This window comes from Streptomyces sp. NPDC050619, assembly GCF_040654815.1.
Lineage (GTDB): Bacteria > Actinomycetota > Actinomycetes > Streptomycetales > Streptomycetaceae > Streptomyces.
Window position 1 is genome coordinate 113277 of record NZ_JBFAIR010000015.1, and the last position, 57671, is coordinate 170947.

The following is a 57671-nucleotide window of genomic DNA, read 5'->3' on the forward strand; positions in this document are numbered from 1 at the left end:
GGTCATCGTGCCCGATCTCATGTGGTGCAGGGCGACGCGGGCCTCGGCCGACAGCAGACGCATCGCGATCTCGTTGCGCCCCATCTCGAGGGAGAAAATGACACTCGGCAGGTTGTTCTTGATCGACGCTGCCCGCGCGAAGTCGAGTGCGAGCGTGGACTTACCCATGGCCGGACGTGCGGCGATGACGATCATCTGGCCCGGGTGCAGTCCGTTGGTGAGCGAATCGAAGTCCGTGAACCCGGTGGGAACGCCGGTCATCTCGCCGCTGCGCGAGCCGATCGCCTCGATCTCGTCGAGGGCGCCCTCCATGATGTCGCCGAGCGGCAGATAGTCCTCGCTGGTGCGCTGCTCGGTGACCGCGTAGATCTCGGCCTGGGCCCGGTTGACGATCTCGTCGACGTCGTCGTCGGCCGCGTAACCCATCTGCGTGATACGGGTGCCGGCCTCGACGAGACGGCGCAGCACCGCGCGCTCGTGGACGATTTCCGCGTAGTACTCGGCGTTCGCCGCCGTCGGCACGGTCTGGACGAGGGTGTGCAGATACGATGCGCCGCCGACCTTGTTGATCTCGCCGCGCTTGGTGAGCTCGGCGGCGATCGTGATGGGGTCGGCCGGCTCGCCCTTGGCATAGACGTCGAGGATCGCCTGGAAGATCGTCTCGTGCGCGGGCTTGTAGAAATCGTGGCCCTTGATGACCTCGACGACGTCGGCGATGGCGTCCTTGGACAGAAGCATGCCGCCGAGGACCGACTGCTCAGCGTCGAGATCCTGCGGCGGCACGCGCTCGAAGGACGAACCCCCGCCGTCCCAGGCGCCGCCCTCCGGGCCGCGGTCATGCTGTTCGTCGCGGCCCCGGGCTCCGTCACCGCGGCGACGGGACGAGGGCAGACGATCACTGGGACCGCTGTCGGCCCACGGATCGTCCAAGGGCTCGGAAATACTCACCGAGCCACCTCCTCCCGTCCGCAGAACGCGGACCTAACCGTGCCTCTCATTTCTACGGCACGGCACTGACAAGTGAGACGCCCAACTCCGGTTCTGGCGCGTCGGTTTTGTGCTGGTTTCCAGGCCGACGAACGGAGTGGGCGCCGCACCACCGTAGGCCTCTCGGCACCGTCAGCCAATCTGGTTATCCACAGGCCATGTGGACGACGGCCCGGATGCTGTGGAGAACCCCGCAAAACCTGTGCACGACCCGGTGGACAGGCCTGTGAACAAGCCTCAACGTCGAGCGCCGCACCTGCCCTGACCTGCCTCTTTCCCGTCCACCGGCTGTGCAGAAGAAAAACTTCCCCAGTCGGATCAAGATCACGTCACACCGTACGGAGCAGCGGGCATCACGAGATCAGCAGTAAGGGGTAATAGGCAATTGCATCTCTTACCTGTGGACGATTAGATTGGTGCTCATGACACAGGCTCCCGCGCCCCCCAGGGCCGCCCGGCGACAGCACGATCGCGAGATCGTCACGCTGGCCGTTCCGGCCTTCGGCGCGCTCGTCGCCGAGCCTCTCTTCGTCATGGCCGACAGCGCGATCGTGGGCCATCTCGGCACGGCGCAACTCGCCGGACTCGGCGTCGCCTCGGCCCTCCTCATGACGGCCGTGAGCGTATTCGTCTTCCTCGCGTACGCCACCACGGCTGCCGTCGCCCGACGCGTCGGAGCAGGCGACCTCCAGGCCGCTATCCGCCAAGGCATGGACGGCATCTGGCTGGCGCTGCTGCTCGGTGCCAGCGTCATCACCGTCGTCCTGCCCATGGCACCGGCCATCGTGGAACTCTTCGGTGCCTCCGACACCGCCGCACCGTATGCGACCACCTATCTGCGGATCTCCGCGCTGGGTATCCCGGCCATGCTCGTCGTCCTCGCCGCGACCGGAATCCTGCGCGGACTACAGGACACGAAGACACCGCTGTACGTCGCCATCGCCGGCTTCGTCGCCAACGCCGCCCTCAACGTAGGCCTCGTCTACGGCGCCGACCTCGGCATCGCGGGCTCCGCCTGGGGCACCGTCATCGCCCAATGCGGCATGGCCGCCGCCTATCTGACCGTGGTCGTCCGAGGTGCTCGTCGGCATGGAGCCTCACTGCGCCCCGACGCCGCCGGGATCAGAGCCTCCGCACAAGCCGGCGTTCCCCTGTTGGTCCGCACGCTCTCGCTACGGGCGATCCTGATGATCGCCACAGCAGTCGCCGCCCGCCTCGGCGACGCCGACATCGCGGCGCACCAGATCATCCTGTCCCTGTGGAGTCTGCTGGCCTTCGCTCTCGACGCCATCGCCATCGCCGGGCAGGCCATCATCGGTCGCTATCTGGGGGCCGGCGACACCCAGGGCGCCCGTCAGGCGTGTCGACGCATGGTGGAGTGGGGCATCGCGGTCGGCGTCGTGCTCGGCGTGCTGGTCGTGATCAGCCGACCGGTGTTCCTGCCATTGTTCACGAGCGACTCCGTGGTCAAGGATGCCGCCCTGCCCGCTCTGGTCATCGTGGCCCTCTGCCAGCCGATCTGCGGCGTCGTCTACGTCCTGGACGGAGTCCTCATGGGCGCCGGCGACGGCCCTTACCTCGCTTGGGCGATGATCCTCACGCTGGCGGTCTTCACCCCGGTCGCACTGCTCGTTCCCACGCTCAGCGGCGGACTGACTGCTCTGTGGGCCACCATGACGCTGATGATGACGGTGCGAATGCTGACCTTGTGGCTGCGTTCCCGCTCCGGCCGCTGGCTGGTGACGGGTGCGACGCGCTGATCGTTTCACGTGAAACCGGCGTTTCACGTGAAACATGGCCCGCCCTCCCCGGCCTCCCGAACGCGGAAGGGGCCGCACCCTACTGGGTGCGGCCCCTTCTCTCAGCAGTCCAAGCCGAGTACGGCGATCAGGCCGCGACAACCTCGATGTTGACCTTGGCGGCAACCTCGGGGTGCAGACGCACGGACGTCTGGTGAGCGCCCAGCGTCTTGATCGGCGCGCCCAGCTCGATGCGGCGCTTGTCGACCTCGGGGCCACCGGAAGCCTTGATCGCGGAAGCGATGTCGGCCGGGGTGACGGAACCGAAGAGACGACCGGCGTCGCCGGAGCGGACGGCCAGACGGACCTTGACGCCCTCGAGCTGGGCCTTCACAGAGTTGGCCTGCTCGATGGTCTGGATCTCGTGGATCTTGCGAGCGCGACGGATCTGCTCGACGTCCTTCTCGCCACCCTTGGTCCAGCGAATCGCGAAGTTCCGCGGGATCAGGTAGTTGCGAGCGTAACCGTCCTTGACGTCGACGACGTCGCCCGCGGCGCCGAGGCCGGAGACCTCGTGGGTGAGGATGATCTTCATGTGTCAGTCACCCTTCCCTTATCGCGCGGTGGAGGTGTAGGGCAGCAGCGCCATCTCACGGCTGTTCTTGACAGCCGTGGCGACGTCACGCTGGTGCTGCGTGCAGTTGCCGGTCACGCGGCGGGCACGGATCTTGCCGCGGTCGGAAATGAACTTCCGCAGCATGTTCGTGTCCTTGTAGTCCACGTACGTGACCTTGTCCTTGCAGAAAGCGCAGACCTTCTTCTTAGGCTTGCGCACAGGCGGCTTCGCCATGGTGTATCTCCTGTGTGATCAAGAAGTGTGGGGTACGGCCCACCCTTGGCCCGAAGGCCTAGAAGGGGGGCTCGTCCGAGTAGCCGCCACCCTGGCCGCCGCCGGAGTTTCCACCCCAGCCGCCGCCACCGCCGCCACCCTGGGTCGGGGCACCACCGGCGGGAGCACCGGTCGCCCACGGGTCGTCGGCGGGAGCACCGCCGCCGCCCTGCTGGCCGCCACCGGGGCTCCCGCCCCAGCCGCCACCCTGGGCGCCGCCACCGCCGCCGCCGCTGTAACCGCCCTGGCCACCGCGGCCGGCGGTCTTGGTGACCTTGGCCGTGGCGCTGCGCAGGCTGGCGCCGACTTCCTCGACGTCCAGCTCGTAGACCGTGCGCTTGACGCCCTCACGGTCCTCGTAGGACCGCTGCTTCAGCCGGCCCTGCACGATGACGCGCATGCCTCGCTGGAGCGACTCGGCGACGTTCTCCGCCGCCTGACGCCAGACCGAGCAGGTCAGGAACAGGCTCTCGCCGTCCTTCCACTCGTTCGTCTGACGGTCGAAGGTGCGGGGGGTGGACGCGACACGGAACTTCGCGACCGCCGCACCGGAGGGGGTGAAGCGCAGCTCGGGGTCGTCGACAAGATTGCCGACGACCGTGATGACGGTCTCGCCTGCCATGGGGAACCTCTCGGCGGGTTTGCTGCTTGGCTGCTTGTGCTGCTACTCGTATCCCGGGATCAGCTGAGCGGGAGAGCTCAGTGCATCTCGGGACGGAGGACCTTGGTCCGGAGGACCGACTCGTTCAGGTTCATCTGGCGGTCGAGCTCCTTGACGACCGCAGGCTCGGCCTGCAGGTCGATGACCGAGTAGATGCCCTCGGGCTTCTTCTTGATCTCGTACGAGAGACGCCGACGGCCCCAGGTGTCGACCTTCTCCACCTTTCCGTTGCCCTCGCGGACGACGGAGAGGAAGTTCTCGATCAGGGGGGCGACAGCGCGCTCCTCCAGATCAGGGTCGAGGATGACCATCACCTCGTAGTGACGCATGTGGAACCCACCTCCTTTGGACTCAACGGCCACGGTCGTTCCGTGGCAGGAGGGTTGTGATGCGTACGCAACGGTATCGGCTGCCACTGACAGACGGGGTCCCGTAGGAGAGTCCCTGCCATGACGTGGACAGACACCAGTGCAGACGGTACAGACTACCCGCACACCTGCTTCCGGTTGAAATCCGGCCGCCGGGACGGCCAATCTGTACACATCGGGTGTGTATGGCGCTACGATGCGCCGCTTTTCGCAGGAGGTGCCCCATGGCACAAGCAATGCGACCCAACACCGTCGGGGGGCTGTTCGCCACGGATGGCAAGCCCCACCCGCTCCAGGACGCCCTGCTCGCGGTGACCCTGGTGCTGGGCATCACGTCTTTCGTCACGGCGATGTTCCACAGCCTGCACCTGCTCAGCTCCTGGACAGGCCTGTTGGGGATCATCGTCGGCGCGTACGGGCAGTGGATCTCGGAGACGACCCGCGAACGCTTCGGGCTGATCCTGGGCCTGGGCGCGGCAGGAGTCGGTTTCCTCCTCGGCATGGCGCACGGCGGTCTCTTCGGCGGGGTCGTCGGCTGACGCCACGGACACCAGCAGCTGAACACCTCACATAGCACCGCGGAACGCCTCGGCGGCCCAACCGGCCGGGGCGAAGGTTCCGTATGCCCAGTCGGGGCGCTCGCAAGGCGCAGTAGGCTTCCGCGAGAGCCGGAGCCCCTGTACCCATGGGGACACACCAGCCCGAGGAGCGCCCCGAATGAGCCTGACCCTGAGGACGATCAGCCGCGAGCAGCATCTGGCGTACATCCAGAGCCTGCCGTCGGCGAGCCACATGCAGGTTCCCGCCTGGGCCGACGTCAAGGCGGAGTGGCGCTCCGAGAGCCTCGGCTGGTTCGACGACCGCACCGGCGAGATGGTCGGTGCGGGCCTCGTCCTCTACCGGCAGCTACCCAAGATCAAGCGTTATCTCGCCTATCTGCCCGAGGGCCCGGTCATCAACTGGTTCGCGCCGAACCTCACCGACTGGCTGGAACCGATGCTCGCGCACCTCAAGCAACAGGGCGCCTTCTCCGTGAAGATGGGCCCGCCGGTGATCATCCGGCGCTGGGAGGCCACCTCCATCAAAGCGGGCATCCAGAACCCGGACGTGAAGCGGCTGCGGGACATCGAGGCCGACTTCATCGAACCGCGTGCCTTCGAGGTCGCCGACAAGCTGCGCCGCATGGGCTGGCAGCAGGGCGAGGACGGGGGCGCCGGCTTCGGGGACGTACAGCCGCGCTACGTCTACCAGGTGCCGCTGGCGAACCGCTCCCTGGAAGAGGTCCACAAGAACTTCAACCAGCTGTGGCGCCGCAACATCAAGAAGGCCGAGAAGGCCGGCGTCGAGGTCGTCCAGGGTGGTTACCACGACCTGGAGGAATGGCAGCGCCTGTACGAGATCACGGCCGTGCGTGACCACTTCCGGCCCCGACCGCTGTCGTACTTCCAGCGGATGTGGACGGCCCTCAACTCCGAGGACCCCAACCGGATGCGGCTGTACTTCGCCCGGCACGAGGGCGTGAACCTGTCGGCGGCGACGATGCTGATCGTCGGCGGGCACGTCTGGTACTCCTACGGCGCCTCCGACAACATCGGCCGTGAGGTCCGGCCCTCGAACGCGATGCAGTGGCGGATGCTGCGCGACGCCTACGCGCTCGGCGCCACCGTCTACGACCTGCGGGGCATCTCGGACTCGCTGGACGAGACCGACCACCTCTTCGGCCTGATCCAGTTCAAGGTGGGCACGGGCGGGCAGGCCGCCGAGTACCTCGGCGAGTGGGACTTCCCGCTGAACAAGCTGCTCCACAAGGCGCTCGACATCTACATGTCGCGCCGCTGACGTCACGTTCTTCGCTTCAATAGCTCCCATACCTCTGATACACCGCAGCCACGAGAAAGGTTCCAGGTCCGGCCATGGCGCTCACCCTCTACGTCGACACCGCGCGCTGGCGGGCGCACCACAAGCACGTGCAGGAGCAGTTCCCGGGACTCGTCCCGGTCTGCAAGGGCAACGGCTACGGCTTCGGACACGAGCGGCTCGCGGAGGAGGCCACTCGGCTGGGCTCGGACGTCCTCGCTGTCGGAACGACGTACGAGGCCGCGCGGATCAAGGACTGGTTCGGCGGTGACCTGCTGGTGCTGACGCCGTACCGGCGCGGCGAGGAGCCTGTCCCGCTGCCCGACCGGGTCGTCCGCTCGGTGTCGTCGATCGACGGTGTCTACGGCCTGGTGGGCGCCCGGGTGGTCATCGAGGTGATGTCCTCGATGAAGCGGCACGGCATCAGCGAGCGGGATCTGCCCCAACTGCACGCGGCCATAGAGAACGTCCGCCTGGAAGGCTTCGCGATCCACCTGCCGCTGGACCGTACCGACGGCTCGGACGCCGTCGAGGAGGTCATCGGCTGGATGGACCGCCTGCGCGCGGCCCGACTGCCGCTGCACACGATGTTCGTCAGCCACCTCAAGGCCGAGGACCTCGCCCGGTTGCAGCAACAGTTCCCGCAGACCCGCTTCCGCGCCCGCATCGGCACACGGCTGTGGCTGGGCGACCACGAGGCCACCGAGTACCGCGGCGCGGTCCTGGACGTCACACGTGTCTCCAAGGGCGACCGCTTCGGCTACCGGCAGCAGAAGGCGGCCTCCGACGGCTTCCTGGTGGTCGTGGCGGGCGGTACGTCGCACGGGGTCGGTCTGGAGGCTCCCAAGGCCCTGCACGGCGTCATGCCACGCGCCAAGGGCGTCGCGCGCGCAGGCCTCGCCACGGTCAACCGGAACCTTTCGCCATTCGTCTGGGGCGGCAAGCAGCGCTGGTTCGCCGAGCCGCCGCACATGCAGGTCTCGATCCTGTTCGTGCCGTCCGACGCCCCGGAGCCGAAGGTCGGCGAGGAACTGGCGGCCCATCTGCGGCACACCACCACGCAGTTCGACCGCATCGTCGACCGCTGAGCAACGCCGAGACAGCCGAAAGGCCGTACACGGAACTCCGTGTACGGCCTTTTGTGTGGGGTCACCCACACCACGTTCGCTCAGAGCGAACGGTCCGCCGAGGACGGCGTTTCCTGGCTGCCCCACTCCACCTGAGGCCCGTCGAAGTGGGCCGCGTGGCGCGGCGGATACGCGGCTGGGCCGAGGACGAAGACGTCCTCCGCGCCGTTGAGCACACCCCCGGAGGGGTCGTCATCTCCGGCTTGGCGCACCACGTCCCGCTCCGGCATGAAGATGTCACGCACGACCACCACACACAGGTACAGCGTGCCCAGCAGATGCAGAGCGATGGCCCAGTGGTAGCCGTCGGTGGGCAGACCCTTGTGAGCGTCTCCGCTGGTCGTGTACGCGAGGTACAGCCAGATCCCCAGGAAGTACGCCACCTCGCACGCCTGCCAGATCAGGAAGTCCCGCCACTTCGGCCGGGCCAGCGCGGCCAGCGGCACCAGCCAGAGGACGTACTGCGGCGAATAGACCTTGTTGGTGAGGATGAACGCCGCGACGATCAGGAAGGCGAGTTGGGCGAAGCGCGGACGGCGCGGTGCGGTCAGCACCATGGCCGCGATGCCCGCGCAGCACAGCAGCATCAGCAGCGTCGCCAGGTTGTTGACGGTGTCGGTGCTGGGCGGGTTGCTCGAGTTCTGGGACCAGATCAGCCAGAAGGAGCCGAAGTCGACGCCCCGCTCCTGGCTGAATGTGTAGAACTTCGACCAGCCGTCGAAGGCGAAGAGCATCACGGGCAGGTTCACCACCAGCCAGGCGACGATCGTGCCTGCCAGGGCCGTGCCGTACTCCCGCCACTTGCCCGCCCGCCAGCACAGCACAAGCAGCGGGCCGAGCAGCAGGACGGGATAGAGCTTGGCGGCCGTGGCGAGCCCCAGCAGGACGCCGAAGGCGAGGGAGCGGCCCCGCGACCACATCAGCATCGCGGCGGCCGTCAGAGCGACCGCCAGCAGGTCCCAGTTGATGGTTGCGGTCAGTGCGAAGGCGGGCGCCAGGGCGACCAGCAGCGCGTCCCAGGGCCGGCGGGCGTGCGTCCGGGCCACGCATACGGCGATGACGGCGGCGCACACCATCAGCATTCCGGCGTTGACCATCCAGTACCACTGCTCCTGGTCCTGGATGCTGCCGCTGCTGGGCGTGAGCCAGCTGGCGGCCTCCATGAACACTCCGGTGAGGACCGGGTATTCGAGGTACTGCATGTCGCCAGGCAGCTTGTCGAAGTACGGCACGAGCCCGTCGGCGAAGCCGCGCCCCTGGTAGAGGTGCGGGATGTCCGAGTAGCACGCATGCGTGTACTGCGAGCTCGCGCCGAAGAACCAGGCGCCGTTGTAGCAGGGCGCCTTCTGGACCAGGCCGAGGGCGAACATACCGATCGCGACAAGCGCGATCACCCGGACGGGAGTCCACCAGGACGTCCCGAACAGGGCGCGCCGCCCGATGGGGCCGCCGATCAGTTCGCTGCCGGCCGCGGCGACCGCGTCGTCCTTCGTCGGCCGCACCGGCTCCGGCTCGTGCACGCTCGCTGGCGTCGATTCTGCGCTGGGCATGTCGCACATCCTGCCGTACGCGCCTGGGAGTACGCCGAGGGCCGCCACACCTGGTGGGTGTGGCGGCCCATGTTTCACGTGAAACACCCTCGACGGGCGATACGGCGACTATCCGGTCGAGCCTCCGAAGAGACCTCCGTTGCCGTTTCCTCTGGTGTTGCCGTTCCCGTCTGTCTCCGTGACCGACGGTGATGGAGATGTACCTCCGTCGGTGCCACCGGTGTCCGTCCCGCCGGTTTGGTCGCCGGTGCACTGCCAGTCGAACTGGCAGGACTCGGTCGGCGTGGGCGACGGAGAGGTCGCTGTCTCGCTCGGCGTCGGGGTGGCCGACGGGGTCTCAGTGATCGTCGGGGTCGGCGTGGGCGTGGGCGTGGGGCTCGGAACGTCATTGACGACCTCGCCGATGGGCTCCGGAGTCGGGAAGGGCTCCGCGGGCTCGCCCTTCAGCGCCTGCTGCATGTAGTCGCGCCAGATCTGGGACGGGAACGACGCGCCGTGGATCTCCTTCTCGCCGCCCGTCCCGTACATCTCCAGGAACTCGCGGTTCTTCCTTGTCTCGTCGTCGTCCATCCGGAACATGCTGATCGACGTGGCCAGCTGCGTGGTGTAGCCGACGAACCAGGCGGACTTGTTGCCGTCGGTGGTACCGGTCTTGCCCGCCACCTCACGGCCGGGCAGCTGGGCGTTCGTACCCGTACCGTCCTCGACCACGGTCTTGAGCACATCCGTGACGTTGTCGGCGACGATCGGCTCGAACGCCGTCTTGGTCGCGACCTTGTGGGTGAAGACCAGGCCGTCCTTGTCCGTGACCTTCTGCACGGAGAACGGCTCACGCTGCTTGCCGCTGGCCGCGAAGGTGGCATACGCGCCCGCCATACGGATCGCGCTGGGGTCGGAGATACCGATGGAGAAGGACGGGAAGCTGGTGCCGGCGAGGCTGCTCTCCTTGAGGCCGGCGTCCATGGCCGACTCCTTCACCTTGTCCAGCCCGACGTCCATGCCGAGCTGTACGTAGGCGGAGTTCACCGACTCCCGCATCGCCTCGCGGAGGTCGATCTGGTAGTTCGGCGGGCTGCCGTACGACTGCTTGCCGTCATTCTCCTGGAGCCACTCCTTGCCCTTCTCGTTCTTCCAGATCGTCCCGTCGTAGTTCTTGATCTTGAGATCGTTCTTGCCGCTGTACAGGCTCTTCGCAGAGACCTTGGTGCGCTCGTCCTGTGCCTGGTTCGGTTCGAGGTCAGGATCGCGCACGCCCCACTTCATCGCCGCCGCGAGCACGAGTGGCTTGAACGTCGAACCGACCTGGGCGCCGGTCGCGTCGGCGTTGTTGGTGAAGTGCTTCGTCGCGTCCTCACCGCCGTAGATGGCCTTGATGGCGCCGGTCGCCGGATCCACGGAAGCACCGCCGAACTGGACATACTTGTCCGTCTTCGGACGCTTCTTGGGATCGATCTTCGCCTTCTGGACCTTCTGGACCGCGGTTTCGAGCTCGTTGACCTTCTTCTTGTCGAAGGTCGTGTAGATCGACAAGCCGCCTTGCTGCACTTTGTCGGCGCTGACGATGTTGTTGTTGATCAGGTACGCCTTGGCGAGGTCGACGAGGTAGCCGACCTGACCGCTCAGCTCGTTGTTCGACCGGGGGTTCTTCCAGTCGGGGAGCGTCTTGTACTTGGCCCGCGTCGTCGGGCTCAGATGGCCGTACTCGACCATCTTGTCGAGGGTGTCCTGCATCTGTACCAGGGCCCGCTTTTGGTTGGCCGCGGGAGTGGCACCGGTCGGGTCGATGGACTCCGATCCCGCCGGGTCGTAGTACGTGGCGCCCTTGAGCGTCGCAGCCAAGAAGGCACACTCGCCCTCATTCAGGTCGACGGCGTCCTTGTTGAAGTACGCGCGCGCGGCCGCCTGGATGCCGTAGGCCCCACGTCCGTAGTACGCGGAGTTCAGGTAGCCCTCCATGATCTTGTCCTTCGACATGGTGGTGCCCACCTTGATCGAGACGAAGATCTCCTTGAACTTCCGCGAGACGGTCTGGGACTGGTCGTCCAGCATCGCGTTCTTGACGTACTGCTGAGTGATGGTGGAGCCACCCTGCGTCTCGCCGCCGCTGGCCATGTTGAACACGGCACGGGCGATGCCCTTCGGGTCGATGCCGTTGTCGGTCTCGAAGGTCTTGTTCTCCTGCGAGATGACGGCGTTCTGCATCGCCTTGGGGATCTGTGCGAGGTTGACCATCTGGCGGTTCGTCTCACCGCCCGTGGCGACCATCTCGCTGCCGTCGGCCCAGTAGAAGACGTTGTTCTGGGCCTCCGCGGTCTCCGCGACGTTCGGGACGCTCACCATGGCGTACCCGATGCCCGCGACGGCCACCAGGCTTCCGACGAAGCCGATGCACAGTCCGGACACGAGCTTCCAGGAGGGCATCCAGCGGCGCCACCCGTACTTGCCCGCCCGCGGATAGTCGATGATCCGGTTCCTGCTGGAGGCAGCCGAGCGCCCGCGCCCGGGACCGTTCGGGCCTCCGGGGCCACGCCGGCCTCCACGGCCGGCGGGTTCGGCCGCTCTGCGTCGGCCGCCGGCGCTTCTCTGTGCTGCCCGGCGGGCCTCCGCACGGCCGCCGTAGGGGCGCTCCTCGCCTCCGGAATCATAGGAACCCGACCCCAGGGAACTCGTCCCCTGGGAGTCGGAAGGAGACTCGGTGGCGCCTCGCGGTGCCGCACGGCGGCCGGAGGACGAGCCGGACTGGCCGCGTCGGGCCGCGGCACGTCCGCCTCCCTGCGGCTGCGGCGGTTTGCGACGGTGCTCGCTCATCGAACGACTACTCCTCGGGCAGGCGCACCTTTGCGCGCCTGGAAACGGCGGCTGGTTTCCGGTCCCCCCGAAGTACGGATGTGGTCGGTCCCGCATTCATCCGTACTGCACCGAGGACGAGGACGTCCCCAGGCGTCACTCGGTTCCCCGTGGTGTGCATGGCGCACAGCCTACGCACCGCCAAAAGCCTCCTGGCCCCGAGGTTCACCCCAAATCAGGCAACTCGCTCCCCACGAATCAGTCATGTGATCCCGTTCACCGCACCCTCTCTTGCCCCAGCCGGAAGCTCGTTCTATCGTCTGGATGTATCGAGTCGATACATCAGCTCGGCATAAAGACCGTCACGGCACCCGTCACGACGGGTCGCGGCAGAGAGGAGGCGACGATGAGCCGGCGTTCCGGGATCCTCGAATTCGCCGTACTCGGCCTGCTCCGCGAATCCCCGATGCACGGTTACGAGCTGCGCAAACGACTCAACACGTCACTCGGTGTGTTCCGTGCGTTCAGCTACGGGACCCTGTATCCCTGCCTCAAGACGCTGGTCGCCAACGGCTGGTTGATCGAAGAGCCGGGGTACACCTCGGAGGACGCCCTCGCCGCACCACTCGCAGGGCGTCGCGCCAAGATCGTCTATCGGTTGACGGCGGAAGGTAAGGAGCACTTCGAGGAGCTGCTCTCCCAGACCGGTCCCGACGCGTACGAGGACGAACACTTCGCCGCTCGTTTCGCCTTCTTCGGGCAGACGTCCCGTGACGTGCGCATGCGCGTACTCGAGGGCCGCCGCAGCCGGCTGGAGGAGCGCCTGGAGAAGATGCGTGCCTCCTTGGCGCGCACCCGGGAACGCCTCGACGACTACACGCTTGAGCTCCAGCGCCACGGAATGGAGTCCGTGGAGCGCGAAGTGCGCTGGCTGAACGAGCTCATTGAAAGCGAGCGGGCCGGTCGAGACCTCAAAGGGTCCGTCACCGGAGAGTCCGCTCAGCAGGACACCACATCTGGAGCGTCGGGCGATCTGCCCCGGCCGGGACACGACTCCCGGCCGGATTCGCCCGACGACACCGCCACGTGAGAGCCCGCTCAGGGCCTCACTCGTACACACAGGGAGCAACCGGAATGGGTTCGGTTCGCGTAGCCATCGTCGGCGTGGGCAACTGCGCCGCCTCGCTGGTCCAAGGCGTCGAGTACTACAAGGACGCCGACCCGGACGCCAAGGTCCCGGGCCTGATGCACGTCCAGTTCGGCGAGTACCACGTCCGTGACGTCGAGTTCGTCGCCGCCTTCGATGTCGACGCCAAGAAGGTCGGCCTCGACCTCGCGGACGCCATCGGCGCCAGCGAGAACAACACCATCAAGATCTGCGACGTGCCGAACTCCGGCGTGACCGTTCAGCGCGGCCACACTCTCGACGGTCTCGGAAAGTACTACCGCGAGACCATCGAGGAGTCCGCCGAGACCCCGGTCGATGTCGTCCAGATCCTCAAGGACAAGCAGGTAGACGTGCTCGTCTGCTACCTGCCGGTGGGTTCCGACGACGCGGCGAAGTTCTACGCCCAGTGCGCCATCGACGCCAAGGTCGCCTTCGTCAACGCGCTGCCGGTCTTCATCGCCGGCACCAAGGAGTGGGCGGACAAGTTCATCGAGGCGGGCGTGCCGATCGTCGGTGACGACATCAAGTCGCAGGTCGGCGCCACCATCACGCACCGCGTCATGGCGAAGCTGTTCGAGGACCGCGGCGTCGTCCTGGACCGCACGATGCAGCTGAACGTCGGCGGCAACATGGACTTCAAGAACATGCTCGAGCGCGACCGCCTGGAGTCCAAGAAGATCTCCAAGACGCAGGCCGTCACCTCCCAGATCCGCGACCGCGACATGGGTGCGGACAACGTCCACATCGGCCCCTCCGACTACGTCGCCTGGCTCGACGACCGCAAGTGGGCGTACGTCCGCTTGGAGGGCCGTGCCTTCGGTGACGTCCCGCTGAACCTGGAGTACAAGCTCGAGGTCTGGGACTCCCCGAACTCCGCGGGTGTCATCATCGACGCCCTGCGCGCGGCGAAGATCGCCAAGGACCGCGGCATCGGAGGCCCGATCCTGTCGGCGTCGTCGTACTTCATGAAGTCCCCGCCGGTCCAGTACTTCGACGACGAGGCCCGCGAGAACGTCGAGAAGTTCATCAAGGGCGAGGTCGAGCGCTAAGCCCCGGTCGTAACTCGCTCGTTGGGGGTCCCCGAGGCATTCCGCCCGGGGGCCCTCCCCGTATGTGAGGCTGTGCCCCATGTCCGTCGTGCGCGATCTGCGCGTCCTGCTCCGCTTCCGGAACTTCCGACGCCTGCTCGCCGTACGTCTGCTCTCCCAGGGCGCCGACGGCGTCTACCAGATCGCGCTCGCCTCCTATGTCGTCTTCTCGCCGGAGAAACAGACCTCGGCCGCCGCGGTCGCCTCCGCGATGGCCGTTCTGCTGCTCCCGTACTCCCTGGTGGGCCCCTTCGCAGGCGTCCTGCTGGACCGCTGGCGCCGCCGTCAGGTCTTCCTGTACGGCAATCTGCTGCGCGCCCTGCTGGCATCCGCCACGGCCGTCCTGATGCTCAGCCACGTCCCCGACTGGCTCTTCTACATCTCCGCCCTGTGCGTCACCGCCGTCAACCGCTTCGTCCTGTCGGGCCTGTCCGCCGCCCTGCCCCGCGTCGTCGACGAGGAGCGCCTGGTGATCGCCAACTCCCTGTCCCCGACCGCCGGAACGCTCGCCGCGACCGCGGGTGGCGGCCTCGCCTTCGCCGTACGCCTGGTGGCCTCGGACTCCGACGCTGCGGTGGTGCTGCTGGGAGCCGCGCTGTACCTGTGCGGAGCGCTCGCGTCGCTGCGCATGGCGCCGGAACTGCTGGGGCCCGACCGTGCGTTGGTACAGCCCCGGCTCACCACGGCTCTCGCCGGCAACGCCCGCGACCTCGTGGCAGGCGTACGCCATCTAGCGGCGCCCTCGCGCCGGGAAGCCGCCTGGGCGCTCGGCGCGATGTCGCTGATGCGGTTCTGCTACGGCGCCCTGCTGGTGATGGTGCTGATGCTCTGCCGGTACGCCCTGACCTCAGACGCCGACGACGGACTCGCCCTGCTGGGCCTGGCGTTGGGCATCTCCGGCGTCGGCTTCTTCGCGGCGGCCGTCCTGACGCCCTGGGCGGCGGGCCGGCTCGGGCCCGGCCGCTGGATCGCCGTGTGCGCCACGGCCGCCGCCGTCCTTGAGCCCGCTCTCGGCCTCCCCTTCGCCACTGCTCCCATGCTGCTCGTGGCGTTCGTCCTGGGACTGACCACCCAGGGAGCGAAGATCGCCACGGACACGATTGTGCAGTCCTCGGTCGACGACGGTTTCCGTGGCCGGATCTTCTCCGTCTACGACGTGCTCTTCAACGTCGCCTTCGTCGGGGCGGCCGCTGTCGCCGCCGTGATGCTGCCGCCGGACGGCCGCTCAGTGCCCCTGGTGGTCACCGTCTCCGTTATCTACGGGGTAGTTGCCGTGACCATGGCGCGCTTCGAACGCCAGCACGCGTCACATCAATAACCCAGACCCACTTCTGACTGTTTCACGTGAAACACCGCCCCGCGGCGCGTCCTGGGGTCATGTTTCACGTGAAACATGACCCCGTTTCACGGCCTCAGCTCTGCTGGGCGGCCCACCATTCCTTGAGCGCTGCCGCCGCCGCGTCGCGCTCCATCGGCCCGTTCTCCAGGCGGAGCTCCAGCATGTGCTTGTAAGCGCGGCCGACGACAGGGCCGGGACCGACGCCGAGGATCTCCATGATCTGGTTTCCGTCGAGGTCCGGGCGGATCGCCTCCAGCTCCTCCTGTTCCTGAAGCTGGGCGATCCGCTCCTCCAAGCCGTCGTACGCCCGAGAGAGCGCGGCCGCCTTGCGCTTGTTCCGCGTCGTGCAGTCCGAGCGGGTCAGCTTGTGGAGGCGGTCGAGCAACGGACCCGCGTCCCGGACATAACGGCGGACGGCGGAGTCCGTCCACTCTCCGGTGCCGTACCCGTGGAAGCGCAGGTGCAGTTCGACCAGTCGAGAGACATCCTTGACCAGCTCGTTGGAGTACTTCAGGGCGGTCATGCGCTTCGTGGTCATCTTCGCCCCGACCACCTCGTGGTGATGGAAGGAGACCCCGCCGTCCTTCTCGAAGCGACGCGTGCGCGGCTTTCCGATGTCGTGCAGCAGTGCGGCCAGGCGGAGCGTCAGGTCGGGGCCGTTCTCCTCCAGCGCGATCGCCTGCTCCAGGACGATCAGCGAGTGCTCGTAGACGTCCTTGTGCCGGTGGTGTTCGTCGCTCTCCAGACGCAGGGCCGGCAGCTCGGGCAGCACATGGTCGGCGAGTCCTGTGTCGACCAACAGCGTCAGGCCCTTGCGCGGGTGCCCGGACAAGGTCAGCTTGTTCAGCTCGTCCCGCACGCGTTCGGCCGAGACGATGTCGATGCGCCCCGCCATCTCCTTCATGGCCGTGACGACCTCGGGGGCCACTTCGAAGTCGAGCTGCGCCGCGAAGCGCGCCGCCCGCATCATCCGCAGCGGATCGTCGGAGAAGGAATCCTCGGGAGTGCCAGGGGTACGGAGCACGCCGGCCGCGAGATCTTCCAGCCCCCCGTGCGGGTCGATGAACTCCTTCTCCGGGAGTGCGACGGCCATAGCGTTCACGGTGAAGTCACGCCGGACGAGGTCCTCCTCGATGGAGTCGCCGTACGACACCTCAGGCTTGCGCGAGGTCCGGTCGTACGCCTCAGACCGGTACGTGGTGACCTCGATCTGAAAACAACGGTCAGCGTCTTCGACGCGGGCGTCCTTCTGAGCTCCCACCGTGCCGAAGGCGATCCCGACCTCCCACACGGCGTCCGCCCACGGCCGCAGGATCCTCAGTACATCCTCGGGGCGGGCGTCGGTCGTGAAGTCCAGATCGTTGCCGAGCCGGCCGAGCAACGCGTCCCGGACCGAGCCGCCGACCAGGGCAAGTGAGAACCCGGCCTCCTGGAAGCGGCGGGCGAGGTCGTCGGCGACAGGAGCGACCCGCAGCAGTTCACTCACCGCGCGACGCTGCACCTGACTCAGGGCACTGGAGTTGTCTTCGTTGGCGTTCGGCACAACAGAAAAGGGTACGTGGCCCGGACGACCGCGGGCGCCTCCATTAAATGCGCACAGACCCTCCACCTAGCCATGCCCACGGCCCACCCCGTGACACAGGGAGGCGATCCACTTCATACGCGCACAATCAGGACAGCCCAGCGTCCTCTCCCGATCTTGTGGAGCAGTCCGCGGCACTTCCCCTCAGCGCGCATCGTTACCATGCGTGGACGCACATTCCGACGACCACTGACGACGACTAGGGACGGGCGAGCGCGTGGCCGAGGCGGCAGACTTCCAGGGGACGAGTGCCTCACCTGCCCGCCGATGGCTGCGGCGCACCGGAGCACTGCTCGCCGGTGCGCCCCTGCTGGCCGGACTGTTCCAGCTGCCCGCCGCCACGTCCGCACACGCCGTAGAACAGACCTCCGCTACGGCCGCCGCCGACTCGGGGTCGGTGTCCGTGGCCCTCGACACGCTCAGCCCCAGTGCCCCCACGGACGGGGACACGCTGACCGTGTCCGGCACGGTGACCAACAACGGCAAGCAGGCCGTCACGGACGCCCACGTGGGGCTGCGGGTGGGGCCCGAGCTCACCACGCGCTCGGCCATCGACAGCGCCGCCGAGAACAGCGGCGACGTCCAGGCAGCCACCGGGTCGGAGCTCGGCGGCAAGTACGTCGAGAAGTTCCCCAAACTGACGCAGGGCGTCTCCGAGCCCTTCTCCATCTCGGTACCGGTGAACGAACTGGACCTCAGCGACAGCGGGGTCTACCCGTTCGCCGTCTCGCTCTCCGGCCAGACGTCCGCACAGCCCTGGGAGCAGGTGCTCGGCATCCGGCAGACGTTCCTGCCGTGGCAGTCCGGCGAGGCCGACACGAAGACGAAGACGACGTATCTGTGGCCACTCGTCTCCACCGTCCACATGACGGCGGAGACGGGCTCGAACGAGCAGCAGACGCCCGTCTTCCTCAATGACGACCTCGCCAAGGACATCTCCCCGGGCGGCCGCCTGGACCAGCTCCTGTCACTGGGCAGGGACCTCGACGTCACCTGGGTGCTCGATCCTGACCTGCTGGCCTCGGTCGACGCGATGACGCGCACGTACCGCGTGAAGTCGGGCGACACCACCAGGGCGGGCACCTATCAGGCGGTCGCCAAGCAGTGGCTCGCCGAGTTGCAGCAGACGGTGACGGACAAGGAGGTCGTCGCCCTGCCCTTCGCCGACCCGGACATCGCCTCCCTCGCCCACAACGGCACGACCGTCACCGGCTCGCTCAGCCACCTGAACGAGGCCACCGACGTTGCCGCCACCACGGTGAAGACCGTGCTCCACGTGACACCGAGCACCGACTTCGCCTGGCCCGTGGACGGCGCCGTAGACCCGTCGATCGTCAAGGTCGCCACCTCCGCCGGCGCCGACAAGGTGATCGCGCGCAGCGACAGCCTTCAGGAGACGGGCGGTCTGCCGTACACGCCCTCCGCGGCCCGTCCTATCGGCGGCGGCACCACGGCCGTCGTCGCGGACGCACGGCTGTCGACGGTGTTCCAGGGCGATATGACGAGGGCCTCCGCCGCCACGCTCGCCGTGCAGGAGTTCCTCGCCCAGAGCCTCGCCCTCAACCTCCAGACGGGCAAGCAGCGCAGCATCGTCGTCGCGCCCCAGCGCATGCCCACCGCGAAGCAGGCCCAGGCGATGGCCGAGGCGATCACGGCCCTGCAGAACGGGAACTGGTCCGAGTCTCAGGACCTCACGGCTGCCGCTTCCGCCAAGCCGGACCCGAGTGCCACCACGAAGGTGCCGCCGACATCGTCGTACCCCTCCTCTCTGCGCAAGCAGGAGCTGCCGCGGTCGGCCTTCCAGCAGAGCGCGAGCACGCAGGACAAGCTCGACAACTTCAAGGTGATCCTCAGCGACCAGTCCCGGGTGGTGACACCCTTCGGCCGGGCCATGAACCGCGAGATGTCCACCTCGTGGCGCGGTCGCGCCACCGAGGCGTCCGGGTTCCGCGGCGACGTCCTGAACTACCTCGACGAGCTGACCAACCAGGTCGTGCTGATCGACAAGTCCGAGACGAAACTCTCCGGACGCAGCGCCACGATCCCGGTGACCGTGCAGAACAACCTGGTACAGGGCGTGAACCACCTGGTGCTGCGGATCACCTCACTGAGCCCCAAGCGGCTTGAGATCGGCGGCGCGTCGTACTCCGAGCAGCGGGTCGAGGTCTCCGGCGGTCACAGCCAGACAGTGAAGTTCACCACCACGGCCAATGCCAACGGCCGGGCGACGGTGGTCGCCCAGCTGTACACGGAGGACGGCCAGGCGTACGGCGAGCCCGTCACCTTCGACGTGAAGGTCACGGAGTTCACCGCCACCGTGATGCTGGTCATCGGCGGCGGTGTCCTGCTGCTCGTGCTCGCGGGATTCCGGATGTACACGCAGCGCAAGCGGGCGGCAGCCCGCGAGGCCGAGGAGGACGGCTCCGACGAGACGGGCGAGGCCCCGGCCGGCCCGGAGAACCCCGGCGGTACTGAGGACCGTCTCAAGGAAGAGTCCGGCTCCCGGGCCGGGGCAGACGCCCGGGAGCAGCCGAGTGACCCGGCACCGGACACCCCAGCGGAAAGCGCCGACCCGTCCGGCACGGGTGAGAGAGTGGACCGTTGAGGTTGTCGTGGCCGGTGGGCCCGGGACGATGAGGTGGGGTAACCATGAACGCGCCGTACGACGGTGACCGCGGCCAGGCCGCGGGCAGCTCGGGCCACCCCGAGGGCCCGCTGCCCGAGGACGGCCAGGCACCGCCGCAGCCCCCCGCCGACATGTATCTCCAGGACGCCTACAACCAGGACCCTTACCGTGGGCAGGACCTCTACGCCCAGGACCCGGTCGCCGAGGCGTACTACGACCGTACCGCGCACCCCCCGCCGCCCCCGGGCACGTACCAGCCGCAGCAGCCGCTGTACGCCCAGCCTCCCCAGTCGCCGTACGCTCCCGACCCGCGGGTGTGGGCACAGACCCCGGCTCCCGAACCGGAGGGTCCGACCCAGTACCTGCCGTACGGCGACGACCCCCGGACCACCCAGTTCGTCGGCGTCGACGATCTCGTGACCCAGGCGGGCGAGCAGCGCCACGAGCCAGACGCCTTCGCACACCTCTTCCGGGACCAGCAGCAGGGCAGCGGACATCCGTCGTACGATCCGCCATCGGTCCCCAACCCGTCTCCGGCACCGCCCGCGGGCCCGTACCCGGTGGCGACGCCGCCTGCCCAGGGCCACTACCCGGCGCCGCCGCATCCTGGTGCTGAGGCGCCCGCGCCGGCGCCCGCTCCCGCCCCAGTCGCGAAGAAGGGCGGGCGGGCCGGGGGTCTGTTGAAGTCGAGCGCCGTGATGGCGGCGGGCACGATGGTCTCCCGCCTCACCGGCTTCATCCGCTCCGCGCTGATCGTCTCGGCGCTGGGCGTCGGCCTCCTCGGCGACACCTTCCAAGTCGCCTACCAGCTGCCGACGATGATCTACATCCTGACCGTCGGCGGCGGCCTCAACTCCGTCTTCGTGCCGCAGCTCGTGCGCTCCATGAAGGAGGACGAGGACGGCGGCGAGGCGTACGCCAACCGGCTGCTGACCCTGGTGATGGTGGCGCTCGGCACGCTGACCGTACTCGCGGTCCTCGGCGCGCCGTTCCTGATCCGCCTGCTCTCCGACCCGGTCGCCAGCGACCCGGCGGCCAACGAGGTCGGCATTACCTTCGTCCGCTACTTCCTGCCCTCGATCTTCTTCATGGGCGTCCACGTGGTGATGGGGCAGATCCTCAACGCACGCGGGAAGTTCGGCGCGATGATGTGGACCCCGGTCCTGAACAACATCGTCATCATCGTGACGCTCGGCATGTTCATGTGGGTCTACGGCACCGCCGCCGACTCCGGTATGAAGGTCACGAACATCCCGCCGGAGGGCCAGCGGCTCCTCGGCATCGGTGTCCTGCTCGGACTCGTGGTGCAGGCCCTGGCGATGATCCCGTACCTGCGCGAGACCGGGTTCCGGCTGCGGCCGCGCTTCGACTGGAAGGGCCACGGCCTCGGCAAGGCCGTGACACTGGCGAAGTGGACCGTCCTGTTCGTCCTCGCCAACCAGGCCGGCGCGATCGTCGTCACCCAGCTGTCCACTGCTGCGGGCAAGAACTCTCCCGTCGACGGCACCGGCTTCGCCGCCTACGCCAACGCCCAGTTGATCTGGGGACTGCCGCAGGCCATCATCACCGTCTCCCTGATGGCCGCCCTGCTGCCGCGCATCTCGCGCTCGGCGGCCGAGGGCGACAGCGGTGCCATTCGCGACGACATCTCCCAGGGCCTGCGCACCACAGCCGTCGCCATCGTGCCGATCGCCTTCGGCTTCGTAGCGCTCGGCATCCCGATGTGCACGTTGATCTTCGGCTCTTCGGGCACCAGCGAGGCCACGAACATGGGGTACATGCTGATGGCCTTCGGCCTCGGCCTGATCCCGTACTCCGTGCAGTACGTCGTCCTGCGCGCCTTCTACGCCTACGAGGACACCCGCACTCCCTTCTACAACACGGTGATCGTGGCAGCGGTCAACGCGAGCGCCTCTGCGCTCTGTTACTTCCTCCTGCCGGCCCGGTGGGCCGTGGTCGGCATGGCCGCCTCATACGGCCTCGCCTACGCGATCGGTGTCGGCGTCGCCTGGAACCGGCTGCGCAAGCGGCTGGGCGGCGATCTGGACGGCAACCGCGTGCTGCGGACGTATGCCAGGCTCTGCATCGCCTCGGTGCCCGCGGCCCTGCTCAGCGGTGCGGCCTGCTACGGCATCGGCCACTCGATCGGCCAGGGCGTCCTCGGTTCGTTCGCCGCGCTGCTGGGCGGCGGGGCCGTACTGCTCGGAATCTTCTACGTCGCCGCACGCCGCATGCGCATCGAGGAGCTGAACTCACTGGTCGGCATGGTGCGTGGGCGCCTGGGACGCTGAGGCGGGGGTAAGCGCACAACCATCGTCCGCCATCGTGTGTCGTGCATAGCGGCGGACTGTGGGCACAATTGGTTTCGGCGTCGTACGGCGCGCAATGGATGGGGAGGCAGGGAACGACGGTGGCGGAACGGAGCACGGCTGCCGTCGACGTGGCAGACAACAGCGGTGACGAGCCGCTGACCGCCAAGGCGGACCAGTCCACGGCCGACGGGGTGGCCAAGAACCGGGAGCGGGACACGGAAGACGTCGAGGCACAGGGGAGTGGCGGGACCGAAGGTCCAGGGAAGGCCTCACCACCGGAGCTGCACAGCGGCCACAAGCTCGCCAGACGCTACCGACTTGAGGAGTGCGTCACCCGTCTGGACGGATTCAGCAGTTGGCGTGCCGTGGACGAGAAACTGCGCCGCGCCGTCGGGGTTCATACCCTGCCTGCGGACCACTCGCGGGCCCGTTCCGTCCTGGCCGCGGCGCGTTCTTCCGCGCTGCTCGGCGACCCCCGGTTCGTCCAAGTCCTCGACGCCGTCGAGGAGAACGACCTCGTCTACGTCGTCCACGAGTGGCTGCCCGATGCCACCGAACTGACCACGCTGCTGGCCTCCGGCCCACTGGAGGTGTACGACGCCTACCAGATGGTCAGTCAGGTCGCCTCCGCCATGGCCGCCGCCCACCGCGAGGGTCTGGCGCACCTGCGCCTGAACCCGAACGCCGTCCTGCGTGCCTCGACCGGCCAGTGGCGCATCCGCGGTCTCGCCGTGAACGCCGCACTGCGCGGCATCAGCTCCGAGACCCCGCAGCGCACGGACACGGAGGCGATCGGCGCCCTGCTGTACGCGGCGCTCACCCAGCGCTGGCCGTACGAGAGCGACGCCTACGGTCTGTCCGGCCTGCCCAAGGACGTCGGTCTCATCGCCCCCGACCAGGTGCGGGCCGGTGTTCACCGCGGCCTGTCCGAGCTCTGCATGCGGGCACTGGCCAACGACGGCGCGACCGCTTCTCGCCACGAAACCCCGTGCACCACGCCCGAGGAACTGGTGAAGGCGATCGCGGAGATGCCCCGCATCCGCCCGCCGGAGCCCGCCTTCACCGCCCCGCCCGACTACCGGCGCACGACGTACCAGCAGGGGTCGTACGGCCGCCAGGCGCCGCGTCCGGGCGCCACCCAGCCGGTACCGTCTCCGCCGTCCCCGCTGCAGAGCCGCACCGGCAGGGCGCTGAAGTGGGCGGTCTCCGCCCTCCTCATCGCCGCCCTGGGTCTCGGCAGCTGGCAGTTGGCCGACGCGCTCATGGAGCAGGGCGGCAAGGCGGAAGACACGAACCAGACGCAGACGACGGACGGAAACGACAAGAACGGCGACAAGGCCAGGCCGGTCAAGACGCTCAAGGTTCAAGGTGCCCAGGAGTTCGTCGCGAAGGGCGATGCCCAGCACCCCGCCGATGTCGCCAAGACGTACGACGGCGACAGCTCCACGTATTGGAAGACCAACACCTTCGAAGAAGGTCCGCCCCTCGCGCCCTACAAGCCCGGGGTAGGCATCGTCTACGACCTCGGCTCGGCGCAGCAGCTCGCCGCGGCGAGCATCGGGCTCCGCTACAGCGGCAATCACACGACGGTCGAGCTGTACGCGGCCGACTCACTCACGCCGTCCTCGCTGGACTCGATGAAGAAGATCGGTGAGGTCACGACGAGTGGGAGCACCGCCACGGTGAAGGTCACCAAGTCGGTGAAGTCGCAGTACGTGCTCGTGTGGCTCACCGCCGTGCCGTACTCGGGGGCGGATCCGAGCGCGTACAGCAACCCCGGCTACAAGCAGGCCATAACCGACCTGAAGTTCACAGGCTGAGCGATTACTGAAGGGGAGGGGGTCCGATGGCAGATGGCACCGCGTACGGCGACACGAGCGATCAGGACCTCCTGGCCCGGCACGTGGAGGGCGACCCCGAGGCCTTCGGTGAGCTCGTGCGCCGTCACCGCGACCGGCTCTGGGCCGTGGCCCTGCGGACACTGGGGGACCGTGAGGAGGCCGCTGACGCCGTCCAGGACGCCCTCGTCTCCGCGTACCGGGCCGCCCACACCTTCCGCGGTCAGTCGGCCGTCACGACGTGGCTGCACCGGATCACGGTGAACGCCTGCCTGGACCGCGCCCGCAAGGTGGCCTCCCGCAAGACGTCCCCGGTCGACGACACCGAGCGTCTGGAGCAGTTGCTGGAGCCGCACGAGTCGGCCTCGGCGCCGGCGGAGCGCAACGATCTCCACCGCCAGCTCCTTGCGGCGCTCGGCACCCTTCCACGCGACCAGCGGGCCGCCCTGGTTCTCGTGGACATGCAGGGTTACCCGGTCGCCGAGGCCGCACGCATGCTCGACGTGCCGACCGGAACGGTGAAGAGCCGTTGCGCCCGTGGCCGCGCCAGACTCCTTCCGCTCGTCACCCATCTCCGGCCGGAAAACGCCGGAGGCGGAAGAGAGACGGACACGGGGCGGAACCGGACGCAGGGGACATCCGTCCCACCCGCAGCGGGACCGCGTCAGTCGGGTCCGCCGGATACCGGGCCAAGCGATTCAGCTGCTGTGAAGGGCGGAGGTGGGCGAGCGTGACATCCACGACAGACACGGCCGGGCACCCGGACGTCGCGGAGATCTCCGACCTCACCGAAGGCCTGCTCCCGCCGTCCCGGAGCACGGACGTACGACAGCACCTGGACGGGTGCGAGCTCTGCGCGGACGTCTACGCCTCGCTGGAGGAGATCCGAGGGCTGCTGGGCACTCTGCCGGGCCCCCCGAGCATGCCCGCCGATGTCGCCGGCAGGATCGACGCCGCTCTGGCCGCAGAGGCCCTGCTGCATGCCACGACTCCTGATGCCGTGGACGCTGCGGCGCCCGTCGACATGTCGTCGACCCGGTCCCGGTCCGACGCGGAGCCCGACGCGGACGACAGCGCGCATGTTTCACGTGAAACAGCGGCAGCCGCAGACCGTCCGGTCCGTCCCACGAGTCACGCCCGCGCCTCGACCACCGGCCCCGGCCGCAAGGAGCGCAAGCGGGGCGGCCGGCGTAGGGTCGCCGTCCTGGGCACCGTATTCACGGTCGCCGCCCTGGGCTTCGGTTCCGTGCTGCTGTCCTCGCTCAACGACGGCAAGCCGTCCGGCCCCGAGGGACACGGACGGCAGTCCGCCTCCGCCGACACCTTCTCCGAGGGCCGGCTGGAGAAGCAGGTCACCGATCTTCTTGCCAAGACCGCGGGAGGCGGGTCTCGTGCTCCGCACACCCTGGGCACGAATTCCATCCCAGGGTCGGAAGCACCCCATCTCTTCAAGCAGCCCACGGTTCCCGAGTGCGTCCAGAAGGGCATCAGCCAAGGCGACGCGGCGCTCGCGACCAAGGCAGGCCGCTACCAAGGGACCAAGGCACTCCTCGTCGTGCTGCCCGACCCTTCTGACGGCACCCGGGTCACGGCCTACGTCATGGACGCGACCTGTATGACCGACCCGTCGTCCGGCACAGCAAAGGTTCTGCTCAAGCAGTCCTACGCCCGCTCCTGAGCGCGCGTACTTCGTCTTCGTCCCTGCGTGGTATCTCCTGCGGTGGCGCATCTCCGTGTGCCCGGACACAGCGGGAATGCGCGCCCCTTAGGATCCGTTGGGTGGGGTGAGAGTTCTGAGAAGGGCTCCCCCGGTCCTACGACGTAGTCCAGAGACGAGGAATCAGGCCGTGAGCGACGTCCGAAACGTGATCATCATCGGCTCCGGGCCCGCCGGCTACACGGCGGCGCTCTACACCGCGCGCGCGGCGCTGAAGCCGCTGGTGTTCGAAGGCGCTGTCACCGCGGGTGGGGCGCTGATGACCACCACCGAGGTGGAGAACTTCCCGGGCTTCCAGGACGGCATCATGGGCCCCGAACTCATGGACAACATGCGCGCCCAGGCCGAGCGTTTCGGCGCCGAGCTCGTACCGGACGACATCGTCAACGTCGACCTGACCGGTGAGATCAAGACGGTCACGGACACCGCGGGCACGGTCCACAGGGCCAAGACCGTCATCGTCGCCACCGGCTCGCAGCACCGCAAGCTCGGCCTGCCGAACGAGGACGCCCTCTCCGGCCGTGGTGTCTCCTGGTGCGCCACCTGTGACGGCTTCTTCTTCAAGGACCAGGACATCGCCGTGATCGGCGGCGGCGACACCGCGATGGAGGAGGCCACCTTCCTCTCGCGCTTCGCCAAGTCCGTGACGATCGTCCACCGCCGTGACACCCTGCGCGCCTCCAAGGCGATGCAGGACCGCGCTTTCGCCGACCCGAAGATCAAGTTCGTGTGGGACAGCGAAGTCGCCGAGGTGCAGGGCGACCAGAAGCTGGCCGCCCTGAAGCTGCGCAACGTCAAGACCGGCGAGCTCTCCGTCCTCCCGGTGACCGGCCTGTTCATCGCGATCGGCCACGACCCGCGCACCGAGCTCTTCAAGGGGCAGCTGGAGCTCGACGAAGAGGGCTACCTGAAGGTGGACGCCCCTTCCACGCGGACGAACCTGACCGGCGTCTTCGGCGCCGGTGACGTGGTCGACCACACCTACCGCCAGGCGATCACCGCGGCCGGCACCGGCTGCTCCGCCGCTCTCGACGCCGAGCGCTTCATCGCCGCCCTCGCGGACGAAGAGAAGGCCGAGCCCGAGAAGACCGCTGTCTGACCCCCATCCGCCCCACGCATCAACCAGTTAAGGAGCCCGCCGTGGCCGGCACCCTGAAGCATGTGACCGACGATTCCTTCGAGCAGGATGTCCTCAAGAGCGACAAGCCCGTCCTGGTGGACTTCTGGGCCGCCTGGTGCGGCCCGTGCCGTCAGATCGCGCCGTCTCTTGAGGCCATCGCCGCCGAGTACGGCGACAAGATCGAGGTCGTCAAGCTGAACATCGATGAGAACCCGGGTACGGCCGCCAAGTACGGCGTCATGTCCATCCCGACCCTGAACGTCTACCAGCATGGCGAGGTCGCCAAGACCATCGTCGGGGCGAAGCCGAAGAACGCGATCGTCCGCGACCTTGAGGACTTCATCGCTGAGTGACGTTTCACGTGAAACACGAATGGGCCGGCCCTGAGGGGTCGGCCCATTCGTTTTAGAGCGGCCGGAGCACCGGCTCCTTCTGTACAGCTCCCAGCAGCCGGTCCAGCGCCATCTCCACGTCCTCCTTCCAGGAGAGCGTGGTGCGCAGCTCCAGCCGCAGTCGCGGGTACGTGGGATGAGGCCGGACCGTCTTGAAGCCCACCGCCAGGAGATGATCGGCGGGCAGAAGGCAGGCGGGTTCTTTCCAGCGCGCGTCCCCGAAGGCCTCGATCGCCCTGAAGCCCCGCCGCAGCAGATCCTTGGCGACCGTCTGGACCATCACACGCCCCAGCCCCTGGCCCTGGTAGCCCGGCATGATGAACGCGGTCATCAGCTGCACGGCGTCGGGCGACACAGGGCTGGTGGGGAACGCCGTAGAGCGGGGGACATAAGCCGGAGGTGCATACAGCACGAAGCCCACCGGCACCTCGTCGACATACACGACCCTGCCGCAGGATCCCCAGTCCAGCAGGACGGCGGAGATCCAGGCTTCCTTCTCCAGCGCGGGCGTGCCCGCCTTTACCGCGGCCTGGCCACTGACGGGGTCCAACTCCCAGAAGACACACGCGCGACAGCGCTGGGGAATGTCCTGAAGGTTGTCCAGCGTGAGCGGTACGAGCCGACGCCCCATGAAGGCTGTTCCTCGCTTCCTTCGTCCGCCGCGTCGCGGGCGGCCGTCAGAGCGCTCCGTTCCCTGAGCAGGCTACCGACGAACCCGCCGATCGCGCCCAGTCCCAGGCCCGCGCTCACGATTCCGGTGCGGCTCACCGTTCGCATGGCCCCTGCCTCTCCCCTCAGAGGTGCTGCCGGTTGGATGCGCCATACCCGAACGCATCGTATCCACGATGCGATTCCACCGATACCGCCTGAAAGCAAAGAGCGGGCCGTGTCCGGTACACACCGGACACGGCCCGCCCCGACGACCTCGGGCGACATCACCCTGACGGCCGGAGGCTCAGTCCTCGGCCTCCTCGGAATCGCCGTCCAGAAGGCCCTTCTGCAAGACCGGTCCCTCGCCAGGCGCGAGGCTGCCGAGGATCCGCTCAAGGTCCTCCATCGAGGCGAACTCGACGGTGATCTTGCCCTTCTTCTGGCCCAGATCGACCTTCACCCGTGTCTCGAAACGGTCCGAGAGACGGCTCGCAAGGTCGGTCAGCGCCGGCGAAACCCGGGTACCGGCCCGCGGTCCCTTGGCGCGCTGAGCCGACTGAGGCCGGGACCCCATCAAGGTCACGATCTCCTCGACGGCCCGCACCGACAGCCCCTCGGCCACGATCCGATGAGCCAGCCGGTCCTGCTCCTCCGAGTCATCGACGGAGAGCAGCGCCCGCGCGTGTCCGGCGGACAGCACACCTGCTGCCACACGACGCTGGACAGCCGGCGAGAGCCTCAGCAGACGCAGGGTGTTGGAGACCTGCGGACGGGAACGCCCGATGCGGTCCGCCAGCTGGTCGTGCGTGCAGTTGAAGTCCTTCAGCAGCTGGTCGTAGGCGGCGGCCTCCTCCAGCGGGTTCAGCTGGGCACGGTGGAGGTTCTCCAGGAGGGCGTCCAGGAGGAGCTTCTCGTCCTCTGTGGCCCGCACGATCGCCGGGATCGCCTCCAGGCCGGCCTCACGGCAGGCCCGCCAGCGCCGCTCACCCATGATGAGCTCATAGTGCACGGGGCCGGTCTGCCGAACGACGACGGGCTGGAGGAGACCGACCTCCTTGATGGAGGTGACGAGTTCCTGGAGCGCGTCCTCGTCGAAGACCTCTCGCGGCTGACGCGGGTTCGGCGTGATGGAGTCGAGGGGGAGCTCCGCGAAGTGGACGCCCATGGGAGGCGCGGGCGTCTCCGCGGCGCCGTTGGTCGACGGCTCCTCGGTTTCATGTGAAACAGGCGGCAGCGTGGCCACCTTCGCCGCGGCCACACCGCGGTCGGTGGTCAGTACCGGAACAGCCGCCGGGGACGTCGAAACAGCACCCCCCATCGCGGCCGGAGTCACCGTCTTCTCTGTCGGGGCAGCAGGGATCAGTGCGCCGAGACCACGGCCCAACCCCCTCCGTCGCTCGCTCACTGGATCCCCTCCACCATGCTCGGGTCGCTCTGTGCGCCGATGTGGGCCTGTGTCGCGTCGTAGGAGACACCGACACCCTTCAGCGCGATTTCTCGTGCCGCCTCAAGATAGGACAAGGCACCGCTCGATCCTGGATCGTAGGTCAGCACCGTCTGTCCATAGCTCGGCGCCTCGGAGATGCGGACCGAGCGAGGAATGCTCGTCCGCAGCACCTCGTCACCGAAGTGGCTGCGCACCTCGTCCGCGACCTGGGACGCGAGGCGCGTCCGGCCGTCGTACATGGTGAGCAGGATCGTCGAGACGTGCAGGGCGGGGTTGAGGTGCCCCCGCACCAGGTCGACGTTGCGCAGCAGCTGGCCCAGGCCCTCCAGCGCGTAGTACTCGCACTGGATCGGGATGAGGACCTCCTGACCGGCCACCAGCGCATTGACCGTCAGCAGGCCGAGCGAGGGCGGGCAATCGATGAGGATGTAGTCCAGCGGCTGCTCGTAGGCCTGGATCGCCCGCTCCAGTCGGCTCTCCCGGGCCACCAGAGATACCAGCTCGATCTCCGCACCGGCGAGATCGATCGTGGCAGGGGCGCAGAAGAGACCCTCGACATCAGGAACCGCCTGGACGACCTCGGCAAGCGGCTTGCTCTCGACCAGTACGTCGTAGATGGAAGGGACTTCGGCATGATGGTCGATACCCAGCGCGGTGGACGCATTGCCCTGCGGGTCGAGGTCGATCACCAGGACACGGCCACCGTGCAAGGCAAGCGAAGCGGCAAGGTTGACGGTCGTCGTCGTCTTGCCCACTCCACCCTTCTGGTTGGCGACCACCATGACGCGGGTCTGCTCGGGCCGTGGCAGCCCTTCACCGGCGCGGCCCAGAGCCTCCACCGCCAGTTGAGCAGCACGACCGATCGGGGTGTCGTCCATGGGGGGCGGTGTTTCACGTGAAACATCCTCCCCCATCGACTCGGTACGGGGACCGGGGACCGGATCGGTCATCGGTCCCGCGATGTTGGCGTCGGACCGCAAGGATTCACTCTCCTCGACTTCAGGCTCGCAATGAACAGAGCCTCCCATGCCTTCGGGGTCGTGAACCAGTGAGGCCTGTTGTTCTGTGGAGAAATCCACCTCTGTGGACAACTCCACACCCTGTCCGAGTGATCCGAGGGGCTTACGGTCGCGGGGTTCGGCCGCGGCGCGGCCCCGGCTGATGATGCCGTGCAGCAGTGAGCGACGTTTCACGTGAAACACGATGCACAGCAGATGCGGACAAACTGTCGCGACACTCCGGCATGCGTAGGTTTGGCAGCTTGTGTGGAGTACGTCTCGTCGTCAGGACGGATCAGCACGGATCAGCGGCGCCGACGCGTACGCCCTGTTCGGGCCGCCTTCGCTCGCTTCGCCGCGAAGCGCACACCGCCCGGACTCTCGCCAACCTCGACCCGCACAACGGTGGACAGCGGATCGACCAAGCCCTCACCGACCTGAAGGATGGACGTCCGCACGGCACCGAGCTTGCTCAACGCTGTGGAAGCGCTCTTGAGCTCCTCCTCGGCGGTGTCGCCCTTGAGCGCGAGCATCTCGCCGTACGGGCGCAGCAGCGGGATGCCCCAGGTCGCCAGTCGGTCCAGAGGAGCCACGGCTCGCGCCGTCACCACATGGACAGGTGTGAGTTTTCCCATGACCTCCTCAGCCCTGCCACGCACGACCGTCACATGGTCCAAGCCCAGCAGCTCGACGACCTCGGTCAAGAAGGTCGTACGCCGCAGCAGGGGCTCCAGCAGCGTGATCTTCAGGTCCTCCCGGACGAGCGCCAGGGGGATGCCGGGCAGGCCGGCGCCCGAACCGACATCGCACACGGTCACGCCCTCGGGCACGACCTCCGAGAGCACCGCGCAGTTCAGCAGGTGCCGCTCCCAGAGTCGAGGCACTTCACGCGGGCCGATCAGCCCACGCTGCACGCCCGCCTCAGCGAGCAGCTCCGCGTATCGGACCGCGTCCGCGAAGCGATCACCGAACACCTCGCGCGCCTGCTCGGGCGCGGGGGGAAGCTCCGCTTCCTCCGTCACGGGGGACCGTCCTTCCGTACGGCATCAGCGCCCCGAGCGCCGACACCAGAACCACCAGAACTATCAGGCTGACAAAGTTCGGCCCCGCCTGCGCAACAGACGGGGCCGAAGGAACGTGCGGTCTCAGGCGGGAAGCACAACGACGAAGCGCTGCGGCTCCTCGCCCTCGGACTCACTGCGCAGGCCGGCGGACTTGACCGCGTCGTGCACGACCTTGCGCTCGAACGGCGTCATCGGCTCCAGCTTCACGGCCTCGCCGGTGTTCCTGACCTCGGCGGCGGCCTTGGCGCCCAGCTCGGACAGCTCGGTCCGCTTCTTGGCGCGGTAGCCCGCGATGTCCAGCATCAGACGGCTGCGATCCCCGGTCTCCCGGTGTACGGCCAGGCGTGTCAGCTCTTGCAGGGCTTCCAGCACCTCGCCGTCGCGGCCCACCAGCTTCTGCAGATCGCGGCTGCCCGAGTCGCTGACGATGGAGACAGCGGCCCGGTCGGCCTCGACGTCCATGTCGATGTCGCCGTCGAGATCGGCGATGTCGAGCAGACCCTCAAGGTAGTCCGCCGCGATCTCGCCCTCCTGCTCCAGGCGGGTCAGGGTGTCTGCACCCTCGGCAGCGGCGGAGGTGGTGCCTTCCGTCACGGGATGGACTCCTTCTTACTTCTTGGACGGGGACTTGGGCCGCTGCGGGCCCTTGCGCTGTCCGGACTGGGCCTTGCTGCGGGCACCCGCGCCGGGCTTCTGAGCAGCCTTCTTGGCGGCGGGCTTGGCGTCCTCGGGCTCGTCGTCGGACTTGCTGAGAGAAGTCGTCTCGTCATCGGACTTGCTGAGCGACGTCGTCTCACCGGCCTTAGCGGCGCTGGACTGACGCTGGGACTTGGACTGCCGCTTGGGCTGCTGGCGCTTGGGAGCAGCTGCGCTCGTCGGCGTACCGTCCTCGGTCTGGGCGACGGCAGCGGCCTCGCCCTTCGCCACGGTGCCGTCCGCCTGGGCCGCGAGTCCCGCCTTGTTCAGGCCGTTGATGAACTTCCGCTCGAACTCGTTACGGTCACGGCCCTTGGCCACGATCGCCTTGACGATGGCCTTCTCACCGCGGCCGCGCGTCTTGCCGTGGTGCGTGACGTGCTTGTGCAGTCGCTCCAGGTACGCGGCCTGCGCCTTGGAACCCGGGGTCGGGTTGTTGCGGATGACATACATCTGCTGGCCCATGGTCCACACGTTGGTGGTCAGCCAGTAGACAAGGACACCGACTGGGAAGTTGATGCCGAAGACGGCGAACATGACCGGGAAGACGTACATCAGCATCTTCTGCTGCTGCATGAACGGCGTCTTCACCGTGGTGTCGACGTTCTTCGTCATCAGCTGGCGCTGCGTGTAGAACTGCGACGCAGACATCATGACGATCATGATCGCCGTGACGACCCGGACGTCGGTCAGTGTGGCGCCGAGCTGGGCCACCTTGTCCGCACCGTCGGTGAACTTCGCCGCCAGCGGGGCACCGAAGATGTGTGCCTTACGCGCGCTGGTCAGCAGGTCGTCGTCGATGACGCCGATCGTCTTGCCCGTCGCGATGCTGTTGAGCACGTGGTAAAGCGCGAAGAAGAACGGGGACTGCGCCAGGATGGGAAGGCACGAGGAGAGCGGGTTGGTACCCGTCTCCTTGTACAGCTTCATCATCTCTTCGGACTGACGCTGCTTGTCGTTCTTGTAGCGCTCCTGGATCTTCTTCATCTCGGGCTGAAGCGTCTGCATCGCCCGGGTCGCCTTGATCTGCTTCACAAAGAGCGGGATCAGGCAGATACGGATCAGGATCACCAGGGACACGATGGACAGGCCCCAGGCCCACCCGGTGTCATCGCCGAAGAGGGCGCCGTACACCGTGTGGAACTGGACGATGACCCAGGAGACCGGTGTCGTGATGAAGCTGAAGAAACTGGCAATCGTGTCCACTAATCATGCTCCTTGGGCATGGGACGGGGTCTCTGCGGCCGGGCTCGAAGGAGCCTGCCCCTCGGTGGCCGGTTCGGCGGAGGAGGGCCCGCCCTTGCTTGCACGCCAGGCGTTACGCAGAATTTCGTGCCACCGCGGACGCTTGCGCGGCGGGACATGGTCCACACCGCCCAGCGACCACGGGTTGCACCGCAGGATGCGCCAAGCCGTCAGTGCCGTGCCCTTGATCGCACCATGGCGGTCAATGGCCTGGTAGCCGTAGTGAGAACACGACGGGTAGTACTTGCACACCGGCCCGAGCAGCGGGCTGATGGTCCACTGGTACAGCTTGATCAGCGCCAGCAGCGGGTACTTCATCGCGCGCCCCCTCCCAGCAGCCGCTGAAGGGCGGCATCCAGGTCTTGGGCCAGTTGTGCATGGTCGGCGTCACCCGCACCGGGCAGCGCTCGTACGACTACCAGGCTACCGGGGGGCAACAGGGCGACTCGATCGCGCATCAGATGACGAAGCCTGCGCTTCACCTTGTTACGCACCACCGCACCGCCCACGGCCTTGCTGACGACGAAACCCGCACGCGTCGGGGGAGCGCTCTCCCCGGGCGCGTGCGGGTCCGTGGCACCGCTACGAAAGTGGACGACGAGATACGGGCGTCCAGCCCGACGGCCTCGTCGTACCGCGGTCGCGAAGTCCTCGCGCCGCCTCAGCCGGTTCTCGGTGGGCAGCACGACGTCATGACCTGACCGGAATCAGGCGGACAGGCTTGCGCGACCCTTGCCACGACGGTTCGCGAGAATCGCGCGGCCGGCACGGGTACGCATCCGCAGGCGGAAGCCGTGGGTCTTGGCGCGACGACGGTTGTTCGGCTGGAAGGTGCGCTTGCTCACTCGGGGGCTCCAGAAAGAAATCGGTTTTCGCGGGGTGCCGTCTTGGCTGTCACCGTGCGCCCACGAGTAGCTCGCATCACGCCCGAGTGCACCGCTGACCGATCACCCAAATGATCTGTGCCCATCGGAGGCAGGCGGCAGCAGCCATCGACAACTCGACCTGGTTACGGTACGCGCGGCTGCGCCATCCGGTCAAACCAGCGGTCACGAGGAGACACTATCCACAGGCTGGGGACAACAACTTGAACCGCAGCCGTCGCCCTGACTACCTTGGCTGGACTCCGATTCGTTCCCTTGTACCTGCGCCACCCCATTTGAATCCCAACCCGTCCCGAACCACACGTTCGTGGGACCCGTGAGAGAGCGTGCCCTGTGGCTGACGTGCCTGCCGATCTTGCCGCAGTGTGGCCACGAGTAATGGAGCAACTTCTCGGTGAGGGCCGTGGGCAGGGGGTCGAGGGGAAGGACGAACACTGGATCCGGCGCTGCCAGCCGCTCGCGCTCGTGGCGGACACCGCACTGCTCGCCGTACCGAACGAATTCGCGAAAGGCGTGCTCGAAGGCCGCCTCGCCCCGATCGTCAGCGAGACACTGAGCCGCGAGTGCGGCCGTCCGATCCGCATCGCGATCACCGTCGACGACTCCGCCGGCGAACCCGCGCCCCCGCCGCCCCGCCCCCAGCCGCGCTACGAGGAGCCCGAACTCCCCTCCGGCCAGTACGAGGGGTACGGCCGCCACCGCGCCGACGACCGCATGCCGGGCCGCTCCGAGCAGCGCCCCGGCCCCCAGGGCGACCACTCGCCCCGCGGCGACCAGATTCCGACCCCCCGTCCCGCGTATCCCTCGGAGTACCAGCGCCCCGAGCCGGGCTCGTGGCAGCGCCAGCCCCAGGACGAGTACAGCTGGCAGCAGCCGCGGCTCGGCTTCCCCGAGCGCGACCCGTACGCGTCGCCGTCGCAGGACTCGTACGGGCAGGAGTCGTACGGACAGGAGTCGTACGGCTCACCGTCACAGGACTCATACGGCCCGTCCGCACAGGACGGATACCGCCCGCCGTCGCAGGAATACCGTCCGCAGTCGATGGAGCGCCCGTCGTACGACTCACAGCGGCCCGAGTACGACCAGCGGCCCGAGTACGACCAGCGACCGGACTACGACCAGCCGCGCTCCGAGTACGACCAGCGCGACGCCCGCCGGGACCGGTCCGAGCCGTCGTCCGGTGCCGGTCATGTGCACCGCGGCGGACCGGTCGGCTCGACGCTGCCCGCCTCCAGCGGCGCCCCGGGACCGCTGGCCGCCCAGCCCGCGCCGGCGACCGGTCCCGGCGAGCCGACCGCGCGGCTGAACCCGAAGTACCTCTTCGACACGTTCGTCATCGGCGCCTCGAACCGATTCGCGCACGCGGCCGCAGTCGCCGTCGCCGAGGCGCCCGCGAAGGCGTACAACCCTCTCTTCATCTACGGGGAGTCCGGGCTCGGCAAGACGCACCTGCTGCACGCGATCGGGCACTACGCGCGCAGCCTCTACCCCGGCACGCGCGTGCGGTACGTGAGCTCCGAGGAGTTCACCAACGAGTTCATCAACTCCATCCGTGACGGCAAGGGCGACAGCTTCCGCAAGCGGTACCGCGAGATGGACATCCTGCTCGTCGACGACATCCAGTTCCTCGCGGACAAGGAGTCGACGCAGGAGGAGTTCTTCCACACCTTCAATACGCTCCACAACGCGAACAAGCAGATCGTGCTCTCCAGCGACCGGCCGCCCAAGCAGCTGGTGACCCTGGAGGACCGGCTGCGGAACCGTTTCGAGTGGGGTCTGATCACGGACGTCCAGCCGCCCGAGCTGGAGACGCGTATCGCCATCCTTCGCAAGAAGGCGGTGCAGGAGCAGCTCAACGCCCCGCCGGAGGTACTGGAGTTCATCGCGTCCCGGATCTCGCGCAACATCCGCGAGCTGGAGGGCGCGCTGATCCGGGTGACGGCGTTCGCGTCGCTCAACCGGCAGCCGGTGGACCTGGGACTGACGGAGATCGTCCTCAAGGACCTGATCCCGGGCGGCGAGGACTCGGCCCCCGAGATCACCTCGACGGCCATCATGGGCGCGACCGCCGACTACTTCGGGCTCACGGTCGAGGATCTGTGCGGCACCTCGCGCGGCCGCGCGCTGGTGACCGCGCGGCAGATCGCCATGTACCTGTGCCGTGAGCTGACGGACCTCTCCCTGCCGAAGATCGGCGCGCTGTTCGGCGGCCGCGACCACACCACGGTGATGCACGCCGACCGCAAGATCCGCAATCTGATGGCTGAGCGACGCTCCATCTACAACCAGGTCACCGAGCTGACGAACCGCATCAAGAACGGCTGACACAAAGGGCCGGCAGAAACGGTTTGCGGCGCCGGTCGGTCGCCGGTCGGTCGCCGGTCGGTCGCCGGTCGTACGGCGCTGAGGGCGCTGAGGGCGCTGAGGGCGCTGAGGGCGCTGAGGGCGCTCCGGGACGAGTTCCCGGGGCGCCCTTCGTCGTTCCGCAGCCGTACACGCGGCCGTCCGCTGTTCGATTACCTGCCGCGTTACGGCCTCTCTCCACAGATCCGGTGACTTTCTCCCGTCCACACCCTGGGGACTGGGAAGTTGTCCAGATCGTGTCCACAGAGGCTCCAGCTGAAAGATCATCAGGCCAGGTCAGATACTTGTGGATTGGTGGACGAAGGATCTCCACAGGCTGTGGATGAAGAGATGATCCACAGCCTGTGCATCGAGTTGTCCACCGGCAACCCACAGGCTGAGGCAGGTTGTCCCCAGTGATCGCCTGCTTCTCCACATCACTGTCCACTGTTCGGCAACACGACGCGCCCTCTCACCGGGCCGAGTGAAAGGCGTCACACAAAGATGCCGGGTTGGGCTGTGGGAAAGGTGGGCAAAGCTGGGGACGACTCTGGGGAGAAGTAGCCCGAGGCTGTGCATGGGGTGTGCAGAACTTTCCGTTCTCCACAGAGACGTGCAGTTGTCCACCGCCTCCGCCCACAGGACCCGTGGACAAAATCTCCCGCCTGACCTGCGCAAACGCGGTTATCCACGGTATCCACACCCCCTACTACTACTAACAACTAGAGAGAGCTGGGAATCCGTTTCGAAGGGGGTCCTGTGCACAACTCGCTGTCCGGCTCCCGGCTGCCCCTCGTCACGACTTGACCCCGAGAGGCACCTACTGTCAGTGCGGTGCGTCAGACTGTTCCCGGTGTCCTTCCCCTCGAAGGGGCCGACAACACCGAGACAGACGACGAAGCCAGGCAGGCCGAGAAGCGCCGGCAACAGCAGGAGGCGGCAACAGTGAAGATCCGGGTGGAACGCGACGTACTCGCGGAGGCAGTGGCCTGGGCGGCACGCAGTCTCCCGGCCCGTCCGCCGGCGCCTGTCCTCGCCGGCCTTCTGCTGAAGGCCGAGGACGGCCAGCTGAGCCTGTCCAGCTTCGACTACGAGGTCTCCGCACGCGTGTCCGTGGAGGCGGAGATCGAGGAGGAGGGCACGGTCCTCGTCTCCGGCCGCCTGCTGGCCGACATCTGCCGCGCCCTCCCCAACCGCCCGGTGGAGATCTCCACAGACGGTGTACGGGCGACGGTGGTGTGCGGCTCCTCGCGGTTCACACTCCACACCCTGCCTGTGGAGGAGTACCCGGCCCTGCCGCAGATGCCGAACGCCACGGGCACGGTCCCCGGAGAGGTCTTCGCCGCCGCCGCCTCCCAGGTCGCCATCGCCGCCGGCCGCGACGACACGCTGCCCGTCCTCACCGGTGTACGCATCGAGATCGAGGGCGACACGGTCACGCTGGCCTCCACCGACCGCTACCGCTTCGCGGTTCGCGAGTTCCTGTGGAAGCCGGAGAACCCGGAGGCATCCGCGGTCGCCCTGGTGCCCGCCAAGACGCTCCTGGACACCGCCAAGGCGCTCACGAGCGGCGACAGCGTCATCCTGGCGCTGTCCGGCTCCGGCGCGGGCGAGGGCCTGATCGGCTTCGAGGGCGCCGGCCGTCGTACGACGACCCGCCTCCTGGAGGGCGACCTCCCGAAGTACCGCTCGCTGTTCCCGACGGAGTTCAACTCCATCGCCGTCATCGAGACCGCCCCCTTCGTGGAGGCCGTCAAGCGTGTGGCCCTGGTCGCCGAGCGCAACACCCCGGTTCGGCTCAGCTTCGAGCAGGGTGTGCTCATCCTGGAGGCCGGCTCCAGCGACGACGCACAGGCTGTGGAAAGGGTTGACGCCCAGCTGGAGGGCGACGACGTCTCGATCGCCTTCAACCCGACGTTCCTGCTCGACGGCCTGAGCGCCATCGACTCCCCGGTGGCCCAGCTGTCCTTCACGACATCCACCAAGCCCGCGCTGCTCAGCGGCAAGCCGGCCCTGGACGCCGAGGCGGACGAGGCCTACAAGTACCTGATCATGCCGGTGCGGCTGAGCGGCTGAGCGGCTGAGCGAACCCCTTCAGAGAACCGCAGGTCGGGCCTACGTCTGAGCGTGTATGCCCACAGATGTGCGCAGGCGTCCGGGTTTAGGCTCGGACGCAGGTACGAAAGTGCCGCGGTACGAAAGTGCCGTCTCGCCACGTCGCAGAACCTAAGGAACAACTGATGGAGCTCGGTCTCGTCGGCCTCGGCAAGATGGGCGGCAACATGCGCGAGCGGATACGCCGCGCAGGCCACACCGTCGTCGGATACGACCGCAACCCGGACCTCGCCGATGTCCACAGCCTGGAAGAGCTTGTGGGCAAGCTCAAGGGCCCGCGCGTCGTCTGGGTGATGGTCCCGGCCGGAGCCGCCACCCAGTCGACCGTCGACGAACTGGCAGAACTGCTGGAGCCCGGTGACGTCGTCGTGGACGGCGGGAACTCGCGGTGGACGGACGACGAGAAGCACGCACAGGAGCTGGCGGCCAAGGGCATCGGCTTCGTCGACTGCGGCGTCTCCGGCGGCGTCTGGGGCCTGGAGAACGGCTACGCGCTGATGTATGGCGGCGACGCGGAGAACGTCGCCAAGGTGCGGCCGATCTTCGACGCCCTCAAGCCGGAGGGCGAGGTCGGCTCGGTGCACGCCGGCAAGGTCGGCGCCGGCCACTTCGCGAAGATGGTCCACAACGGCATCGAGTACGCGATGATGCAGGCCTACGCCGAGGGCTGGGAACTGCTGGAGAAGGTCGACTCCGTGACCGACGTCCGGGAGGTCTTCCGCTCCTGGCAGGAGGGCACGGTCATCCGCTCCTGGCTGCTCGACCTCGCGGTGAACGCCCTCGACAAGGACGAGCACCTGGACAAGCTCAAGGGTTTTGCCCAGGACTCCGGTGAGGGACGCTGGACTGTGGAGGCCGCCATCGACAACGCGGTGCCGCTGCCGGCGATCACCGCCTCGCTGTTCGCGCGGTTCGCCTCCCGCCAGGAGGACTCGCCGCAGATGAAGATGGTCGCTGCGCTGCGGAACCAGTTCGGCGGCCACGCGGTCGAGAAGAAGTAATCGCTCGAGAAAGAAATCGGTCGAAAAGAAAACGGTCGAGAAGTAATCCACAGGGCTGCTCAGCGGTCCACAACCCTGGGGGAGGTCGGCGAACGACCATGCACGTCACGCATCTGTCGCTGGCCGACTTCCGCTCGTACGCCCGGGTCGAGGTTCCGCTGGACCCGGGCGTCAGCGCCTTCGTGGGCCCCAACGGGCAGGGCAAGACCAACCTCGTCGAGGCCGTCGGCTACCTCGCCACCCTGGGCAGCCACCGTGTCTCCTCCGACGCCCCCCTGGTCCGCATGGGCGCCGACCGCGCGGTCATCCGGGCGCAGGTCAAGCAGGGCGAGCGTCAGCAGCTGGTGGAGCTGGAGCTGAATCCCGGCAAGGCCAACCGTGCCCGGATCAACAGATCCTCGCAGGTCAGGCCACGTGACGTGCTCGGCATCGTGCGGAGCGTCCTCTTCGCGCCGGAAGACCTCGCCCTGGTCAAGGGCGATCCCGGCGAGCGGCGCCGCTTCCTCGACGAGCTGATCACCGCCCGCTCCCCGCGTATGGGCGGCGTCCGCTCCGACTACGAGCGGGTCCTCAAGCAGCGCAACACCCTCCTCAAGACGGCCGCGCTGGCCCGTCGGCACGGCGGCCGCTCCATGGACCTGTCCACCCTCGACGTGTGGGACCAGCACCTCGCGCGCGTGGGCGCCGAACTGCTGGCCCAGCGCCTCGACCTGATCGCGGCGCTCCAGCCGCTCGCGGACAAGGCGTACGAGCAGCTGGCCCCCGGCGGCGGTCCGGTCGTCCTGGAGTACAAGCCGTCCGCTCCGGGCGAGGCCCACACGCGTGAGGGCCTCAACGAGCAGCTGATGGCCGCGCTCGCCGAGGCCCGCAAGCAGGAGATCGAGCGGGGCGTGACCCTCGTGGGGCCCCACCGGGACGATGTGCTGCTCAGACTCGGTCAGCTGCCGGCCAAGGGCTACGCCTCCCACGGCGAGTCGTGGTCCTACGCGCTGTCGCTGCGCCTGGCGTCCTACGACCTGCTGCGGGCCGAGGGCAACGAGCCGGTGCTCGTCCTCGACGACGTCTTCGCCGAGCTGGACACCCGCCGCCGCGAGCGCCTGGCCGAGCTGGTCGCGCCCGGGGAGCAGGTCCTGGTGACCGCCGCGGTCGACGACGACGTACCGCACGTACTGGCGGGGACCCGGTTCATGGTGTCGGACGGGACTGTGGAGCGCGCATGAGCACGGACGGACCCGCCCCCGGCCCCGGCGAGAACAAGACACCCGAACCCTCCGGAGTGGACCTCGCGCGCGTGGCGCTCAGGGCGGCCAGGGACCAGGCACGCGCGCGTGGGGACGCGGCGCAGCAGAAGAAGCAGGCGCGGCGCGGCGGCCTGCGCTCCGGCGCGCGCGCCGACGGCCGCGATCCCATGGCGCTCGGCGCCGCCATCAACCGGCTCATCACCGAGCGGGGTTGGGAGACGCCGGCCGCGGTGGGCGGGGTGATGGGCCGTTGGCCGCAGATCGTCGGCGAGGACCTCGCCAAGCACTGCGTGCCGGAGAAGTACGACGAGGACGAGCGGGTTCTCGTCGTGCGCTGCGACTCCACGGCCTGGGCGACGAACCTGCGCCTGCTCGCCCCGCAGTTGGTCGCGCGTCTCAACGAGGACCTCGGCCACGGCGCCGTGACGCTGATCAAGGTGAACGGCCCCAATGGCCCCGCCCGCCGCTTCGGCCCCCTGCGCGCCCCCGGAAGCACGGGTCCCGGCGACACCTACGGGTGACCTACCTCACATCAACTGCCGTCGGCGGCCTGGACGAACCACCGTCGGCGCCTCCGTCGTGGAACGCCACGCGGTTGCGAATACCGAGCTGACTCCCAAGTAGCCAAGGGTTGACAGCCGGAAGCGCTGAGTGCCTCCGTGAGCCTCTTGAAGCCCCGTTCCGTATATGGGGACCCGGCGGAGACCGGTTCAGGGCGGCACATGAGGACTCAGGTACCGGCAAAGCCCCATCACTGTCGGCGCTACCGGTAGACTGGAAGCTAATCCCGCCCCAAACGTGGGGACCGTCCGGGAAAAGCTGAGCAACGCTGATCAAGGCTTACCAACGCAACATGCCGCAGCCGCTCCGGCAACCCTCCCCCAGAGGGGGCACCCCCAGGAGCCTGGCTCGAGCTGTGCCAGAAAGGGCGCTTCGTGGCCGATTCCGGCAACCCCAACGAGAACATCCTGTCCACCGAGGCCGCGGCCGTCATCGCCGAGGCCTCAGTCACGGCGTCGTACGACGCCAGCGCCATCACCGTCCTCGAGGGTCTGGACGCGGTCCGCAAGCGACCCGGTATGTACATCGGTTCGACCGGTGAGCGCGGACTCCACCATCTTGTGCAGGAGGTCGTCGACAACTCCGTCGACGAGGCGCTGGCCGGCCACGCGGACACCATCGACGTCACGATCCTCGCCGACGGCGGCGTGCGTGTTGTCGACAACGGTCGTGGCATCCCGGTCGGCATCGTCCCCTCCGAGGGCAAGCCGGCCGTCGAGGTCGTGCTGACGGTCCTGCACGCGGGCGGAAAGTTCGGCGGCGGCGGCTACGCGGTCTCTGGCGGTCTGCACGGCGTGGGTGTCTCCGTCGTGAACGCCCTGTCGTCCAAGGTCGCCGTCGAGATCAAGACCGACGGCTATCGGTGGACGCAGGACTACAAGTTGGGTGTCCCGACGGCCCCGCTTGCCCAGCACGAGGCCACGGACGAGCACGGCACCACGGTCACCTTCTGGGCCGACCCGGACATCTTCGAGACCACCGAGTACTCCTTCGAGACGCTCTCGCGGCGTTTCCAGGAGATGGCGTTCCTCAACAAGGGGCTGAGGATCAACCTCACCGACGAGCGCGAGTCGGCGAAGGCCACGGCCGGGGCGGACGAGGCGGGCGAGGACGAGAAGCACGAGGTCAAGACCGTCTCGTACCACTACGAGGGCGGCATCGTCGACTTCGTGAAGTACCTCAACTCCCGCAAGGGAGACGTGGTGCACCCCACGATCATCGACCTCGAGGCCGAGGACAAGGACAAGAGCCTGTCCCTCGAACTCGCGATGCAGTGGAACAGCGGTTACAGCGAGGGCGTGTACTCCTTCGCCAACATCATCCACACGCACGAGGGCGGTACGCACGAAGAGGGCTTCCGCGCGGCGCTGACGAACCTGGTCAACAAGTACGCGCGCGACAAGAAGCTGCTGCGTGAGAAGGACGACAACCTCACAGGCGACGACATCCGCGAGGGTCTGACCGCGATCATCTCGGTGAAGCTGGGCGAGCCGCAGTTCGAGGGCCAGACCAAGACCAAGCTGGGCAACACCGAGGTGAAGACCTTCGTCCAGAAGGTCGTCTACGAGCACCTCAACGACTGGCTGGACCGCAACCCGAACGAGGCGGCGGACATCGTCCGCAAGGGCATCCAGGCGGCCACCGCGCGCGTGGCGGCCCGCAAGGCGCGCGACCTGACCCGCCGTAAGGGTCTTCTGGAGACGGCCTCCCTTCCGGGCAAGCTGAGCGACTGCCAGTCGAACGACCCCACCAAGTGCGAGATCTTCATCGTTGAGGGTGACTCCGCCGGCGGCTCGGCCAAGTCCGGCCGCAACCCGGAGTACCAGGCGATCCTCCCGATCCGCGGCAAGATCCTCAACGTGGAGAAGTCGCGGCTCGACAAGATCCTGCAGAACCAGGAGATCCAGGCGCTGATCTCCGCCTTCGGTACCGGAGTCCACGAGGACTTCGACATCGAGAAGCTGCGCTATCACAAGATCATCCTGATGGCGGACGCCGACGTCGACGGCCAGCACATCAACACCCTGCTGCTCACCTTCCTGTTCCGCTTCATGCGCAGGCTGGTCGAGGAGGGGCACGTGTACCTCTCCCGTCCCCCGCTCTACAAGATCAAGTGGGGCCGGGAGGAAGCCGAGTACGCGTACTCCGACCGCGAGCGCGACGCCCTGATCGAGCTCGGCCGCCAGCGCGGCAAGCGCATCCGGGAGGACTCGATCCAGCGCTTCAAGGGTCTCGGCGAGATGAACGCCGAGGAGCTGCGCATCACGACGATGGACCAGGAGCACCGGGTCCTCGGCCAGGTCACCCTCGACGACGCCGCCCAGGCCGACGACCTGTTCTCGGTCCTCATGGGCGAGGACGTCGAGGCCCGCCGCCAGTTCATCCAGCGCAACGCCAAGGATGTCCGCTTCCTCGATATCTGAGTCGGTCTCAGCTGACCGCACCAGGAAGGATCTTCACCAGCAATGGCCGACGAGAACATTCCAGTGACGCCTGAAGAGGGCGGCGCCATCGCGATGCGTGTCGAGCCCGTCGGGCTCGAGACGGAGATGCAGCGCTCGTACCTCGACTACGCGATGTCCGTCATCGTCTCGCGTGCGCTGCCCGACGTCCGGGACGGACTCAAGCCCGTCCACCGCCGCGTCCTGTACGCCATGTACGACGGCGGCTACCGCCCCGAGCGCGGCTTCTACAAGTGCGCCCGTGTCGTCGGCGACGTCATGGGCAATTACCACCCGCACGGCGACTCCTCGATCTACGACGCGCTGGTCCGCCTCGCGCAGTCCTGGTCGATGCGGATGCCGCTGGTGGACTCCAACGGCAACTTCGGCTCTCCGGGCAACGACCCCGCGGCCGCCATGCGCTACACCGAGTGCAAGATGGCGCCGCTGTCGATGGAGATGGTCCGCGACATCGACGAGGAGACCGTCGACTTCACGGACAACTACGACGGCCGCTCGCAGGAGCCGACCGTTCTGCCGGCCCGTTTCCCGAACCTGCTGATCAACGGCTCGGCCGGCATCGCGGTCGGCATGGCGACCAACATCCCGCCGCACAACCTGCGCGAGGTCGCGTCCGGCGCCCAGTGGTACCTCGAGAACCCGGAGGCGTCGCACGAGGAGCTGCTCGACGCCCTCATCGCGCGCATCAAGGGCCCCGACTTCCCGACCGGCGCACTCGTCGTCGGCCGCAAGGGCATCGAGGAGGCCTACCGCACGGGCCGCGGCTCCATCACCATGCGCGCGGTCGTCGAGGTCGAGGAGATCCAGAACCGCCAGTGCCTGGTGGTGACGGAACTGCCGTACCAGGTCAATCCGGACAACCTCGCCCAGAAGATCGCCGACCTGGTGAAGGACGGCAAGATCGGCGGCATCGCGGACGTCCGTGACGAGACCTCGTCCCGCACGGGTCAGCGTCTGGTCATCGTCCTGAAGCGCGACGCGGTCGCCAAGGTCGTACTGAACAACCTCTACAAGCACACCGATCTGCAGACGAATTTCGGTGCCAACATGCTGGCGCTGGTCGACGGCGTGCCGCGCACGCTCTCGCTGGACGCGTTCATCCGCCACTGGGTGACGCACCAGATCGAGGTCATCATCCGGCGTACGAAGTTCCGCCTGCGCAAGGCCGAGGAGCGGGCGCACATCCTGCGCGGCCTGCTGAAGGCCCTGGACGCCATCGACGAGGTCATCGCGCTGATCCGGCGCAGCGACACCGTCGAGATCGCGCGCGGGGGCCTGATGACCCTCCTGGAGATCGACGAGATCCAGGCCAACGCGATCCTGGAGATGCAGCTGCGGCGACTGGCCGCTCTGGAGCGCCAGAAGATCGTCCAGGAGCACGACGAACTCCAGGCGAAGATCACCGAGTACAACGCGATCCTGGCCTCGCCGGTCCGCCAGCGCGGCATCGTCAGCGAGGAACTGGCCGCGATCGTCGAGAAGTACGGCGACGACCGCAAGACCATGCTGGTGCCCTACGACGGCGACATGTCCATGGAGGACCTGATCGCCGAGGAGGACATCGTCGTCACGGTCACGCGCGGCGGCTACGTCAAGCGCACCAAGACCGTCGACTACCGCGCCCAGAAGCGCGGCGGCAAGGGCGTGCGCGGCACGAAGCTCAAGGAAGACGACATCGTCGACCACTTCTTCGTGTCGACCACGCACCACTGGCTGCTGTTCTTCACCAACAAGGGCCGCGTCTACCGGGCGAAGGCGTACGAGCTTCCCGACGCCGGGCGGGAGGCGCGTGGCCAGCATGTCGCGAACCTGCTGGCCTTCCAGCCGGACGAGGCGATCGCCGAGATCCTCGCGATCCGCGACTACGCGGCGACGCCGTACCTGGTGTTGGCCACCAAGGGCGGACTGGTGAAGAAGACGCCTCTGAAGGATTACGATTCGCCGCGTTCCGGTGGCGTCATCGCGATCAATCTCCGTGAAACGGAGGACGGTTCCGACGACGAACTGATCGGAGCCGAACTCGTCTCGCCCGACGACGATCTGCTTCTGATCAGCAAGAAGGCACAGTCGATCCGGTTCACGGCGACGGACGACGCCCTCCGTCCCATGGGCCGTGCCACCTCGGGCGTCAAGGGCATGAGCTTCCGCGAGGGCGACCAGCTGCTCTCGATGAATGTTGTTCGACCCGGTACGTTCGTGTTCACTGCCACAGACGGCGGGTACGCGAAGCGGACCGCCGTCGACGACTACCGCGTCCAGGGTCGCGGCGGCCTCGGTATCAAGGCCGCCAAGATCGTCGAGGATCGTGGATCGCTCGTCGGCGCGCTGGTGGTCGAGGAGACCGACGAGATCCTCGCCATCACGCTGGGCGGCGGTGTGATTCGTACGCGGGTCAACGAGATCAGGGAGACGGGCCGTGACACCATGGGCGTCCAACTGATCAACCTGGGCAAGCGCGATGCCGTGGTCGGCGTCGCACGTAACGCCGAGGCGGGACGCGAGGCGGAGGAGGTCGACGGCGATGTGGCCGTCGACGAGATCGCCGAGGGTGCCGCGACAACCGGCACGGACGAGGGTGAGGCGCCCTCGTCCGAGTAGCACGAGGAGTGAGTCATCGTGAGTGGAGCCACGGGCGCCGGATCGACCGGTCCATCGTCCAGTACCCCGAGGGGTACGGACACGGACGGCGGCGGCCGTGGCTCCGCCCCGCGTGCGACAGACCCGCACACGACCAACCTCCAGGCGATCAAGCCGTCCGCGAAGGACTCGCACTCGCCTGACACGCATGGATCCCAGGGGGGAACTGTGACGGACACCCGAGGCCCGCAAACCCAGCAGCACACGGCTGGAGCAGGCCCGGCCACTCCCGGCGCCCAGCCGCGGCCACAGGCGCCGGCCGGGCAGTCGGCGCCGCCCGAGGCGGGTTCTCCGCTGCCCGGGGAGCGCCAGCCGCAGCAGCCCGCCGGGCCGTACCACCCGCCGCAGGCCTACCCGACGCACGCCCCCTCGGGTGCCGTACGCCGCCCGCGCACCGGCGCGCGCACGACGCCGCGCACCCGCAAGGCCCGTCTGCGGGTGGCGAAGGCCGACCCGTGGTCGGTGATGAAGGTCAGCTTCCTGCTCTCCATCGCACTGGGCATCTGCACGATCGTCGCGGCCGCCGTGCTGTGGATGGTCATGGACGCGATGGGCGTCTTCTCGACGGTCGGCGGCACGATCTCGGAGGCGACCGGCTCGAACGAGTCGAACGGCTTCGACCTGCAGTCCTTCCTGTCGCTGCCCAACGTCCTGCTGTTCACGACGATCATCGCGGTCATCGACGTCGTCCTCGCGACCGCCCTCGCGACGCTCGGCGCGTTCATCTACAACCTCTCCGCGGGCTTCGTCGGCGGCGTCGAGCTGACGCTGGCCGAGGACGAGTAATCCCCCTTCCAAACCTCCGGTGAAGGTCCCCCGACAACCGATTTTGGGAGTCCCCACGTCGTGCGCTAATCTTCAGGGGTCAGCGCGCGGGACATACCGCAGAGCGCGGCGGGGCTATAGCTCAGTTGGTTAGAGCGCATCCCTGATAAGGATGAGGCCACAGGTTCAAATCCTGTTAGCCCCACCAGCACGAAGACCCCCAGCCGATCATGGCTGGGGGGCTTTGGCATCACAGGGCCACAACGCTGAGCCCCGACCGGATCCGGTCGGGGCTCAGCGTCATTTCCGGGGCGTACGCAAGTTCGCCGTGACGTCAGTGGATGAGTGGAAGAGTGCCCGTGGCGGGCCGCGCGGTCAGCGCTGGAGAGGGGTGGCGGGCTGCGCCGGCAAGGCGGCGGGGTCGCACGGTGGGATGACCGAGGCGGCCGTGTCCGCGGCCGCGGCCGCGTCCGAGAGGGGACGGTGGCGGCAGCTGGGGGTCTTGCCGTGGGCCTCGGCGCGGATGCGCTGTTTCATCGTGGGGGGCAGGGCCCTGGCGTAGGACCAGGGGGACATCGCCGGTGCCGTCGCCTCCGTGGTGCTGTTGCGCGTCGTCTCGGTCTGCGGTACGGCCGCGGCGGCGGTCGTCGTGATGAGTCCGAGCGCCGTGCACAGCGCGAGGAAGGCGGTGACGATGGCGGTCCACAGCTTCATGACCTTGTTCTGGGCCATGGCCCCTCACTTTCGGGTTGGGCGATTTGCGTACTTTCCTCATGATGTGTATGGGGGCCGCGAAGTGGTGGACCAACGCCCGTGGCGCGTGGATGTTCAGATGAACACCACTCGGATGGGTGCAAGGGGGTGGAAAATGAGGAAATACGGGAGGAGGGCGATCAAAGTAACCGTCTGTGCGGGTGTGATCACCCGCTGATCGGAGCGCCGCCGTCCGCTTCTACTGCTCTGGTCCGGGCGGGAGTTGAGGCCCGACACAGGTCACCGATCGGTATCGGTCGGTGTGTATAGTCGGGCGCCAGAGGTCCCCTACGTCAAGGAAAGACGAGGTCGCGCGGTGAAGAAGCTTCTCCTGGTCGCACTGGCCGCCATCGGCGGGCTCCTCGTGTACCGCCAGATCCAGGCGGATCGCGCCGAGCAGGATCTGTGGACGGAGGCGACTGACTCCGTGCCCACGGGTTCGTGAGTACCGAGATCCAGTTCTGAACAGACCCCGGCCGCCTCGCGGTCGGGGTTTTGTGTGTCCGCAACCGGGTGTTTCGGACGCTCGTACGGATTGCGCGGATGGTGTGCGGCCCGGCGGGGCAGGATGGGCCACGGTCACACGGGTGCACGGTCCGGGCAACGACGAGTGGGGTGGCGCGTGATGGGGCGGCGTACGGCGTGGTGGCGCGCGAGAGCACGGCGTGATCGTCCGTCTGCGCCGGCGCCCGGGCGCGCCGGAGCCGCCGGCGTGCGGGCGGTGCGCGGGGCGGTCGTGGGCGTGGTCCTGTGCACAGCGGCTGCCCTGCCCGGCTCGTCCGCCTGGGCGGCCGGCACACCGAGCCCCTACGCCTTCCCCGCGGGCGCCCGGACGGCCCCCGGAGCGACAAGCACCGCGGACGCCCAACGCCTGGCGCCCGGCACGACGTACCGCAGCTCCCTCCCCAGCGACGGCACGCTCTACTACCGCCTCGAACTCGACGCCACGTCCAGCGCGTACGTCTCCGTCACGGCCGTCCCCCACCCGGGTACGACGGTCTCCGCCTCCGACGGCATCAGGGTGTCGGTCCAGGACGCCAACAGCCGCCCCTGCTCCGTCGACACCGTCAGCATCGGCGCCTCCCGCAGCCCCCACCCGATCACGGCCCTGGGAGAGCGCGAGCCCACGCCCGGCCGGTCCCTGTGCCAGAACAGCGGTACGTACTACGTGCTCGTCGAGCGCGTCCACCGCGAAGGATCCTCGACGGACGCCTGGGACCTGGAACTCGCTCCGGTGGCGGAACCCCGCCCTGAGCAGACCGGCCCGACGAGCGCACCCGAAACCTGGAACTCAACCTCGCCCGAACCCCTCACCGACGACGCCGTCCGCCGTCGGGGCGGCGGGGGTTTCGGCGCGGCGACGCCCCTCCAGCAGGGCGTCTGGCGGGACGACGTCCGGCCCGGGCAGACGCTCTTCTACGAGGTGCCCGTGGACTGGGGCCAACAGCTCAACGCCACCGCCGAACTGGGCAGTTCGAGCGGCGGCAAGGGCTTTGTGTCCGGCGCCCTGACCCTGTCCCTCTACAACCCCGTGCGCGGCTTCGTCGACGACAGGGGTGTCTTCTACAACGGCAGCCAGAAGTCGGCCGACCTCGAACCGCTGCCACCGGTCGCGTACGCCAACCGCCATGCCGTCTCCGACCGGGTGAGCCGCATGCGGTTCGCCGGCTCGTACTACCTCGTCGTGCACCTGGCGGAGCAGGTGACCGAGGAGTTCGGCGACGGACCGTTCGGACTCACGCTGCGCGTGCGGGTCTCGGGTGCGGCTGAGGCCGGTCCCGGATATGCGGGGGAGTCCGCTCCGCCGGGCCTCTTCGAGGTCGCGGGGAAGGGGCGGGAGGCGGTGTCGGAGGCCAGAACGGCGGCGAACGGCGACACCGGGATGAGGCTGCTCGCCGCGAGCGGGCTCGGCACCGGGACCGTGCTGCTGGTGGGCCTCGGGGTGTGGACGGCGCTGGGTCGGCGGCGGGCCAGGGCCTGACAGAACAGCGCCTCGGTTCGGCTGTACGGCAGCGGTACGCCGTGTCCGTGTGGCGACACGGTCGCGCGGTGCGGCACCGGGGCGCTCAGATCCGGGTCAGGGCCCAGAAACCCACGGCGTAGCAGGCCAGCGCCAGAAGCAGGATCGGGATCGCCGCCTTGGCGGGCGGGCCGGAACGACGGCGTGCGCGGCGGTCGGCGCGGTGGCGCGGCTGCGAAATCGCCTGAGCCGTTTGCGGGACCTGCGGGACCTGCGGGAGCTGCGGAACCTGAGCGGTGTACGACGCAGTAGAGGTTTCACGGTGCTGGTGCGGCGCCGTTGGCGGGGTGTGAGTGGGGTACCGAGGTGCGGTCGGTCGAGGGGAGGACAGCACATGCGTGGGGTCATGCGGGGAGACGTGGGGGGGCTGGTGGGGTGGTCCCTGGTATGGCTGTGCCGTGGGTTGTGGATGTTGATGTTGGGGCTGTGGGGCGGGTGTCTGGGGGGAGGAGGCGGTGGCCTGAGGCGGCGGCAGGTGAAAGCTGCCGGTGTCCGACATGGCGATCGGCTGCGCGGGAGCGGACGACTCCGAGTGGACGGCTGGGCGGGCCGGAACATCAGCGGAACGAGACGCCGCCGCACTGTTCGACTCCGGCAGCGAGCCGGTGCGGTGGCGCGGATCGGCGGGGGCGGGTACGAACCCTGCACCTGAGCGGGATGGTCCGGTGCCGCTCGCCGCGGACGATCCGGAGCCGCCAGCGCCCGACGATCCGGAGCCGTCTGCCCCGGACGATCCGGTGCCGCCTAGCCCGGGGGATCTGAAGCCGTCTGCTGTCGATGGTCCGGTGCCGCCCACCCCGGAGGATCCGAAGCCGTCTGCCCTCGACGGTCCGGTGCCGTCGGTGCCGTCCCTGCCGGGCGTCCCCGAGCCGTCCCAGCCGGGCCACGCCGGCACGGAACCTGTGCCGGGGCCTTCGGCGGCGGCTCCGGGTCCCGTGTCTGGGCGGGCCGGTGCGGGGCCGGCGCCTGGGGGGTGAGCGGTCACGGGTCGCGTGCCTGCCTGAGCGGCTGCGGAGCCCATGGCGGGGCGAGCGGTCGAGGAGTCCGTTCCTGGGACTGCGGCGCCGGGTCCCGCGTCTGCCTGAGCGGCTGCGGGTCCCACCCCTGGGTGACCGGTCGCGGGTCCCGTACCGGGGACGCCAGCCGGGAAGCCCGTACCGGGGACGGCGGCCGGGAAGCCCGTGCCAGGGACGGCGGCTGGGATCCCCGTACCGGGGTCAGCGGCTGGGAACCCCGTACCGGGATAGCCGTTCGGCGCATCCGTACCCGGTTGGGCGGACACGGAGTTGGTCCCGTGGCCGGCGGTCACGCGGCTGCCTCCCGTTCGGGAGGCCCCCGATCCCGATCCCGGCCCCTGCTCCACTCCCTGTGCCTTTTTGAGCGGGCCCTCAGGAGCGAACCCTGGTGGCAGCGGGCCGAGTTGGTCGAAGATCTCGATCAGCTCGTCGTCGGGGCCGGGCTCCGGCAGGAGTTCCACGGCCGAGGCGAGCGCCTTGCGCGCCCCCGTGGCCGTGCGGAACCGCGCCTGTGGGTCCGGTTGCAGCATCGAGGCCACGACCTGCCACAGCGGTTCGGGAATGCCCTGAGGCGCACTCGGTGTCCCATGTGCCGCGAAGTACTGCACGAGCGCCTTGGCGTCCGGCTTGGCGCCCTCCAGCAAATACAGGGCGACCAGCCCCACGCCGAACAGGTCCGCGGGAAAGTCCGGCTCCGCGCCCAGCATCTGCTCCGGCGCGAGATAACCGGGCGTCCCGACCACGAGGTTGGTCTCCGTCAGGCGCGGCTCGCCCAGCCGCATGGCGATCCCGAAGTCCGACAGACGCAGCCGCGGACGAGCCGTGCCCGTGGCTTCCAGCAGAATGTTGGCCGGCTTGATGTCCCGGTGTACGACACCTTCCGCGTGCACCGCGGCGAGCCCCGCCAGGAGTTGGTCGAGCAGCGTACAGACGAAGGCCGGGGGCAGCGGGCCGTAGTCCCCGACCAGATGGGCCAGCGAGCCGCCCGCGACCAGGTCCATGGTGAACAGGACCTGGTCGTCGTCGGCGGCCCAGCTGGCGGGCGCGAGCACATGGGGATGGTCGATCCGCAGCGCCTGCTCGCGGACGAAACGCAGCAGCGCGTGCGCATCCCTCTGCTGAAGGACCTTGGCGGCCACATAACGGCGGCGGCGGTGGTCCCAGGCACGCCAGACGGCGCCGACCCCTCCGCGTCCGATCGGGTCGACCAGTTCGTACCGCCCGGCGAAGACCTCACCCATGGTTGTGCGTCGCTCCTCCCCCTTCGGTTGTCCCCCGGTTATCCCCCTTGCTTCCCCCTCGATGAGCGATACGACCCCTCTCGCGCCCTGGTTCGCTGAAAGACACACACCCACGTGTCCCTCCCGAAGAGGGGCGCGACCCCTCGCGCCCCTTCTCCGCCGTCGGACCGGGTCGCCGAACCCCCTTCGGCGACCGGGCCGGCGGATTCAGCTCTGGTGGGACTGGTAGTGCGCCACCGCGTCGGACGTGCGGCCGGCGCCGTACACCCGGAGGAACTCTGCCAGTTCCGGGTGGCTCGGGGCGAGGGTGTCCGCCGCGTCGATGATGTCTCCCGCGGCCGACACCGAGCGCAGCAGCGACTGGATCTCGCGGACCACCCGCTTGACCGTGGGCGCCCCCGAACTACTCGTCGTCTGCGTGGTGTTGCTGAGCACCGACCCCCCCTGCGACTTCTTGATCTCCTCCATGCGGTCGGTCGCCTCAGCCGCGCTGACGCTGCCGTCCGCGACCTGACCCGCCAGGTCCTGTAGCAACTGCACCCGCTGAACCACCGCGGGATTGCCGATCTTCGCCCGCTGACCGCTCATCAGCTGCGACAGCATCGGTGCGGACAGTCCCAGTACCCCCGCGAGACGAGCTTGGTTGAGTCCAAGATCGTCGATGAGCTTACGGAAGAGCGCCCCCAGCGGCTCCCCGTACCAGTTCCGCTGCAGTTCCCGCGCTCTTGCGGTCGCTTCCTGCTGTGCGGCGTCCATTGCGTCTCCCCATCGCTTCCCCAAAAAACTGTGGTTCGCTGTAGCGAACCACGCGGAGCATCTTACGGAGAGTGGTCGTTCGCGGGGACCCCCAATCTTTTTGCGGATTCCCGGGGGTGACCCGGTACTCTGGTCTGCGGCGCCCACCGGAACGCGGTTTTTCCGGGCGGACGACCATCTTCCGGGGCCTTAGCTCAGTTGGTAGAGCGCTGTCTTTGCATGGCAGATGTCAGGGGTTCGACTCCCCTAGGCTCCACACACACCAATGCCCTCCGGCTCGCGAGAACGCTGAGTCGGAGGGCATTCGTGCGTTGAGGGGACGCCGCGGCCGGTTGTTTCACGTGAAACCCGTGAAACCCTGTGCGGCGTCGCCGTCAGCGCTGTTCGTCGCGGTGCGTGGCCTCGTCCTCGGCCTGCTTGGCCTCCACCTCGGGGTCGAGCACGGACTGGCCGCTGCCGTCCACCGAGGTCAGCCCGCTCGATTCCGGGACCTCCGTCGCGGCGGGCGGCTCGACCAGCCAGTCGGGGTTGGCCTGCTTGTCCCACCATTTCCAGGCGGCGAAGGCGCCGCCGGCGAAGATGCCCACAGCCGTCAGTGCCTTGGCCAGCCGGCCGGCTCGCGCCCGCCGCTCGTGCCTGCGAGCCAGCTTCTGGATCTCCCTGGGCGAGACCTGGCCGCGCAGCGCGGCCAGCGCGGCGGCACTGCGTGCGGCCGCCTCTTCCCGAACGGGCCCGGCCGCGGCCACCGCCATCTCGATCCTCGGACGGGAATAGTCGGCGGCCTGACGGGCGGCCATGCGGGTACGTGCGGCCGCATGGTCGACCTTCGGCGGTACATGTGCGAGCGCTTGCGAGCGGGCCTGCTCCAGACGCGGCACGACATGAACGCCGTACTGGGCGCGAGCCTGTTCTGTGGCATGCGACACCTTCGGCGCAAGCCGTACGCGTGCCTCCTGTGCATAGTGCGCGGCCCTGTCCTTGGCGGTGTCGGCGTAAGGCGCCACCACTTCCGCGGCGTGCAGCACGCTGTCCTTCGCCGAGCCGGTCGCGGCGCGCACGCTGTCGATGCGGGTCACGGGTTCCTCCTCCTCGGTGGCGTACGGTATTTCGACTTTCCACCCTTTTACGGATCATGCCTGCCAGAGAGCTTCGGGGCATGTGAGGGCGGGCATCCGGGTCATCGGAGCTGACTCCGGACCATCTCCGATCAAGAACTGCTCCAGAACCGATCACGTGCATAGCGGATGAATACAGGGCAACAGGAGCTTGTCGTCGACAATGCCACGGATTGCCGCTCCGCGCCCCCGGCAGGAGCTGTCCGGCCGGATTTCTGCCGGCGAACCCACCGAAGCCGGGCACACGGGAGGGTGCCGGGCGACGCGCGAGGCGAACCATGCAAGGATCGGAAGGGCACAGGAAGACAACGGAAGGCGCATCGTGGCCGAGCAGCTCTACGCCACCCTGAAGACGAACCACGGCGACATCGAAGTCCGGCTCCTGCCGAACCACGCGCCCAAGACCGTCCGGAACTTCGTCGAGCTCGCCCAGGGGGAGCGGGAGTGGACCCACCCGGCCACCGGCGAGAAGTCCACCAAGAAGCTCTACGACGGCACGGTCTTCCACCGGGTGATCAGCGGCTTCATGATCCAGGGCGGTGACCCGCTGGGCACCGGCATCGGCGGCCCGGGCTACGAGTTCGAGGACGAGTTCCACCCCGACCTCGGCTTCAACAAGCCCTATCTGCTGGCCATGGCCAACGCCGGCCCCGGCACCAACGGCTCGCAGTTCTTCATCACCGTCTCCCCGACGGCCTGGCTGAACCGCAAGCACACCATCTTCGGCGAGGTCACCGAGCCGGCCAGTCAGAAGGTCGTGGACGCTATCGCCGCCGTCCCGACCACCAAGCCCAATGACCGCCCGGTCAACGACGTCGTCATCGAGTCGATCGTCGTCGAAACCCGCTAGGGCGAGACAGCCGGGTAACCGGGTAACCGCGCAATCGGGTAATCGGGCAACCGGCCAGGATCCGCCGGGCCGACCTCTCAAGCCTGCGCGAAGGGAACCAAACGCCCCGCTCATCCGTAAGGATGGGCGGGGCGGTGCATGTGCGTACGACGAATCAGGGGATCTCATGGACCAGGCGACAGGCAGTTCGCAGGACGCCCAGAGCCTGCCCGGCTGCTACCGGCACCCGGACCGCGAGACCGGCGTCCGCTGCACCCGCTGCGAGCGGCCGATCTGCCCCGAGTGCATGGTCAGCGCCTCCGTCGGCTTCCAGTGCCCCGAATGCGTCCGCAACGGCTCCGGCACGGGCCACGCCCCGACAGCCGCACAGCCCCGCACACTCGCCGGCGGCACCATCACCGCCGACCCCCGTCTGCTCACCAAGATCCTCATCGGGATCAACGTCGCCGTGTTCATCGCCGTCCACGTCCGGCCGGCACTGCTGAACGACCTGGTCCTCCTCGGCGCATGGCCGCCGGAGCCCTTCACACCCGACGAGGGCGTCGCGGGCGGTGAGTGGTACCGCCTGGTGACCTCGATGTTCACGCACAACGAGATCTGGCACATCGGGTTCAACATGCTGAGCCTGTGGTGGCTCGGCGGCCCCCTCGAAGCCGTCCTCGGCCGCTCCCGCTACCTCGCGCTCTACTTCGTCTCGGGCCTCGCCGGCAGCGCCCTGGCCTATCTGCTGGCCTCTCCGACCACGGCCACACTCGGCGCCTCCGGCGCCATCTTCGGCCTCTTCGGTGCCACCGCCGTTCTCATGCGCCGCCTCAATCAGGATCTGCGGCCGATCATCGCCCTGCTGGTGATCAACCTGATCTTCACCTTCAGCCCCGGGTTCAACATCTCCTGGCAGGCCCACATCGGCGGTCTCGTGGCCGGCGTCGTGACCGGCTACGCCATGGTCCACGCCCCGCGCGAGCGGCGCGCGCTGATCCAGTACGGCACCTGTGCGCTGGTCCTGGCCGTGGTCGTGCTCGTGACGTTGCTGAGAACGGCTCAGCTCACCTGAGCGGCGTCTTCTTACACGTGAGCAGCGTCTTCTTCCACCTGAGCACTGCCGTTGTCCACAGTCAGTGTCGGATCTTGTGCATAGTGTGCGGGAACAGCTGTGCCCCCTGTCGCTGACCTGTGTTTCCGCAGGTCAGGCAGGGGGCGAACGAGCTTTCGAGTGCCGGTCAGTCAGTCACACCGGCGTCAACGCTCGATGGGTTATCCACAGATCGTCTTTCTTTTCCCCACGTGTGGACAACGGCTGTGGATAACTCAGTGGATAGCCCTGGGGAGAGCTGTGTTCACTGGGTCGTGGCCGCTACTTCCACTGGGTGGAGACACCGAATCCGGCGGCGATGAAGCCGAAGCCCACCACGATGTTCCAGTTGTCCAGCTGGTCGATGGGCAGCGAACCGTCGGTCACATAGAAGACGACGATCCATGCGAGGCCGATGAGGAACATGGCCAGCATGACGGGCGCAACCCACGCGCGGCTGTTCAGCTTGATGGCGGTCGTCTGCTTCGCCGGCGGCGGCGTGTAGTCGGCCTTCTTGCGGATACGTGACTTCGGCACGAGGGTCTCTCCTGTCGATGCGCTGCGTGGCCGCGCAGGGAACTCTGGCTGGCTCCGGGGCAGCGTACAAGGGGACACTGAGCGCTCCCCCCGGCGTCCGTTAGCGTAGTGCTTCCGCGGCGCCGAAGGAGATAAGGGTACGTTGAGCAATTCTGCCGACTTCCCCGGGACGGGCACCAGCCCTGGACGCCGGCGGCGTTTCCGGCCGGTGCGGCTGCTCACGGCAGGTGTCTTCGCTCTCGCGGGACTCATCTTCTTCACCAGCTTCAACACGGCCAAGGGCACCAATATCCGCACGGACACCTCCTTGCTGAAGCTGTCGGACCTCATCCAGGAACGCAGCCGCAAGAACGGCGAGCTCGACGAGTCCAACGGCGCCCTGCGTCACGACATCGAGTCGCTCGCCGAACGGGACGACGGCAGCACCAAGGCCGAGGACGACAAGCTGGCCGCCCTGGAGAAGAACGCCGGCACGCAGAAGCTCACGGGCGAGGCCCTCACCGTCACGCTCGACGACGCCCCGCCGGACGCCACCGCCAAGCTTCCCGGCTATCCCGAGCCGCAGCCCGACTATCTGGTCATCCACCAGCAGGACCTCCAGGCGGTGGTGAACGCCCTGTGGCAGGGCGGGGCCGAGGGGATCAAGATCATGGACCAGCGGCTGATCTCCACCAGCGCCGTGCGCTGCGTGGGCAACACCCTGATCCTCCAGGGCCGTGTCTACTCACCGCCGTACAAGGTCACGGCGGTCGGCGACCCGGACAGACTGCGGAAGGCGCTCACCGCGTCGCCGACGATCCAGAACTACATGGTCTACGTGAATGTCTACGGACTCGGCTGGAAAGTCACCGAGCGCGGGGCCGTGACGCTGCCGGGTTACTCGGGCACAGTGGATCTGCACTACGCGAAGCCTGTGGAGTAGTCGGTCCCCTCTGGAGCCGCCGGTGCGTGTGATTGTCAGGAGCGTCAGCGAGCTGTGCATCACTGTGGGCGCCGTGATCGTGCTCTTCGTCGTCTATGTGCTGTTCTGGACCGGTGTGAAGGCCGACCGGGT

Annotated in this window: 50 protein-coding genes and 2 tRNA genes (2 of these 52 cut by a window edge); 30 read left to right on the forward strand and 22 right to left on the reverse strand. The window is 68.0% G+C overall.

Features of this window, described 5'->3' with window-relative positions:
- On the reverse strand, window positions 1–948 hold the 5' portion of the coding sequence (dnaB, locus tag AB0I77_RS24730) for a replicative DNA helicase (protein WP_363284842.1). It extends 531 nt beyond the left edge of the window; 948 of the gene's 1479 nt are visible here — the first part of the coding sequence; the start codon lies at window positions 946–948; its stop codon lies beyond the left edge, outside the window.
- Window positions 949–1409: 461 nt separating this feature from the next.
- On the opposite strand from dnaB, the gene AB0I77_RS24735 reads away from it, so the two are divergent.
- A complete protein-coding gene (locus AB0I77_RS24735) occupies window positions 1410–2747 on the forward strand; it encodes an MATE family efflux transporter (protein ID WP_363284843.1) in 1338 nt (445 codons plus the stop codon).
- Between the two features lie 127 nt (window positions 2748–2874).
- On the opposite strand, the gene rplI is transcribed toward AB0I77_RS24735, so the two are convergent.
- The 4 genes from rplI to rpsF all read right to left on the reverse strand — a co-directional run bounded on the left by rplI (window position 2875) and on the right by rpsF (window position 4605).
- Window positions 2875–3321, reverse strand: a complete 447-nt coding sequence (rplI, locus tag AB0I77_RS24740) for a 50S ribosomal protein L9 (RefSeq protein WP_363284844.1) — start codon at window positions 3319–3321, stop codon at window positions 2875–2877.
- A gap of 18 nt (window positions 3322–3339) precedes the next feature.
- On the reverse strand, window positions 3340–3576 hold the full coding sequence (gene rpsR / locus AB0I77_RS24745) for a 30S ribosomal protein S18 (RefSeq protein WP_003949403.1): 237 nt from the start codon (window positions 3574–3576) through the stop codon (window positions 3340–3342).
- 58 nt (window positions 3577–3634) lie between these two features.
- The gene (locus AB0I77_RS24750) at window positions 3635–4237 is read right to left on the reverse strand and encodes a single-stranded DNA-binding protein (RefSeq protein WP_363284845.1); all 603 of its coding nucleotides are present in this window, start codon (window positions 4235–4237) and stop codon (window positions 3635–3637) included.
- Window positions 4238–4314: 77 nt separating this feature from the next.
- Window positions 4315–4605, reverse strand: coding sequence for a 30S ribosomal protein S6 (gene rpsF, locus AB0I77_RS24755; RefSeq protein WP_086797674.1), 291 nt, complete (start codon window positions 4603–4605; stop codon window positions 4315–4317).
- A gap of 263 nt (window positions 4606–4868) precedes the next feature.
- Here rpsF and AB0I77_RS24760 point away from each other — a divergent pair, with 263 nt between their 5' ends.
- From AB0I77_RS24760 to AB0I77_RS24770, 3 genes are all read left to right on the forward strand, one after another.
- On the forward strand, window positions 4869–5183 hold the full coding sequence (locus AB0I77_RS24760; RefSeq protein ID WP_363284846.1) for a hypothetical protein: 315 nt from the start codon (window positions 4869–4871) through the stop codon (window positions 5181–5183).
- Between the two features lie 178 nt (window positions 5184–5361).
- Window positions 5362–6483: a peptidoglycan bridge formation glycyltransferase FemX gene (gene femX, locus AB0I77_RS24765; RefSeq protein ID WP_363284847.1), complete on the forward strand. Its 1122-nt coding sequence runs from the start codon at window positions 5362–5364 to the stop codon at window positions 6481–6483.
- 74 nt (window positions 6484–6557) lie between these two features.
- Window positions 6558–7589, forward strand: coding sequence for an alanine racemase (locus tag AB0I77_RS24770; RefSeq protein ID WP_363284848.1), 1032 nt, complete (start codon window positions 6558–6560; stop codon window positions 7587–7589).
- An 80-nt stretch (window positions 7590–7669) separates the two neighbouring features.
- Here the strand turns inward: AB0I77_RS24770 and AB0I77_RS24775 are convergent, their stop codons facing one another.
- Window positions 7670–9187: a glycosyltransferase 87 family protein gene (locus AB0I77_RS24775; protein ID WP_363284955.1), complete on the reverse strand. Its 1518-nt coding sequence runs from the start codon at window positions 9185–9187 to the stop codon at window positions 7670–7672.
- Between the two features lie 99 nt (window positions 9188–9286).
- A complete protein-coding gene (locus AB0I77_RS24780) occupies window positions 9287–11986 on the reverse strand; it encodes a transglycosylase domain-containing protein (RefSeq protein ID WP_363284849.1) in 2700 nt (899 codons plus the stop codon).
- 385 nt (window positions 11987–12371) lie between these two features.
- On the opposite strand from AB0I77_RS24780, the gene AB0I77_RS24785 reads away from it, so the two are divergent.
- From AB0I77_RS24785 to AB0I77_RS24795, 3 genes are all read left to right on the forward strand, one after another.
- Window positions 12372–13055: a PadR family transcriptional regulator gene (locus AB0I77_RS24785; protein ID WP_363284850.1), complete on the forward strand. Its 684-nt coding sequence runs from the start codon at window positions 12372–12374 to the stop codon at window positions 13053–13055.
- 44 nt (window positions 13056–13099) lie between these two features.
- Entirely contained in the window at window positions 13100–14182 is a 1083-nt protein-coding gene (locus AB0I77_RS24790; RefSeq protein ID WP_363284851.1) for an inositol-3-phosphate synthase, read from the forward strand.
- Between the two features lie 79 nt (window positions 14183–14261).
- The gene (locus AB0I77_RS24795; RefSeq protein ID WP_363284852.1) at window positions 14262–15539 is read left to right on the forward strand and encodes an MFS transporter; all 1278 of its coding nucleotides are present in this window, start codon (window positions 14262–14264) and stop codon (window positions 15537–15539) included.
- 94 nt (window positions 15540–15633) lie between these two features.
- Here the strand turns inward: AB0I77_RS24795 and AB0I77_RS24800 are convergent, their stop codons facing one another.
- On the reverse strand, window positions 15634–17103 hold the full coding sequence (locus AB0I77_RS24800; RefSeq protein ID WP_363284853.1) for a CCA tRNA nucleotidyltransferase: 1470 nt from the start codon (window positions 17101–17103) through the stop codon (window positions 15634–15636).
- A 256-nt stretch (window positions 17104–17359) separates the two neighbouring features.
- On the opposite strand from AB0I77_RS24800, the gene AB0I77_RS24805 reads away from it, so the two are divergent.
- The 7 genes from AB0I77_RS24805 to trxA all read left to right on the forward strand — a co-directional run bounded on the left by AB0I77_RS24805 (window position 17360) and on the right by trxA (window position 27108).
- Window positions 17360–19747: a DUF6049 family protein gene (locus tag AB0I77_RS24805; protein ID WP_363284854.1), complete on the forward strand. Its 2388-nt coding sequence runs from the start codon at window positions 17360–17362 to the stop codon at window positions 19745–19747.
- Between the two features lie 44 nt (window positions 19748–19791).
- The gene (murJ, locus tag AB0I77_RS24810) at window positions 19792–22059 is read left to right on the forward strand and encodes a murein biosynthesis integral membrane protein MurJ (protein WP_363284855.1); all 2268 of its coding nucleotides are present in this window, start codon (window positions 19792–19794) and stop codon (window positions 22057–22059) included.
- A gap of 119 nt (window positions 22060–22178) precedes the next feature.
- A complete protein-coding gene (locus AB0I77_RS24815) occupies window positions 22179–23900 on the forward strand; it encodes a protein kinase family protein (RefSeq protein ID WP_363284856.1) in 1722 nt (573 codons plus the stop codon).
- A gap of 26 nt (window positions 23901–23926) precedes the next feature.
- Window positions 23927–24652 carry an RNA polymerase sigma factor SigM gene (sigM, locus tag AB0I77_RS24820; protein WP_363284857.1) on the forward strand — a complete coding sequence of 242 codons (726 nt, stop codon included), beginning with the start codon at window positions 23927–23929 and terminating at the stop codon, window positions 24650–24652.
- A complete protein-coding gene (locus tag AB0I77_RS24825; protein ID WP_363284858.1) occupies window positions 24649–25596 on the forward strand; it encodes a hypothetical protein in 948 nt (315 codons plus the stop codon). The genes sigM and AB0I77_RS24825 overlap by 4 nt, the downstream gene beginning before the upstream one ends.
- Window positions 25597–25765: 169 nt before the next feature.
- On the forward strand, window positions 25766–26734 hold the full coding sequence (trxB, locus tag AB0I77_RS24830) for a thioredoxin-disulfide reductase (protein ID WP_363284859.1): 969 nt from the start codon (window positions 25766–25768) through the stop codon (window positions 26732–26734).
- A 41-nt stretch (window positions 26735–26775) separates the two neighbouring features.
- The gene (gene trxA, locus AB0I77_RS24835; RefSeq protein ID WP_363284860.1) at window positions 26776–27108 is read left to right on the forward strand and encodes a thioredoxin; all 333 of its coding nucleotides are present in this window, start codon (window positions 26776–26778) and stop codon (window positions 27106–27108) included.
- A gap of 52 nt (window positions 27109–27160) precedes the next feature.
- Here trxA and AB0I77_RS24840 read toward each other — a convergent pair whose 3' ends face one another.
- From AB0I77_RS24840 to rpmH, 9 genes are all read right to left on the reverse strand, one after another.
- Window positions 27161–27778, reverse strand: a complete 618-nt coding sequence (locus tag AB0I77_RS24840; RefSeq protein WP_363284861.1) for a GNAT family N-acetyltransferase — start codon at window positions 27776–27778, stop codon at window positions 27161–27163.
- Window positions 27779–28102: 324 nt separating this feature from the next.
- Complete coding sequence (locus AB0I77_RS24845; RefSeq protein ID WP_363284862.1) at window positions 28103–29203, reverse strand: ParB/RepB/Spo0J family partition protein; 1101 nt, start codon at window positions 29201–29203, stop codon at window positions 28103–28105.
- Complete coding sequence (locus AB0I77_RS24850) at window positions 29200–30273, reverse strand: ParA family protein (RefSeq protein WP_363284956.1); 1074 nt, start codon at window positions 30271–30273, stop codon at window positions 29200–29202. Before AB0I77_RS24850 ends, AB0I77_RS24845 begins: the two co-directional genes overlap by 4 nt.
- 275 nt (window positions 30274–30548) lie before the next feature.
- On the reverse strand, window positions 30549–31265 hold the full coding sequence (gene rsmG, locus AB0I77_RS24855; protein WP_363284863.1) for a 16S rRNA (guanine(527)-N(7))-methyltransferase RsmG: 717 nt from the start codon (window positions 31263–31265) through the stop codon (window positions 30549–30551).
- 123 nt (window positions 31266–31388) lie between these two features.
- The gene (locus AB0I77_RS24860) at window positions 31389–31901 is read right to left on the reverse strand and encodes a R3H domain-containing nucleic acid-binding protein (protein WP_363284864.1); all 513 of its coding nucleotides are present in this window, start codon (window positions 31899–31901) and stop codon (window positions 31389–31391) included.
- Window positions 31902–31916: 15 nt separating this feature from the next.
- Window positions 31917–33209 carry a membrane protein insertase YidC gene (gene yidC / locus AB0I77_RS24865; protein ID WP_363284865.1) on the reverse strand — a complete coding sequence of 431 codons (1293 nt, stop codon included), beginning with the start codon at window positions 33207–33209 and terminating at the stop codon, window positions 31917–31919.
- Between the two features lie 3 nt (window positions 33210–33212).
- A complete protein-coding gene (yidD, locus tag AB0I77_RS24870) occupies window positions 33213–33566 on the reverse strand; it encodes a membrane protein insertion efficiency factor YidD (RefSeq protein ID WP_363284866.1) in 354 nt (117 codons plus the stop codon).
- Entirely contained in the window at window positions 33563–33934 is a 372-nt protein-coding gene (rnpA, locus tag AB0I77_RS24875) for a ribonuclease P protein component (RefSeq protein ID WP_363284867.1), read from the reverse strand. The genes yidD and rnpA overlap by 4 nt, the downstream gene beginning before the upstream one ends.
- A 21-nt stretch (window positions 33935–33955) precedes the next feature.
- Entirely contained in the window at window positions 33956–34093 is a 138-nt protein-coding gene (gene rpmH / locus AB0I77_RS24880; protein WP_006381191.1) for a 50S ribosomal protein L34, read from the reverse strand.
- A 372-nt stretch (window positions 34094–34465) separates the two neighbouring features.
- Here rpmH and dnaA point away from each other — a divergent pair, with 372 nt between their 5' ends.
- The 9 genes from dnaA (at window position 34466) to AB0I77_RS24925 (ending at window position 47465) form a co-directional block, all read left to right on the forward strand.
- Entirely contained in the window at window positions 34466–36457 is a 1992-nt protein-coding gene (dnaA, locus tag AB0I77_RS24885; protein ID WP_363284868.1) for a chromosomal replication initiator protein DnaA, read from the forward strand.
- A gap of 963 nt (window positions 36458–37420) precedes the next feature.
- Window positions 37421–38551, forward strand: a complete 1131-nt coding sequence (gene dnaN / locus AB0I77_RS24890; RefSeq protein ID WP_363284957.1) for a DNA polymerase III subunit beta — start codon at window positions 37421–37423, stop codon at window positions 38549–38551.
- A 164-nt stretch (window positions 38552–38715) separates the two neighbouring features.
- Window positions 38716–39591, forward strand: coding sequence for a phosphogluconate dehydrogenase (NAD(+)-dependent, decarboxylating) (gene gnd / locus AB0I77_RS24895; protein ID WP_363284869.1), 876 nt, complete (start codon window positions 38716–38718; stop codon window positions 39589–39591).
- Between the two features lie 98 nt (window positions 39592–39689).
- Window positions 39690–40811, forward strand: coding sequence for a DNA replication/repair protein RecF (recF, locus tag AB0I77_RS24900; RefSeq protein WP_363284870.1), 1122 nt, complete (start codon window positions 39690–39692; stop codon window positions 40809–40811).
- Window positions 40808–41353, forward strand: coding sequence for a DciA family protein (locus tag AB0I77_RS24905; RefSeq protein ID WP_363284871.1), 546 nt, complete (start codon window positions 40808–40810; stop codon window positions 41351–41353). The genes recF and AB0I77_RS24905 overlap by 4 nt, the downstream gene beginning before the upstream one ends.
- Before the next feature lie 414 nt (window positions 41354–41767).
- On the forward strand, window positions 41768–43816 hold the full coding sequence (gene gyrB, locus AB0I77_RS24910; protein WP_363284872.1) for a DNA topoisomerase (ATP-hydrolyzing) subunit B: 2049 nt from the start codon (window positions 41768–41770) through the stop codon (window positions 43814–43816).
- Between the two features lie 42 nt (window positions 43817–43858).
- On the forward strand, window positions 43859–46453 hold the full coding sequence (gene gyrA / locus AB0I77_RS24915) for a DNA gyrase subunit A (RefSeq protein ID WP_363284873.1): 2595 nt from the start codon (window positions 43859–43861) through the stop codon (window positions 46451–46453).
- 18 nt (window positions 46454–46471) lie between these two features.
- A complete protein-coding gene (locus AB0I77_RS24920; protein ID WP_363284874.1) occupies window positions 46472–47278 on the forward strand; it encodes a DUF3566 domain-containing protein in 807 nt (268 codons plus the stop codon).
- A 110-nt stretch (window positions 47279–47388) separates the two neighbouring features.
- Window positions 47389–47465, forward strand: a tRNA-Ile gene (locus AB0I77_RS24925).
- A gap of 167 nt (window positions 47466–47632) precedes the next feature.
- On the opposite strand, the gene AB0I77_RS24930 is transcribed toward AB0I77_RS24925, so the two are convergent.
- Window positions 47633–47989: a DUF6344 domain-containing protein gene (locus AB0I77_RS24930; protein WP_363284875.1), complete on the reverse strand. Its 357-nt coding sequence runs from the start codon at window positions 47987–47989 to the stop codon at window positions 47633–47635.
- A 337-nt stretch (window positions 47990–48326) separates the two neighbouring features.
- On the opposite strand from AB0I77_RS24930, the gene AB0I77_RS24935 reads away from it, so the two are divergent.
- A complete protein-coding gene (locus AB0I77_RS24935; RefSeq protein ID WP_003999697.1) occupies window positions 48327–48455 on the forward strand; it encodes a DLW-39 family protein in 129 nt (42 codons plus the stop codon).
- 267 nt (window positions 48456–48722) lie between these two features.
- A complete protein-coding gene (locus AB0I77_RS24940; protein ID WP_363284876.1) occupies window positions 48723–49991 on the forward strand; it encodes a hypothetical protein in 1269 nt (422 codons plus the stop codon).
- Between the two features lie 85 nt (window positions 49992–50076).
- Here the strand turns inward: AB0I77_RS24940 and AB0I77_RS24945 are convergent, their stop codons facing one another.
- Both AB0I77_RS24945 and AB0I77_RS24950 read right to left on the reverse strand, forming a co-directional pair.
- Window positions 50077–52287, reverse strand: a complete 2211-nt coding sequence (locus tag AB0I77_RS24945) for a protein kinase (RefSeq protein ID WP_363284877.1) — start codon at window positions 52285–52287, stop codon at window positions 50077–50079.
- Window positions 52288–52494: 207 nt separating this feature from the next.
- Entirely contained in the window at window positions 52495–53043 is a 549-nt protein-coding gene (locus AB0I77_RS24950) for a DNA-binding protein (protein ID WP_363284878.1), read from the reverse strand.
- Window positions 53044–53226: 183 nt separating this feature from the next.
- On the opposite strand from AB0I77_RS24950, the gene AB0I77_RS24955 reads away from it, so the two are divergent.
- Window positions 53227–53299 (forward strand) — tRNA-Ala (locus tag AB0I77_RS24955).
- A 118-nt stretch (window positions 53300–53417) separates the two neighbouring features.
- Here AB0I77_RS24955 and AB0I77_RS24960 read toward each other — a convergent pair.
- A complete protein-coding gene (locus tag AB0I77_RS24960; RefSeq protein WP_363284879.1) occupies window positions 53418–54119 on the reverse strand; it encodes a DUF5324 family protein in 702 nt (233 codons plus the stop codon).
- A gap of 361 nt (window positions 54120–54480) precedes the next feature.
- Here AB0I77_RS24960 and AB0I77_RS24965 point away from each other — a divergent pair, with 361 nt between their 5' ends.
- Window positions 54481–55008, forward strand: a complete 528-nt coding sequence (locus tag AB0I77_RS24965) for a peptidylprolyl isomerase (protein WP_363284880.1) — start codon at window positions 54481–54483, stop codon at window positions 55006–55008.
- Window positions 55009–55174: 166 nt separating this feature from the next.
- On the forward strand, window positions 55175–56062 hold the full coding sequence (locus AB0I77_RS24970) for a rhomboid family intramembrane serine protease (RefSeq protein ID WP_363284881.1): 888 nt from the start codon (window positions 55175–55177) through the stop codon (window positions 56060–56062).
- Between the two features lie 300 nt (window positions 56063–56362).
- Here the strand turns inward: AB0I77_RS24970 and crgA are convergent, their stop codons facing one another.
- On the reverse strand, window positions 56363–56617 hold the full coding sequence (gene crgA / locus AB0I77_RS24975) for a cell division protein CrgA (RefSeq protein WP_329411766.1): 255 nt from the start codon (window positions 56615–56617) through the stop codon (window positions 56363–56365).
- A gap of 142 nt (window positions 56618–56759) precedes the next feature.
- On the opposite strand from crgA, the gene AB0I77_RS24980 reads away from it, so the two are divergent.
- Window positions 56760–57539 (forward strand): DUF881 domain-containing protein, encoded by a 780-nt coding sequence (locus AB0I77_RS24980; RefSeq protein ID WP_363284882.1) that lies wholly within the window; start codon window positions 56760–56762, stop codon window positions 57537–57539.
- 22 nt (window positions 57540–57561) lie between these two features.
- Window positions 57562–57671: the beginning of a class E sortase gene (locus AB0I77_RS24985; protein ID WP_363284883.1), read on the forward strand. It continues 568 nt past the right edge of the window; only the first 110 of its 678 coding nucleotides appear in the window; the start codon lies at window positions 57562–57564; its stop codon lies beyond the right edge, outside the window.

Excerpts from the sequence above, each read along its gene's own strand:
- AB0I77_RS24735 (WP_363284843.1), top strand. The coding sequence starts at position 1,410 with ATGACACAGGCTCCCGCGCCCCCCAGGGCCGCCCGGCGACAGCACGAT.
- rplI (WP_363284844.1), bottom strand. The coding sequence starts at position 3,321 with ATGAAGATCATCCTCACCCACGAGGTCTCCGGCCTCGGCGCCGCGGGC.
- rpsR (WP_003949403.1), bottom strand. The coding sequence starts at position 3,576 with ATGGCGAAGCCGCCTGTGCGCAAGCCTAAGAAGAAGGTCTGCGCTTTC.
- AB0I77_RS24750 (WP_363284845.1), bottom strand. The coding sequence starts at position 4,237 with ATGGCAGGCGAGACCGTCATCACGGTCGTCGGCAATCTTGTCGACGAC.
- rpsF (WP_086797674.1), bottom strand. The coding sequence starts at position 4,605 with ATGCGTCACTACGAGGTGATGGTCATCCTCGACCCTGATCTGGAGGAG.
- AB0I77_RS24760 (WP_363284846.1), top strand. The coding sequence starts at position 4,869 with ATGGCACAAGCAATGCGACCCAACACCGTCGGGGGGCTGTTCGCCACG.
- femX (WP_363284847.1), top strand. The coding sequence starts at position 5,362 with ATGAGCCTGACCCTGAGGACGATCAGCCGCGAGCAGCATCTGGCGTAC.
- AB0I77_RS24770 (WP_363284848.1), top strand. The coding sequence starts at position 6,558 with ATGGCGCTCACCCTCTACGTCGACACCGCGCGCTGGCGGGCGCACCAC.
- AB0I77_RS24775 (WP_363284955.1), bottom strand. The coding sequence starts at position 9,187 with ATGTGCGACATGCCCAGCGCAGAATCGACGCCAGCGAGCGTGCACGAG.
- AB0I77_RS24780 (WP_363284849.1), bottom strand. The coding sequence starts at position 11,986 with ATGAGCGAGCACCGTCGCAAACCGCCGCAGCCGCAGGGAGGCGGACGT.
- AB0I77_RS24785 (WP_363284850.1), top strand. The coding sequence starts at position 12,372 with ATGAGCCGGCGTTCCGGGATCCTCGAATTCGCCGTACTCGGCCTGCTC.
- AB0I77_RS24790 (WP_363284851.1), top strand. The coding sequence starts at position 13,100 with ATGGGTTCGGTTCGCGTAGCCATCGTCGGCGTGGGCAACTGCGCCGCC.
- AB0I77_RS24795 (WP_363284852.1), top strand. The coding sequence starts at position 14,262 with ATGTCCGTCGTGCGCGATCTGCGCGTCCTGCTCCGCTTCCGGAACTTC.
- murJ (WP_363284855.1), top strand. The coding sequence starts at position 19,792 with ATGAACGCGCCGTACGACGGTGACCGCGGCCAGGCCGCGGGCAGCTCG.
- sigM (WP_363284857.1), top strand. The coding sequence starts at position 23,927 with ATGGCAGATGGCACCGCGTACGGCGACACGAGCGATCAGGACCTCCTG.
- AB0I77_RS24840 (WP_363284861.1), bottom strand. The coding sequence starts at position 27,778 with ATGGGGCGTCGGCTCGTACCGCTCACGCTGGACAACCTTCAGGACATT.
- AB0I77_RS24850 (WP_363284956.1), bottom strand. The coding sequence starts at position 30,273 with ATGGGAGGCTCTGTTCATTGCGAGCCTGAAGTCGAGGAGAGTGAATCC.
- yidD (WP_363284866.1), bottom strand. The coding sequence starts at position 33,566 with ATGAAGTACCCGCTGCTGGCGCTGATCAAGCTGTACCAGTGGACCATC.
- gnd (WP_363284869.1), top strand. The coding sequence starts at position 38,716 with ATGGAGCTCGGTCTCGTCGGCCTCGGCAAGATGGGCGGCAACATGCGC.
- recF (WP_363284870.1), top strand. The coding sequence starts at position 39,690 with ATGCACGTCACGCATCTGTCGCTGGCCGACTTCCGCTCGTACGCCCGG.
- AB0I77_RS24905 (WP_363284871.1), top strand. The coding sequence starts at position 40,808 with ATGAGCACGGACGGACCCGCCCCCGGCCCCGGCGAGAACAAGACACCC.
- gyrA (WP_363284873.1), top strand. The coding sequence starts at position 43,859 with ATGGCCGACGAGAACATTCCAGTGACGCCTGAAGAGGGCGGCGCCATC.
- AB0I77_RS24930 (WP_363284875.1), bottom strand. The coding sequence starts at position 47,989 with ATGGCCCAGAACAAGGTCATGAAGCTGTGGACCGCCATCGTCACCGCC.
- AB0I77_RS24945 (WP_363284877.1), bottom strand. The coding sequence starts at position 52,287 with ATGGGTGAGGTCTTCGCCGGGCGGTACGAACTGGTCGACCCGATCGGA.
- AB0I77_RS24950 (WP_363284878.1), bottom strand. The coding sequence starts at position 53,043 with ATGGACGCCGCACAGCAGGAAGCGACCGCAAGAGCGCGGGAACTGCAG.
- AB0I77_RS24970 (WP_363284881.1), top strand. The coding sequence starts at position 55,175 with ATGGACCAGGCGACAGGCAGTTCGCAGGACGCCCAGAGCCTGCCCGGC.